Raw genomic sequence first — 57,671 nt, 5'->3', positions numbered from 1 at the left:
ACCAGGAGTCCACGTTGATCATCCATCCCAAAGTGCGCGGCTTCATCTGCACCACCACGCATCCGCTTGGCTGCGAGCGCAATGTGCTCGAGCAGATCGCCGCCACGCGTGCGCGCGGCGTGCGCAATGACGGCCCGAAGAAGGTGCTGGTGATCGGCGCATCCAGCGGCTATGGCCTGGCCTCGCGCATCACCGCTGCGTTCGGCTTCGGCGCCGACACGCTGGGCGTGTTCTTCGAAAAACCCGGCAGCGCCAGCAAGGCCGGCACCGCCGGCTGGTACAACTCGGCCGCGTTCGACAAGCATGCCAAGGCCGCGGGCCTGTACAGCAAGTCGATCAACGGCGATGCGTTTTCCGATGCCGCGCGCGAAAAGGTCATCGAACTGATCAAGACCGAGATGGGCGGCCAGGTCGACCTGGTGGTGTATTCGCTGGCCTCGCCGGTGCGCAAGCTGCCCGGCAGCGGCGAAGTAAAGCGCTCGGCGCTCAAGCCGATCGGCAACACCTACACCGCCACCGCCATCGACACCAACAAGGACACCATCATCCAGGCCTCGATCGAGCCGGCCAGCGCGCAGGAGATCGACGACACCATCACCGTGATGGGCGGGCAGGACTGGGAGCTGTGGATCGATGCGCTGGACGGCGCCGGCGTGCTTGCCGATGGCGCACGCAGCGTGGCCTTCAGCTATATCGGCACCGAGATCACCTGGCCGATCTACTGGCACGGCGCGCTGGGCAAGGCCAAGGTCGACCTGGACCACACCGCGCAGCGCTTGAACGCGCGCCTGGCCAAGCGCGGCGGCAGCGCCAACGTGGCGGTGCTCAAGTCGGTGGTGACCCAGGCCAGCGCCGCGATCCCGGTGATGCCGCTGTACATCTCCATGGTCTACAAGATCATGAAGGAAAAGGGCCTGCACGAAGGCACCATCGAGCAGCTCGACCGCCTGTTCCGCGAGCGCCTGTACCGCGAGGACGGCCAGCCCGCCGAGGTGGACGCCGAAAACCGCCTGCGCCTGGACGACTGGGAACTGCGCGACGACGTGCAGGACGCCTGCAAGGCGCTCTGGCCGCAGGTCACCACCGAGAACCTGTTCCAGCTCACCGACTACGCCGGCTACAAGCACGAGTTCCTCAAGCTGTTCGGCTTCGAGCGCGACGATGTGGATTACGACGCCGATGTGGAGACGGACGTGACCTTCGACTGCATCGAGTTGGCTTGATTGCCGGGATTGGGGATTAGGGATTGGGGATTCGCAAGAGCGGTGCGCTACGCATCGCTGATCCTTGCCGGACCCGAACGGGGTGTATCACGGACGACCGACATGTAATGCCGGTTGTCCTTGCTGTTACGAATCCCCACTCCCGACTCCCCAATCCCGGCGCGTCAGCGCCTCACATCAAACCGTGCATCCCCCACGCAGGCCTGCACCTCGGCCACCGAGAGCGGATTGAAATCGCCGGGAATCGAGTGCTTCAGGCAGCCTGCTGCCAGGCCGAAGCGCACCGTATCGTCCAGTGACCAGCCTGCGATCAGGCCGTGCAGCACGCCGGCCGCGAACGCATCGCCGCCGCCGATGCGGTCGATGATCGGCGTGAGTTCCTCACTCGGCGCGCGCGCCACTGCACCACTGCGCGGCACCAGCAGCGCGCCCAGGCTGTGGTGGTCCACGTTGTGCGTCACACGCTGGGTGCAGGCCATCAACTGCAGCTGCGGGAATGCGGCAAACGCCTGCTGCGCGGCCGCTTCCACCCGCGCTTCCAGCGTGTCCTGCGGAAACTCGCCGCCCAGCACCACGCCGATGTCGCGGTAGTCGGCAAACACCACGTCCGCACAGGCGAACAGCTGGTGCAGGATGCCGCGCGCATCGCCCTGCCAGCGTTGCCATAGCTTGGGCCGGTAGTTGCCGTCGAACGAGACCTTGACCCCGGCCGCCCGCGCCGCGCGTGCCGCCGCCAGCGTGGCCTGCGCCACGTCCGCGCCCAGCGCCGGGCTGACCCCGGACAGGTGCAGCCACTGCACGCCCTCCAGCAGGGCCGGCCAGTCGTAGGCATCGGCCGGGGCCAGCGCAAACGCCGAATCGGCGCGGTCGTAGACCACCTCGCTGGGGCGGTGGATCGCGCCGGTGGTCAGGAAGTACAGCCCCATGCGGCCGTCCACCCGCCGCACATGCCGCGTGTCCACGTCGTGGCGGCGCAGTTCCCCCAGCACCGCCGCGCCCAGCGGGTTGTCGGCCACGGTGCTGACCATCGCCACGTCATGGCCGAAATGCGCCAGCGATACGCCGACATTGGCCTCGGCCCCGCCGCAATGCACGTCCAGCCGCGGCTGCTGCAGCAGCAGCTCGTGACCAGGCGCCCCCAGGCGCAGCAACAACTCTCCAAAGCACAGGATACGGGCACGACTCATGCGGCAATTACCTCGGCTGTGTGGTGCGTCACGGTGTGGGGGAACCGCTGCGCGTCAGGATGACCATCGGTGTCATTCTAGCCGGCGCCAAACGCGCCGGGCGAGGCCCATGATGCGACGCGCAGTGACCGCTTGCACCCCTTTTGGGCAAATTCGGTGACGTTTTCTGCTGCGCTGCAAGATGTTACGGGAGGATTCAGCTGGTAACGTCGTTTTGACCAGCGGTGTCATTGCCGCTCACAACCAGACTTTCATGTTGTTCATGGACCCTTGGGAGGGGAGGACATGCAATTTCGGACCACCAGCCGGAAGACACCGGTTACCTTGCTGGCGTTGTCGATCGGCCTTGCGCTGAGCGGCCACCTGGCAGCACAAGACACCACCCAAGCGCCTGCAGAACCGGCCGTCGACCTGGACACCGTCACGGTGACCGGCTATCGCGCCTCGGTGGAAAAGGCCCTGGACATCAAGCGCGGCGAAGCCGGCGTGGTCGATGCGATTGTCGCCGAGGACATCGGCAAGTTCCCCGACCTCAACCTGGCCGAATCGCTGCAGCGCATCCCCGGCGTGGTGATCACCCGTGAGGCCGGCGAGGGCCGTGCCATCTCGGTGCGTGGCCTGGGCCCGGAGTTCACCCGGGTGCGCATCAACGGCATGGAAGCGCTTACCACCGTCGGTGCCGGCGACCAGAGCGGCGGCACCAACCGCGGCCGCGGCTTCGACTTCAACGTGTTCGCCTCGGACCTGTTCTCGCAGCTGATCGCGCGCAAGACGGCCTCGGCCGATGTGGAAGAAGGCTCGCTCGGCGCCACCGTCGACCTGCGCACCGCGCGTCCGTTCGACTACAACGGCTTCACCTTCGCCGCCAGCGGCCAGGCCGCCTACAACGCCATGGCCGAGAAGGCCAACCCGCGCGTGGCCGCGCTGATCGCCAACACCTGGGCCGACAACACCTTCGGCGCCCTGCTGTCGGTGGCCTACACCGAGCGCGAGGTGCTGGAAGAGGGTTCCAACACCGGCCGCTGGGCCAATGGTCCGAGCAACGGCGGCTTCAGCGCCACCTCGCCGTTCGCCGCGGCACGCTCGGCGGACGTCTACCACCCGCGCTTCCCGCGCTATACCCAGCAGATCCACGACCAGCAGCGCCTGGGCGTCACCGGCGCGTTGCAGTGGAAGCCGACCGACCGCACCACGCTGTCGCTGGACATGCTGTATTCCAAGATCGACGCCAAGCGCGACGAGCGTTACATCGAAGCGATCTCCTTCAGCCGCGGCGGCAATGCACGCCCGGTGCTGGTCGGCAAGCCGGCCACGGTCGTGCGTAACGGCGAGGTCCGCAACAACGCCCTGGTGTACGGCGAATTCGACAATGTCGATATCCGTACCGAAAACCGCCACGACGAGTGGAACACCGAGTTCAGGCAGGTCAGCCTGGACCTGGAGCATCGTTTCAACGACGACTTCAGCATCAATGCCCGGGTCGGTACCTCGCGCTCGGCGCACGAGAACCCGGTGCAGACCACCATCATCATGGACAAGTACGACGTCGACGGCTACAGCTACGACTACCGTGGCAACAGCCGCGCGCCGGTGCTGAACTACGGCATCAACCCGACCGATCCCACCGGCTGGGAACTGGCCGAAATCCGCCTGCGTCCGCAGACGGTGGACAACGACTTCGACACCGGCCAGATCGACTTCAACTGGAACATCAGCCCCGGCTTCCGCCTCAAGGGCGGCGTGCTGGCCAAGAACTACACCTTCAGCACCGTGGAGCTGCGCCGCGCCAACGAACTGGCCGTGCCCACCTTCGCCAATGGCACGCGCATCGTGCCGGCCGATCTCACCGAACAGGCCGGGCTCAAGGGCATCAACGGCAGCCCCTCCAACTGGGTCGTGCCCAACCTGGATGCGGTGGCCGACCTGTTCGGCATCTACAGCAATAGCGGCAGCTTCGCCGTGGCCCCGCGCGTCAACAACAGCCGCAGCGTCGAGGAAAAGGACCGCGGCGTGTGGTTGATGGGCGAGTTCTCCACCGACCTGGGGTCGATTCCGTTCTCCGGTAACTTCGGCGTGCGCTATGTGGAGACCGAGCAGGAATCCACCGGCTATGCGTTGATCAACAACGCACCGGCGCTGACCACCGTGGGCCGCAAGTACAGCAATACGCTGCCCTCGTTCAACCTGGTCGCCGAGCTGGCGCCTGACCTGCTGCTGCGTCTTGGCGCGGCCAAGGTCATGAGCCGTCCCGGCCTGGGCAGCCTCACCCCCGGCGTGACCGTGGCGGTGGCCGGCGGCGCGCGCACCGTGGCCGGCGGCAACCCGGACCTGGACCCGATCGAGGCCACCAACGTCGACCTCGGCCTGGAGTGGTACTTCAACGAAGGCGCCATGCTCGGTGTCGGCCTGTTCTACAAGGACATCGAGAGCTTCATCCAGACCGCGCGCGAAGTGCGCCCGTATTCCAGCAGCGGCCTGCCGGCTTCCCTGCTGGAAGGCACTGGCGCCACCGTCAACGACGACTTCGCCTTCAGCATCCCGCTCAACACCCCGGGCGGCGAATTGAAGGGCGTGGAAGCCAACTACACCCAGCCCTTCACCTTCCTGCCGGGCAAGTGGGCCAACCTGGGCGTGCAGCTCAACTACACCTGGGTCGATTCGAAGATCCAGTACCTGGCCAGCAGCGGCGCGCCGGTGATGAAGAACGACCTGCTCGGGCTGTCGCGCTCGTCGTGGAATGCCACGTTGTTCTACGAAGGTGAGTCCTTCGCAGGGCGCGTGTCGGCCACCAACCGCGACGACTACCTCACCCAGGCACCGGGTGCGGAAACCGGCTTCAACGTCGACGGCGTGCACGGCATGACCGGCACCACCATCCTCGACGCCTCGCTGCGCTACAAGATCAGCAAGCAGCTGGAGCTGAGCCTGGAAGGCATCAACCTCACCAACGAGGCCTCCGACGAGTGGGTGTCCTCGCCACGCACCGGCCAGCTGCCGCTGCAGTACGCCGAAACCGGCCGCCAGTACCTGCTGGGCCTGCGCTACAAGTTCTGACCCGCTGCCTGCCCGCTGCGCACACGCGCAGCGGGCCCTTATTCCAACGCTTGATCGTCGTGGATGCGGTGCCCTGGCGCACGCATGCAACGCGGTGGGCGTGATGTTCGAAACGTCCAGCAAGAACGCAGCGCGCTTGCGCAGCGGTGTTGCTGGTCGCCCATTGCGACGCCATGGCCTTGGGGGGCTGAGCGCGTCATTGCAGCCAGTGCCATGGAGAGAGCCGCATCATGCATGTCCGTTCGCGTCGTTCCGCCTCCGTGGCGGCCGCTCGCCTGCCCACCGCGCGTCTGTCGGTGGCCATCGTCCTGGCACTGCATGCGGCCGCTGCCGTCGCGCAGACCACACCGGCCACACCGCCCACCGACGCGGTGGATCTGGACCGCGTACAGGTCAAGGCCACCTACCGCGAAAGCCTGCAGCAATCGCTCGATGCCAAGCGCTACAGCGTGGAACAGGTGGATGCCATCTACGCCGAAGACATCGGCAAGTTTCCCGATCTGAACCTGGCCGAATCGATGCAGCGCATCGCCGGCGTCTCCATCGACCGCGAAGGCGGCGAGGGCAAGCAGATCTCCGTGCGCGGCCTGGGCTCGGACTTCACCCGCGTGCGCATCAACGGGCTGGAAGCCCTGGCCACTGCCGGCAGCGGCAGCGATGGCGTCAACCGCAGCCGCGGTTTCGACTTCAATACCTTCGCCTCCGAACTCTTCAGCCGCGTCACCATCAGCAAGACCCAGTCGGCGCAGATGGACGAAGGCTCACTGGGTGCCACCGTCGACCTGCGCGGCTCGCGCCCGTTCGACTTCGACGGCTTCGAAGCGGCCGCGTCCACGCAATACGGCTACAACGATCTGTCGCGCGAAAAGGACCCGCGTTTTTCCGGCCTGATCAGCAACATCTGGGCCGATGGCCGCGTCGGCGCGCTGATGTCGGTGTCCTACAGCGAGCGCCACCTGCGCGAGGAAGGCTACAACCCGGTGCGCTGGGAGCACGGCAACTACCGCAACTCCAACCAGAGCACCGCCACCAACAACGGCACCTATGGCTTCTGTTCGCCGGTGGGCTACAACCCGCAGACCCCGCGCAACCCGCTGGCCAACGAAACCCCTGCCGGGGTCGGCTCGCAGGCCAACCAGGACCGCAACAACGGCTGGGGCAGCTACGGCATCAGCGCCGCCAACTGCGGCACCGGCATTCCGCGCCCGGCCAACACGCCGGAGAACATCCAGGCCTACGAAACCGCCACCAACGCCTGGATTCCGCGCTACCCGCGCTACATCCGCACCGATCACGAGATCAAGCGCCTGGGCGTCACCGGCGCGCTGCAGTTCAAGGTCAGCGACGACACGCTGCTGAACTTCGACATGCTGTATTCCAAGCTGGACAAGGACCAGCGCGAAGACTCGGTCGGCGCCAACCTGCACCGCACCGCCAACTTCGGCGGCAAGACCCAGATCGCCGTGCGCGAAGCGCAGGTGGACGACCAGAACCGCCTCACCTATGGCGTGTTCGACAACGTCGATTTCCGCACCGAATCCAGCAACATCGAAGAATCCACCGAGTTCAAGCAGTTCAGCCTGGACCTGCAGCACCGCTTCAACGACCAGGTGCGCGTCAATGCATTGGTCGGCCACTCGACCTCGGACTACGAACGCCCCGAGTTCTCGATGGTGAGTTTCGACAACACCAACCTGGACGGCTTCGTGCTGGACCGGCGCGGTGGCGGCGATTACCCCAGCATGAGTTTCCCGTTCGATGCGGGCAACCCGAATAACTGGCAGTGGCTGGGCTATGGCGCAGTGCCGGTCAACAGCAACGGCACCGCGCGCGGCACCAACATCAGCGAGGTGCGGCTCAACCCGCAGTCGGTGGGCAACACCTTCGATACCGCCAAGGTGGATCTGGAATTCAACATCAGCCCCACCTTCACCTTCCGCACCGGGCTGGCCTACAAGAACTACGACATGGACACGTCGGAGTCGCGCAACATCTCCTACGGGCGCCTGGCGCAGGCCTTGCCGGCCGGTGTGGGCGTGGGCGATTTGAGCACCAACCTGGACGGCTTCGGCCGCAGCTTGAACGGCAGCTTCCCCACCACCTGGGTGATTCCGGATTTCCAGAAGGTCGCCGACCTGCTCAACATCAATTGCGACTGCGACACCGGCGTGCCCGGCGGCGACTACCGCCTGGCCGATGTCGGCCACTTCGGCTCGTCCAACAACAACTTCGCCGTCAACGAAAAGAGCCTGGGCACCTACCTGCAGCTGGACTTCAACACCGACCTGTGGGGGCGCGCGCTGCGCGGCAACCTGGGCGTGCGCTATGTGCAGACGCAGATCGCCGCCAGCGGCTATGCGCCGTGCACGGCCACCGCGGCCGGCGCCATCTCGCCCAACTGCCAGTCGTTCTTCGGCGTGGCCAGCGCCACCGCCGCGGCCGGCGAGCGCCTGCTGGTGCCCACCACGGTCAACCACAACTACCGCGACATCCTGCCCTCGTTGAACCTGTCCTGGGATGTCAGCGACGAGGTGGTGCTGCGCTTCGGCGCGGCCAAGACCATGGCGCGCCCCACGCTGGCGTATCTGTCGCCCAGCGTCAGCGGCGGGCCCACCCAGTATTTCGACGACGGGCGCTTCTTCTCGATCAACCTGGGCAACCCCAAGCTCGACCCGTTCCGTTCCACCAACTACGACCTCAGCGCCGAATGGTATTTCCGCGAGGGCTCGCTGTTGTCGGCGGCGGTGTTCTACAAGGACATCGACAGCTACGTGCAGCGCACCCGCGTGCTCAGCACCTGGGAAGCGATGGGCTACTCGCTGGACCTGCTCCCCGCAGGCTTCACGCCAGACACCATCTTCAACGTGCAGAGCTACTTCAACACGCCCGGCGGCCCGCTCAAGGGCTTCGAGCTGACCTACCAGCAGGCCTTCGACTTCTTGCCCGGCTTCTGGCGCAACTTCGGCATCCAGCTCAACTACACCCAGGTCGATTCCAAGATCAATTACCTGTTCAGTACCGCCGGCAGCAGCAATACCAGCATCACCACCACCGCCACCGAGCGCGACCTGCTCAACCTCTCGCCGCAGTCCTACAACGCCACCGTCTACTACGACGACGGCCGCTTCAGTGCGCGCGTGTCCACCAGTTATCGCGATGGCTACATCAACAACATCCTGGCCCAGGAAGACGTCTACGACCTGGATGGCAAGCGCCTGGTCACCGCCGACGTGACCGGCAAATACAGCGTGGAAAACGTGGATTTCAACATGTCCTACAAGCTCAACGACCAGCTGTCGCTGACGTTTGAGGCCATCAACCTGCTCGACACACCCGACCGCCGCTACGTCGATTCCACGCTGGAACTGCCCGACAAGTACACCGTCACCGGGCGCCAGTACTACATCGGCGCGCGCTACAAGTTCTGACAGGAGAACAGCAATGCAACCGCATCGCAGGATCGTGTTACGCACGCTCGCCGCCACCGTCTTGCTGGCCGGGCTGTCGCTCGGCAGCACCGCTGCCATCGCCGCCGACCCGGTCTACACCGTGGCCAAGCAGGGCAGCGCCGGCTACCGCACCGTGCAGGCCGCCATCGACGCCGCCGTGCAGGGCGGCAAACGCGCGCAGATCAACATCGGCGCCGGCACGTACCAGGAACTGATCGTGGTGCCGGCCAACGCCCCGGCACTCAGGCTCACCGGCGCCGGCCCCACCCAGACCATCATCACCTACGACAACTACGCCTCGCGCATCAATCCGGCCACCGGTACCGAATACGGCACCTCCGGCTCGTCCAGCGTCATCATCGCCGGCAACGACTTCACCGCGGAAAAACTCGCCTTCGGCAATCACGCCGGCCCCGTCGGGCAGGCGGTGGCAGTGCGCGTGGATGGCGATCGCGCCGCGTTCCGCAACGTGCGCTTTCTCGGCTATCAAGACACGCTATATCTGCGCAATCCCAAGCTGTCCTACTTTCTGGATTGCTATGTGGAAGGCACCGTCGATTTCATCTTCGGCGGCGGCACTGCACTGTTCGAAAACGCACAGCTGCACTCGCTAGGCGATGGCTATCTCACTGCCGCCTCCACCCCGCAGGAGAGCGCACACGGCTTCGTATTCCGCAATGCACGCGTCACCGCTGCCAGCGGCGTGTCGCGCGTGTTCCTGGGCCGGCCGTGGCGCCCGTACGCCAGCGTGAGCTTTATCAGCAGCCAGCTCGGCGCGCACATCGTGCCCGAGGGCTGGAACAACTGGGGCAACACCGCCAACGAGGCCACCGCCCGCTACAGCGAATACCAGAGCAGCGGCGCCGGCGCCGACCCGTCGCGCCGCGTGAAGTGGTCGCGTCAGCTCAGCGCCGCGCAAGCCGCTGCATTGGATCGCAACACCATCCTCGGCACATGGAGGCCGTTCTGATGATCCGTTCGCACCTGCTCCGTTTCCACACGCTCGCCTTCGCTGGCGCCTTGCTGCTGGCTCCGCTGTCGGCACTGGCCGACAAGATCGCCGACAACATGCTGCTGCTGCAGACCGCCTCCGGCGGCTGGTCCAAGCAATACAAGGGCGTGGCCGTGGACTACACCCGCACCTTCACCGCTGCGGAAATCGCCGAGCTGCAGCAACCCGGGCGCAAGGACGACGCCACCATCGACAACAAGGCCACCACCTACGAGGTCGGCTACCTCGCCACCATTTACAAGACCGAGAAGAACGCCAAGTACGTGGCAGCCGCCAAGCGCGGCGTGGATTACCTGCTCACCGCGCAGTACGCCAACGGCGGCTGGCCGCAGTTCTACCCGGACCTGTCGTCCTACCATCACCAGATCACCTACAACGACGATGCGATGGTGCGCGTGCTCAACCTGCTGCAGGACATCAGCGAGGGCAAGGGCGACACCGGCGCGCTGCTGCGTGCCAGCCACGGCGCACGCGCACGCCAGGCGGTGACCAAGGGGCTGGAATGCGTGCTCGCCACCCAGGTCAAGATCGGCGGCACGCTCACCATCTGGGGCGCGCAGTACGACGAGGTCACGCTCAAGCCGGCCAAGGCACGCGCGTATGAGCTGGCGTCGCTGGCCTCCAGCGAGTCGGTGAGCATCGTGCGCTTTTTGATGCGCCAGCCCAACCCGTCCGCGCAGATCAAGACATCGGTCGAGGCCGCTGCACGCTGGTTCGACACCCACCGCATGCGCGATCTGGCCACCAAGAAGATCGACGACCCCACCCAGGAAACCGGCAAGGACGTGATCCTCATCGCGCAACCGGGTGCGTCACTATGGGCGCGCTTCTACGACCTGCAGAATCAACGCCCGCTGTATGCCAACCGCGAGGGCAAGGCCTTGACCGAGTACATGCAGGTGCCCAACGAGCGCCGCGTCGGCTATGCCTGGCATGGCACCTGGCCGGACAAGCTGTTGAAGGACGACATTCCCAAGTGGAAGGCCGCAAACGGGCTGTAGTGGACGCAGCCATCGCATTACCGCACGCGGCGCATGCTGGCGCGCAGCACGCAGGCACGGCATGTACGCTCGTACGTGCCGGCCCGCGTGCCCGCCGCCAACCGTGTGCCGCGTGCTGCGTTGCGGTGGCACGTTGCAGTGTCTGTCGCCCGTGCGTTGCGGCAGTGGTTTTGAAGCAGTGGTTTTGAACCAGACGAGGTGCGTGTGCTGAAGGTTTGGATGGGTTTGTTGTGTCTGATCGCGCTGCCGGCAAGTGCGGCCACTTCCACGGCCCCGGAGTTGCTATTCCGGGTCTCGGCCGACCGCGACCTGCAGGCCGATGTCGCCCGCGGCGACGGCGTGCCCAACTTCCGCGACAAGATCACGCTGGTGCCCACTGGCAAGCGCGGCAACGCCATCGAATGGGCCGACGACGGCGTGCTGTCGTGGAATGCGCCCGGCAACCTCTACACCCAGCGCGGCACGCTCGGCTTCTTCTGGCGCGCGCGCTATCCCGTTGGCGAAGCGCCGTTCGTCATCTTCCGGGTCGGCTACGCCGACCACACCAGCTGGGACATGGCCTGGCTGCGCATCGACTGGAACGGCCACGGCTTCGATGCTTTCGTCACCGACGCCAACCTCGCGCGCAGCCGCGTCTCCTTCAAGCTCGACAAGAATCCCGCCGCCAGCGCGTGGACCCACATTGCGTTTGCCTGGGACGAATCCCGCGGCGTGCGCCTGTATGTCGATGGCAAGGAAGCCGCCCGCGTGGACTGCGGTGCGCCCTGCGCCAACGGCGGCGCGCTCGACTTCGACGCCGCGCTGGACCAGTTCGGCCTGGCCGGCCGCGTGATGTCGCCGCACCAGGTGCAGAGCCGCTACAACTTTTTGCGCGGCAGCGACTTCGACGAGATCCGCATCTACGACCGCATGCTCGACGCCAGCGGCGCCGCCGCGCTCGCACGCCTGCAGGAGCCCGCCAGCGCCGAGCCGGCTACACCGGCATCGCAACACGCCGCCTTCCTGCATCGCTTTGGCTGGGACAACGGCCACGCACCGCCACTGCTGGATGCACCGGTCACCCGCATCCGCAAGGTCGAGTTCACTGACGCGCGCGACCTCAAGCAATGGATGTGGAAGGCCACCGACGGCATCGCCGAAACCACCTGGCCCGGCGTCTACAACCGCTCTCGCCTGCCCGGCCGCAACGACTACTTCCAGCTGCCGGACTGGAACACCTATGTCGAAGGCGGCAAGGCGCTGGATCTCACCCTGCCGGACGAGCCGGTCAACCGCATCGAGCTGCGCGGCGCCGCCTACGGCCAGGCCAGCTACACCGCGCCCGCTGCCGGCGGTGCCACCACTGCGCAGGCGCAACTGCTGTTCGCACGCGCACAAGGCGTGGTGCGCAGCGTGGACCAGTTCCCCGAGCGCCGCGGTGGCACCCTGCGCTTTGCCAACACCGCGCAGGAAACCCCCATCCAGGAAATCTGGGCCTACAACGTGCAGCCGGGCGCCGTGCCCAAAGGCAGCGCGCAACTCAGCTACACCGTGCGCAGCGACATCCAGCCCGACTACGACAACCTCGCCCCCTTGCGCGATGTCATCGCCGGCCGCTACCCGCCGGGCGAGCGCCAGACCGTGGTCGCGCTGCCCACCAAGGCACCGGCGCGCAAGCGCCCCAGCGACAAGGCGGCGGCAAGCGCGCAGCGGCCCATCGTGCACATCCTGGTGCCGTCCAGCCTGGGCAACCCGCCGCCGGACCAGGCGCTGATGCGCAGCTGGTCCTACGGCTGGGAGAACATGCACGACGGCCTGGACGGCATCGCCATCACCCTGCCGGCGCTCAACCTGCCGGCCACCCACAACGGCAGCATCCCGCTCAACATCCGCATCAAGGACCCCATCTGGCCGGCACGCGACATGATCGATGTCTCGGTCGCGGTCGCCCCCGGCCAGGCCCGCACGCTGTGGCTGGACCTGCGCGACAGAATCCTCAGCAACGACAGCCTGATGCTCAGCATCGCCGCCGCCGCGCCCGGCTTCGATGCCAACGCGCTCGATGGCACCCAGCTGCAGTTGGTGTTCAAGCCGCGCGCCGAGGCCATCACCGAGCACGTCGCCGACCGCTTCAACCAGGTCAAGGACAACTGGGGCTTTCTGGTGGAAGAACACACGACCTCCAAGCGCCAGCTGCTCTACAAGCGCCTGGATGCCGACATCACCGACCTGCTGCGCGTGGACCCGGACAATGCGCTTGGACGCGAATACTGGAACGACATCAGCTACGCCAACCAGGGCGCGTTGCCTGTCGAACTGCCCACCGTACCCAAGGGCGTGCCCGCCTGGGCGTTCTGGCAGCTGCAAGACCTTAGCGCCACCCGCCTCTACATCCGCTGGTGGATCGAGCAGCGCCAGGTGGCCTACGGCGATTTCGGCGGCGGCATCTCCGACGACTCGGACCTGGTGCAGCAATGGCCCGGCGTCGCCCTGATGGGCGTTGACCCGGACATGCTCAACGCCTCCATGCTGGCGCTGTCCGATGCCAACTACCGCAACGGCATGTTCACCAACGGCCTGTCCACCATCGAAACCGACGAGCTGCATTCCTACGAGGAGGGCATCAACCTCAACAGCGCCCTGCTGTACCTCAACTGGGGCGACCCGCGCACCGTCGAGCGCCTGATGGAAACGGTGAAAGCCTTCGACACCATCATCCAGGTCAACCCGCAAGGCCACCTGCTGTTCGCCAGCAACTGGTTCGGCGGCCGCAAGGTTTACCGCGAGCCCAACTGGCAATGGCAAAAACCGTACTCCTTCCCCATCGTGCACCCGGCCATCCTGCTGGGCGGCTATAACGCCGACCCCAACAGCCGCCGCATCGTCACCGGCCTGGCAGACGGCTACCTCGCCCACGCCTACACCAACGCCAAGGGCAACTGGGCCCTGCCCAACGAGATCAACTGGCAAACCGGCAAGACCCGCGGCGGCGAACTGTTCGAAGGCAGCGGCGGCGCCGACACCTTGCATACCTTCTGGGCCGCCTACCGCTTCACCGGCGAGCAGCGCTATCTCAAGCCCATCGACTACCGCGTCGCCAACAGCGGCCCGAATGGCCTCTCGCTGCTCAATGAAAACTTCCTCGATGTCATGGGCAAGCGCAACGACTGGAGCGGCAAGCTCATCGATGCAGCCAACAAGGACGACGGCAGCGCCCCGGACTTCCCGCACCATGTGGCCTGGGAGCACACCGGCAACCTCGAGTATCTCGCCGCCATTTACCGCAGCGAGGCAAGAGAGAAACTGCAGAACTTCTACATGAACACCGAAGGCCACTGGTGGAGCGACCGCGTGGAATCCCCCACGGTCAACCTGCAACGCGCCCGCCTGGGCGGCGTGGCGCTCAAGCGCAACCAGACCTACCCCGGCCACACCGTCAGCTGGCGCTTCGCCGATCCAGAGGCCGCCACCCAAGTGGCCATCGCCATCCCCGCACCCCGGCAAGACCGCTTCACCGTCATCGCCTACAACACTTCCAGCAAGACTCAGCGCGCCAGCATGACCGGCTGGAACGTCGCCCCGGGCCAATGGCGTATCACCCAGGGCGTGAGCAAAGCCAATGACGGCAAGCTCGACAGCAACGCCAAGACGCAAGAGGCCGCTTTCGAAAAAAGCGCTTCCATCGACATCGACTTCCCCGCAGGCCGCACCACCGTCCTGCAGCTCGAACGCATCGCAGCCACCACCCCGGTCGAACTGCGCCCGGACCTGGGTATTGGCCACGGCGATGTGCGCGTGACTGCCGATGCCATCGAGGTCACCGTGCACAGCCTCGGCCATGCCGATGCGCCGGCCGGGTTTGTGGTGCTGGAGGATGCGCGTGGCAAGGAGTTGGCGCGGGCGGGGTTCCCGTCGTTGGAGGCTCCGCGGGATTTGGTGGCGAAGACGGCAGTTGTGCGGTTGGCGGTGCCGGCGGGTAGCAGTGGTAAGGGCGGGCGCTTGCGGCTGGTGACGGAAGGTGAGGTTGCTGAGGTGACTCAACGCAACAACATGCTGGCGGTACCGTGGAAGTAGGCAACGAGCTCGAGTGCCGGGTTTCTTAGATCCCGGCATTCGGCCACAAGGAACTTCGCGTAAAAGAATCAGCCCGCAAAGACGCGGCCTAACACCAGGCGTCAAAGGTAGGGACGCAGCTGAAAAGAGATGACTTCAAATGTTTATGTTGATTGACCGCGGTCAGGGAGTCGGCGAGGATCCTGTTATGCCGCGCTTAGGCGGTCCAATGGTAGTTAGGCCTCAGTGTAAGGAGATTGTTCGTGACGAAGGAAGAAGCATATTCAATCATCCGGAGAGTGGCAGAAGCATTTGCAAGTGGCGACTGCTCCAATCTTCCAACAATGGGAGAGATTGAACAGGCTGGTGCAATTATCGCCGCGATTGCTCAACAGAAGAAGCCGGAGATGGAACGGGACGGTGCCGGGCTTAAGACGCTAAGCGAAAAATTAGTCGCGTACTTGAAATCGTTGGCGAATGCTGCTGTCCAGACAGAAAAGCTCGCCGAAGATGCTGCGATCTCGCGAGAAGCGATTCTCTGTGAAATTCCCGACCTTGATGAGAAGCTCCCAAAAGCCCGGCGGAAGATGTGAGGCCTAACAATTCGTTCAAGCCGAGACCGCTTCGCGGCTCGGCTTAAATGGTGACGTGTACCATCAAGCTGTGCCGCGCAGCGGTCCGGCTTAACTCAGGTGTTAGACCGTGGTGGAGCAAGTCAGTTTGTCAGTCCTGCTTCGGTCGGTTCGCTGGCATGCAGGGAGTCGGCTCCGGACAGCAGTCATCACCGTTTTGGGTCGCGGTGAGTTCGACGCTTCGCCCGTGCCCGTAGCTGCCGTGCCGCGCTCATTGCGTCTAGCTTCGGTGGCACCACGCGATTCGGCATTGCTGGGCAAGCTCCATCCCGCAAGCTGTGGCACACTCGATCCAGGCGGCAGCGCTGGGGAGCATGGTTGCACCATCCAACCTGTGCGCCACTCACTGCCTAACAACTCATTCAAGCCGAAGTTGCTTCGCAACTCGGCTTAATTCAAGCGTTAGATGGCACATGACGATTGATCGCATCATCCCGGACGTAGAAGCCCTGCTTGCTCTCGAGCCAGAGGAGTTGGGTGGCATCGTGCTTCGGTACCTTACGACGGCTGAAAAGAGCGAGTTGAACATCCACAACTTCACTCTCAATCACAGTATCGCTAGCTATCCGCCTGCAAAGCACGAGACAGCGCGGCGCGCCCTGATGGAAGCGTGGATTTGGCTAGAGAGGGAAGGCTTCTTGGCACCTCAACCGGATAACGTGGCTACTTGGCGTTACATCACGAGGCGTGGCCTGCGGGCTGCGGAAGCAGAGAATTTTGCGGCGTATCAGGCCTCCAATCTGCTGCCAAAATCTCAGCTTCATCCTGTCATTGCGCAGAAGGTCTGGGCCACGTTTCTTCGCGGAGACTATGACACCGCCGTCTTCCAAAGCTTCAAAGAGCTTGAGGTTCATGTCCGCAACGCGGCCGGTCTGGAAGCAACAGACATCGGCATGGAGTTGATGAGAAAAGCATTTCGGCCGGAATTAGGTCCATTAACGGACACCTCATTGCCTAAGGGCGAACAAGAGTCGCTAATGCACCTAATGGCAGGCGCAATTGGCTCGTACAAAAATCCATCTAGCCATCGATCGGTCACTATCGAGGCAGAGGAGGCGGCTGAGATGATCGGGCTGGCAAGTCACCTCTTACGTATCGTTGATAAGCGGAGTGCCATCTAACAACTCATTCAAGCCAAAGCCGCTTCGCAGCTCCGAATAACGGGGTCAGGTTCACTTGAGAAGGCAACCTGACCCCGTTCCGTTCCGTTCCGTTAGAAAAAAGCGCGGCCATCGACGTCGACTTCCCTGCAGGCCGCACCACTGTCCTGCAATTCGAACGGATTGCAGATGCCACACCGGTCGAACTACGCCCGGACCTGGGCATCGGCCATGGCGATGTGCGGGTGAACGCAGACGCCATCGAAGTCACCGTGCACAGCCTTGGCCATGCCGACGCACCGGCCGGATTTGTGGCGTTGGAGGATGCGCGTGGGAAGGAGCTGGCGAGGGTGGGGCTTCCGGCGCTTGCCGCGCCACGCAATCTGCAGCCAATCACCTCGCAGGTATGCCTGCCACTAACCAACCCGGCAAATCAAAAAACCGCGCAATTGCGTGTGCTTGCCGAAGGCAGCGCCCAAGAGATTGCCGACCTCAACAATAAACTCGCTCTACCCACCCTGGCCAAGCCGGCAACCGCAAAAAACAGCCAATAACCCAACATACCAAGCCCTTCTCCCGCACGCGGGAGAAGGTACCCGAAGGGCGGATGAGGGCAAAGCCGATTAAGCCAAAGATCAATCGCGCAAGCGCATTGACGCAACCCAAAAACTCGGCGAGGATCAAGGCACGCAGTACTTAATAAAGCTGCAAAGCCACACATTTCTTCAGGGGGAAGAAACAATGTTGAGCAAGGTATGGAGCATCGTGGCACTGACTGTGGCCGCACTGGGATTGTTTACCGCCTCCGCGCAGGCGCGCGTCAGGGCCGCCGGTTCGCACCACACCACCAGTCACGGCGGTCACTACAGCGCAGGCCACGGCGCCTCGCACAAGGGTGGCAGCTACCGCAGCATCAGTACCAACAACCACTATCGGCGTCACAAGTCCTAGCAGGCCTCAAGCCAACGCCACTCGGAAGTGCTGCGTGATGCAGGAACTAGGACGCAAAGAATGCGCTATCAAAAACTCCTGAAGCTACTCGCCGGCCTTGCCGGCGTCATGCTCGCAGCGACAGGCGCGTTGCTGGTGGCGGTGGTTGCAGCAGGCCAGGTACGTGAGGGACAGACGGGCGCATTAATCAGCGGCATCGGATTTCTGGTGATGGCCGCTCCTGCGCTGGCAATGCCGTTCTCCTTACGCGCTGCCAAGCGATTGCTGATGCTAACGCTGTGCTGTCTCGCGGCACTCGCGATTTGGCTTTCCTTCTGGCCGAAAGAAGGCGTCACACCGACGCTACACCTGCGAGTTGCCGTCCTTGCGTTCCCGGCACTTCTGATACTCCGCATGCTGCTGGCTCGCCGTCGCAAGATGACGAAGCTTAGTACTGACAATTAATTCAAAGAGCAGGCCCGACGTTGTCCCACGTAGTTCAAACGGTAGGAAAATCGATGGATATGATTCGCGTAAACTCGTCAGCCATCAGCGCCATTGGCTACGACCCGGCTAGCATGCGTATGAAAATTCAATTCGTGCAGGGCCACACATACGATTTCTGCGGAGTGCCCTCGCACGTGTTTCAGGGGCTTCTCAATGCGGGCTCAAAAGGAATTTACTACAACGAACACATTCGGGATCGATACCAATGCTGATTCAATAATTTCGAAAATTGGAAAGTGGATTTTGTCAATGGTTAAGTAAGAAGATGACGTAATTTACCAGGGGTAACAGGCCGAAATGAAGATCCGATCCGTTGGCATCAAAAATTTCCGTACGTTAAAAAACGTAACGATCCCTTTTGATAGCGTAACGACTTTGATTGGACCAAACGGTACTGGCAAGTCCACCGTACTCCGAGCGCTCGACTGGTTCTTCAATGGCAAGCCTGGTTCGCTGACAGCGAATGATTGCTCCTTTGGAGCAACGGACGAAGATATTGAGGTTCAAGTTACCTTCGAAGACCTCACGGAAAAAGATAGGGAGGCGCTCGGGAAGTATGCGCCAGACGGCGTTACTTCGTTCACTGCGTGGAAGCGCCGATCGCCTGATTGTATCGACGTGCTTTCCGCCAATGCCAAAGGTTTTCCTGATTTTAATTCAATTAAGGGAGCAAGCAGCGCCACGGCCAAGAAGGAACTGTACGCGAATCTCCGACGTGAGCGTCCTGAGCTCGAGCTTCCAGCAGCAAATACTGGCCAGGCTGTCGATCAGGCGATGACAACTTGGGAGGCAGCCCACACCGCTCAGCTTTTGGATGCGCCCGAGGCATTGCAGACCAACTTCTTTGGCTTCAATAGTGGCGGCAAGATGGGCGGACTCTTCGACTTCGTTCTGGTAACAGCAGACCTTCGTGCAAGCGAAGAGTCAATCGACGGGAAGGCAAGTATCATTGGGCGAATTCTTGAGCGTTCGATTGATCGTACTGCTGCTGATGAAGCGATAGCAGAAATCGTTGCAGATGCGCGCGCGAAGCAGCAGCAGGTCTATCAAGATAAATTCAGGGAGCAGCTTGGGGCTATCACAACGCAGCTCAATGAAGTCGTTACAACCTATGCGCCAGGCCGGATAATTACTGTTTGTCCGGCTGAAGTCGAACTCAGGGCACCCCGCACAACATTTGATGTGGCAGTACTCGATGGCACCACGGAAACAGCAGTGGAACGTCAAGGGCACGGCTTTCAACGTACGCTACTGATCTCCGCCCTACAACTTTTGGCGCAGTCGGGTGCAGCTTCAGCCGAGGGAGTGATATGTCTGGCAATTGAGGAGCCAGAGCTTTTCCAGCATCCTATCCAGGCACAGACTTTTGCAAAAGTATTAAGATCGCTTGCAGACGATTCGACTAAGCGCATTCAGATAGCCTACGCGACGCATAGTCCTTACTTTTTAGAAGCGCGCCATTTCCACCAAGTCAGGCGGCTGACTAGATCGACAGATGCGGTGCCGGTCGTAACGGTTCATTTTGCTACTATCGAGGGAGTGAAAGAAAAGCTGGATGGCATAGTAGATAGTGGCGTAGTTGATCGCAGACTTGACCATAATGTAGCCGATCAACTTTCCATAGCTCTGTTTGCGAATCGAGCATTTCTCGTGGAGGGAACAACCGAATCAGCTGTATTTTACGGCGTTGGGGATAGAAATTTTCCCGGAAGTCTTGAGGCTGCAGGAATTTCTATTGTTTCTGTCGGCAGTAAAGCATCAATTCCGCTGGCTCATGCAATTTTGAAATCAGTTGGAGTGCCAGTTTATGCGCTTTTTGATGCCGATAAGGGATTTGAAGATCGAGCCAAGGAAAAGAATAAAAGTCAAATTGAAATAGATAAGGAAAGAAGAAATCACGCAGTAGAAAATCGTAGATTGCTGCGCTACTTCCAACTTCCTGAAGAGGATTTTCCTCCTGCTATTACCTCTGACTTGGTCGCAATATTTGAAGATAACCTCGAGGGATTTTTGCATCTTAGTTGGCCGGATTGGGCAGCTGCTTGCATTAGCGTCGAGGCAGAGATAGGGCTAAATCTTTCAAAAAATCAGCTCGCTTACCGAGCAGCAACACTTCGCTCCGGAGGCATGGTTCCGGAGATGCTGACGAATATTTTAGTCAGGGTGAAGGAGGTGCGATAACAGGGAAAATGGTTACGCTAAATTGATAAGTCGTCCTGAGCTCCCTTTAGAATTTCAAAAATTGTCTAGAGATATGGAAATTATATGAAGCGCCTAAACGTACCCGTTTTGTATTGGATGGCTCCAGCATTTGTGATATTGGTTTTCACGGCCAATTTCTGGTTACTTAAAAATAATCCCGAAAAGGGGGTGCTGGGCGATCTTTTCGGTGCTTCAAATGCGATATTCACCGGGCTTGCTCTTTGTGCTGCAGCAATTGCAGTGCATCTTCAGTCAGTTGAGCTTGCTGAGACTCGTGAAGGACTTGCCACGGCAGATGTAGCGCAATCGAAAAATTTGCTATTGCAAAAAGAAATACTTGAACTGGAGCGTCTTAACGCAATTGTCAGTATAAAACTTAAGAGGGCACAAATAGATGCATCGCTTGCAGAGAATGGTCGGATCACTACTGTGTGGTTTGACGATGAGATCAAGGAAATAGAGGAAAGGATTTTAGGTAAAAAATGAAGTCCTCAGTTAGGATTTCCTTAAGAACGGCGTTGACCGAGAGCGGCGGGAAGCTTCATTTAATGAAGATCCGGACAATTAGTCTGATCTCCAATGATCGATCAACGAACCGAGGGGTTGATTTCGATGCAGCTGACTCTCGGCGAAGCGGAGCACGACGGCAAGCTTAAGCAGATGCGGCGCGAGGTTTTCCGTGGCGAGATGGATCAGGTGGTGCCGTGGAAAGGTCGGAGAATAACGGCTGCAGGTTGAGGTTTTGGCGGAGCGAGTAGGGTTGACTTCATAAGTGAACCCGACCCCATTCCGGCAACAACACGCTGGCGGTGCCGTAAAAGTAGGCAGCGAACTGCAGGAGCCGATGCTATATCTCAGCTTCAGGCTAAAAATAACTCGGCGTAGAGAATTGGCATCGCTATTGGTGACATATAATGAGTTACGACTTTAAAAACCTTTCATTTGCGGATTTTGAGGATCTCGTAAGGGATCTCGTCGGAAAAGAGGAAGGAATACGCTTTGAGGCATTCTGCGCAGGGCCGGATGGAGGCATTGACGGGCGGCACGCTAAGGCCAGCGGGGAAATTATCCTGCAGGCTAAGCATTATGAAAGTTCGCCGTTTACCAAGCTGACGGCGGCCATGAAGCGTGAGCGCCTGTCAATCAACAAGTTAAATTCTATCCGATACATTTTAGCGACATCCTGCAAGTTTACACCCGCTGGAAAAGATAAGCTTGCCGCAATCATAGGCCCAAGCCTGAAGTCGGAAGCGGATATTTTTGGTCCGGAAGATATCAACGGTCTACTGCGGAAGTATCCGGACATTTTAAAGTCACATATAAAACTATGGCTCTCGGGCGCGGGTGTTATCGAACGGGTTGTACGTGCGGCAGCACATACTTTTGCAGCATTTACAAAAGAAGACATCCAGCAAAAAGTTCGTATCTATGCATCAAATCCCAGCTTCGATGAATCTCTATCTAAATTGGAGGAGCATCGGCTTCTCATCATCTCCGGTCCGCCAGGTGTGGGAAAAACGACGCTGGCCGAGATGCTTTGCTATACATTCTTGAACGAGCAATGGGATCTCATTCCTATCCGGAGTCTGGATGATGGGTTTGCTAGCATTAATGACAGTAAAAAGCAGATATTCTTGTTCGACGACTTTCTAGGAAAAATCGCACTCGACCGAAAGGCTCTGGCGCACAAGGATTCTGATCTTGCGCGGTTCATGAGTCGCGTACGTCGCTCGCCGAACGCCCGCTTTATCCTGACGACAAGGGCTTACATATTTGAAGAAGCTCGTAGAGTATCCGAACATCTGGGTGATCAGCGCCTCGATGTCACGAAGTATGTACTTGATGTAGGTATCTATACACGTCGGATCAAATCTAGAATTCTGTACAATCATCTTCTTGTATTAAAAACCCCGCAAGCGCACATTCAAGCGCTCTTAGAGAATAATGAAATCGCGAAAATTGTTGATCACAAGAACTATAATCCGCGTATTGTTGAATCAATGACTGATACATTTCGCGTCAATGGTATAGAGGCTGCTAAATATCCCGCAGCCTTTATTGACGCCCTGAATAACCCAAGTCAGATCTGGGATAAGGCTTTCAGAGTACACATTGATCATCGGTGTAGGCACCTTCTAATAGCTATGTTTTTCCTGTCGGAATACGGGACTTCTCTTTCCACCCTTCGGTCATCCTTCGAGACCTTGCATACGGAGATGAGCAAAGCTTACCGGCTAGCGCATGGGCCTAAGGATTTCGAGGAGGCTCTCCGAATCCTGGAAGGTAGCTTTGTCAACATCGTTGACATTGGCTGGCCAAGTGTTTCTTTTCTCAACCCTTCGCTCAAAGACTATCTTTCAACTTACTTGTTGGACGTGGACCTCCTTGTTCGCATCGTTCCTACGGCGGCTTCCATCGATTGGTTATCGAGCTTGTGGGACTTCGTGCATTCGCACGGGCTCAATGAAGCCGACCAAGCTAAGATCGTCTCAGCTTGCCTTGGTAAGCTGGATATGATCGAAAAGCGCCCAAGCTGGCGTCCCCGAGCAGGTGACGCTGGCTCGCTCGAGTACAACGACGCTGCGAACTCCAAACGTCTTCAAATGCTGATGGACTGGTGGCAGCTCACGAGCGAGCAGCGGATTGCAGACAGCATAATGGAGATCGCTCGTAATCCACAACAGGGCTTCGATGCATGGTCCGATGGCGAGAATCTGATTGAACTAATTTCCAGAGGAGATGAGGAGAGTTATGGCCGGCCTTTCATCTATGAACTCGAATTGCTGGAGATCCTCAAAAAAGCGCTCACGGATACAATAAGGTGCAGTTCAAGTGACATGCTCTCTTCGTTTGTCGATGCTGTAGACGCGTCTAAGGGGTTACCTCCAGAAATTACCGATGCCTTGCGGGTCGCTGTGCTCGAAGAGTTTCAAGAAAATGCTAGCCTCATTCGAGACGATGATAGCGAATCTTCGTTATCCGACCGAATCGACGCCCTAAGGAAGTTTGCGCCGCGTTTCGGTGTGCCGGACAACGTTCTGAATAAAGCACTTTCAGATATTGAGGATCGGATATACGAGATTGAAGACCGGAGTACTCCCGCCTCTTCGCCTAGTTTCCCATCTACAAGAAAATTTGAGGGAGAGAAATTTGACGACCGTGCTCTCCGAGACCTTTTCACAACTCTCCTTGATCGTTAGCTTGGTTAACACAGCTGGGCATAAGACAGAGCTTAGGGTTGTCTTCCAAACACCTCGGCGACATCTGCAGTGGCGTTAGTGGGATGCTGATGAAGGCTCTCCCAATATAGGTAGTTGACATCCCAACAAACCCGCAGCAATCTCTACCACAAGGAGCGTAGAAACTCCTCACACAGCGGTACCCACCTCCGTCAAACCGGTGGGTTTTTTGTGCCTGCAAATTCTGCGGGTGCAACCGACGCGATGCCTGCGTCGGGAGGGCGGCTAATACAACACCCCTCGGGGAAATACGCCCGCCGACTGTGTGCGGTTTCTAACCTCCCGACATCCCCGTCGCCACCCGGCGGCGGGGCCTGTTCGTCAAGGAGGGCTTTGCCATGCGTCGATCCACGTCCCGTCCCAAGCCAGCGCGCAAGCGCGCCACGGTGACACCACCCACCGAGGTCGTCTGGCGCTCGCTCGACCCAACGATTACGCCGCAGCCTTACCTCGACCGCCCCGCCATCCCCGAGCCCCGCCCCGATCCCACCAAGCCGCGCCGCCCAGGCCATCCGCGTGCCCCGCAACACTGCACCGTCGGCTACGGCTACTACCCCGACAGCCACCAACGCATCCCCACGCTGCGCCTGCGTGGCCGCTGGCTGGAACAACTCGGCTTCACCATCGGCAGCAAACTCAACATCCGCATGCGCCACGGCGAGCTGGTTGTCACCGTCGCACCTGCAGAGTGACCAACCCGCCGCACCCCGCGCTCCGCGCGTGCACCCCGCAGTTGGAGAACCCGCATGGTGAATGACACCCTGGCCGGCACCTTCGGCACATCCCCGCGCTTCGGCAACACATGGATGCCGCTGCCGGTCGAACGCGCGACCAATACCTGCATCGCCTGGCATCGGCGCAGCGGCTCAGGCACAACCGCCACTCCACGCACGGCGTACGTCGCACATCCGCGCGCCGCAGTTATGCGCGGCTACGCCCGCGTACGCCACACCACGCGTTGGCGCGTAAGCGAGGAGCCGGCAGCGGGCAGGGCGCGTTTCGACCAGGCCATTGGCGTGTTGCATGCCGACCTGCTTGCCTACATGCGCCGGCGCCTGCGTGACCGCGGCACCGCCGACGACCTTACCCAGGAAACGCTGCTCCGCCTGCTGACCTACCGCGACGCGCCCGACATCGGCGACTATGCGCTGCTGATGTACCGCATCGCCCACAACGTGGTGCTGGAGCATTGGCGCACGCGCCACCGCCGCCACGCCAACGCCCACGTCGCACTGGACCTGATCGCACCACTGGCCGCAGACGGCGCCCACGTCGACCAGATCGCCGACGCCCGCCGCATCCTGCAGCACCTGCACACCCACACGCTGCCCGCACTACCGCCCAGATGCCGCCAGGCCTTCATCCTCAACCGCATCGACGGCCTCACCTACCCGCAAGTGGCCGCAGCCATGGGCATCTCGATCAAGATGGTGGAAAATCACATCAGCCGCGCCCTGGCCGCGTGCCGGGCCGCTGTGCAGTGATGTGCCCGGGTGCGTTGCCTGCCGGATGAGAACATCAGGATGCATCCTCGCCGTGTTGAACACGCATGCCGGTGCGCTACGGCCAGCAAACATCCATGCAGACAAAAAACCCTGCCGAGGCAGGGTTCGATGCATCAGTAACCGGATCCATAAGGGTTGACGGCGTCAGCCCTGGATGGTTCGTACGTCGGCCGTGGTGCTGGCTGGCGATACGTGTTCTGTTCTTTATACGGATCGACAGTTCCAAGTTTTCCGGTGTATGGATTCACATTCCCACGTGTCGAATAATTGTCGAGCGTTGTGCTGTTGGCCTCACTGCGATAGTGAGGTTGCACATAAGTGCCGTCAGCGCGGTGGTAACCATTGACACGGGTCTGCGCGCACACTGAAGCGGAGGCCAGTGCTACCACGATCGCCAAAACGATCTTTGCCTTTTTCATGGATGTTTCCTCGTAACGACTTGATGGTCTATGCGTGGCCGCAGAAGACGAACGACATGAGGGCAGGTCTGGCCCGAGTGATGCGGCCAGATTGGGCCATCGGCTTCACCGCGCTCCAGCTCGGTAGTCGGTAACCATTGCCTTGGTCACGTCCTTTGGGTAGCACAACGGGGCGTAGCCACCGCCACGGCTATATGCGCTTCTACCGCCGCAGCTGCTGCCATTGCGTGCCGCGTTGTACGGGCAGGGGCAGTTGCCGGGATAGGCATCGATCGATTGTTGAATCAGCAGCGTCTTGATGTTGGCATCAGACAACGCTGTGGAAGGTCCTTTGGCAAGCGCGTGTGGCGCAAATGCCATTGCCAACGCAAGCAAGCAGAACTGCAGTCGCATGGGTTTGTCCTAATATCGCACGTAGGGTGCGCCCCAGAACATGCAAGTCATGTTCCCCACGTCTTATCGAGTTCGCTCTCACATATGCCATAAATGGCTGTGCTCGCTTTCGTCCTATTCAAGCGCATACGCTGCGATCGCTTGAAGGTGGAAGCTAGCGAGCTCTTCAACAGCCAGGACCAGAAATGACTCCAAATGACTTTGTTAGTGCGCTGAAGACCCAATGCGCGGACGCAGCCGTTCACGACTGCGTGGAACTTCTTGAGGCCCCGCCGGGCCGTAGGCCCGAACAATCTTTGGTTAGCTTGTCCGTCTGGTATCGCGGTCTCGCTCCTGCCGACAAAGCCAACGTTGTCGCCGCATTGCAAATGGCGGCCGATGCAACGCTGTTCGGCGTCTTGTGCGTTATCGACGGTATTCGCGCTATCGAGGATCAATCAACCAAGTCCAAGTTCAGACTCACAGCCACATGCAATGGTTCAACGTCACTCATAGCGCCCGGACCCGAAGATCTTCATGCTCTTCTATAGACAGATTCTCTGTAAGAAACGAAGTGCGCAGCGCACATGCAGCAGAGACCGTCTAGCTCTGGCGTAGCGCGCCGCAGGTGAGCTGGGCTGTACCTCACACAAGACGATGAGGCCACAAGAAGTAGAGTCAGGTTAATCTAATGAGTCGACTTGACCTCTCATCCCTTCATGGCGCATCCGCAATGCAAACATGGTTGCGATTTTTTATGCTGGACTCGATATCGTTGAATGATTGACCAAGAGCCCAGAATACGGGAATATCGTACAGTAGTAGTCTAATCGCTCACTGCGGATTACAAAGGAATTCATGGATGAATAAGAGGATGCGTCCTTCTCTTAGTGGTCTGATCAATGCTTACAGCAAAATCGGTCTCATATTATTGGCGGTTGCCGCACTGGTTTTTTTGAGGGGCCTAATCAAGGCTCCTTCGCCCAGCGACGAGATCCGGCAGTTGGTTGTCATCGGCCTTGCCGTGATGGGTGTCATCCTGTGCACGCTTGGCTTTCTTATAGTCAAGCAGCCTGATGGCAGATAGGCTTTGTCTAACTCTGGCTTTGATAGATGTCCATTGGCAATCTTCTATCAACGCAGCTTGCTATGAAAGTTGGCTTATGCCGCCTCATTTTAGTGTGCTGAGGTCTCTAATCTGCAGGACATTGACCGGGCCAATGAAAAGCAAGAGAGCGATGGATAAGCAGGCATTTAACTGTTGCGTCACGGGACTGGGCCAGCTACCGGCGCATCTCAGCTCGGCGGCCAGCCGGCCGCGCCTAGTCCTCACACCGCGCGTGGTCGACATGCTACCCTGACCAACGCCATTCTGGCGGAGACGGAACATCAGGTGACCCAGCCGACACCATTGCAAGCGGTGTCAGGGGCTTCTCGCTGAGCCACGCTTGACGCAGGTCGCCCAGAGACAAGCACGTCATTTCAATCACTACCAGGGACGTATTCATCATGAAGCTACGTAGCATTGCCACCACTTTCGCACTGGCTGCGGCTTTAAGCCTTGGCGTGAGCGCCCCAGCGCGCGCCCAAGCGGGAGATCCTTGCTCGGTCTTTCTTTGCATGGCCAGCATGACCGCCCCAAGCAAGCCAGGAGGTCCTGCTTGTGCAGCGCCGATCGCCGTCTTCCATTCCATTCAGATATGGAGCCCCGCCTTCAACCCTTCAGCCACGGCGGCGGCACGCCGGGCATATCTGATGACATGCCCAGGCGTGGTCCCAGTGAATCAGGCCACCTTGGAAGCTATCATCGGGCAGTGGGGCTACACACCTTGACGGGATTCGACCACTAGCTCAGGAACTTACTTCTGAGACGTTGCGTGTATGCCGACGCGCCGTGTTCGCCGTGGGCATCGCAATGCTTCTCTATGCAATCGGACTCCTACGCCTCGGCTAGTAGCAAGTGCGCCCGTTACCCTCGCATGGTCGCCCGCAGAAAAGCTGCACTCTGTGTTTTTTTACTTGCTTAGGTGGCCGCATTCACGATGAGCGCGGTAGGCACATTGCACGATTATCCACCAGCCAATGAAAACGGGGTCGGGGTTTACTTGAGGCCCGGCCTGACCCCGTTATCCGTAAGCAACGCTACCAGACGGCAAACGGTGCATCGACGACGATCGTCCGACGCAATTCGTCTGGAGCTGCAGTGCCACCCGAAGTACAAGAACTGCAAGACGCCATTACGTCTATCCCTGGCATTACCGATGCAGCGGTGGACAAGGTGGATCTTTCTGATGTCACGGAAAGCGACTTCAGTCTTCTTCCGTATGCCGACCTGCCGCTCGGCGCGTTGAAGCGCACAAAGGGAGGCTTGGACAACGAGCTTGCCATCTCCGTCAACTTTGGTATCACGCGCGATCCGAAAGGCCTCAAGGCACTCGAGTTCATTTCCTGGTGGGTACGCGATTCGGCGCGAGCGGGCGAGCCGATGCAGATCAAGAGCGTTGCGCTTCCACCCATCGGCGATCAGTTTGGCACGTCACTTCGCTTTTGCATCGATTATTTCTACGCTGATCCTGAGCAGGATATCGGCAAGCTACTGTCCAAGGTAGGGAAGTTGGCCGTTGAGCTCAACAGCGCAAAGGGCTTATATCCTCAGGTCGTTGCGTCCTGATAATGCAGTCAAGCCAAACCCGCCACCGCGGATGTCCTCGCGCAGCTGCCGACGCAGCGGGCAAGTGGGATTGCCGAGTGTCACCGCACAGACAGGGCTGCCTGTTACTGGCCTTGGCCTGATCTCAAGCTAAGCTGAAGACGCTCGCTTCTCCATTCCTTGTGTCGTACGCCACCAATGCCTCCTGGAAGGCGTCAGCGCTGCCAACGAGCTCACCGTCACTGCCCCAGATGGCAGACCGGCCCGCTCCTATGAAAGTGTCGGCGGGCCTACACAGTTCGCCATCAAGACAGTCATGGAATGCTTTCTTGCAATCGTCGGATAATGATTGTAGGCCGATGTCACGCCTCTTTCCGACTTGGCCACGCTTGCCAGATACACGCCAGCACCTGACGCTGCAACTTGTTCCGCATGGCTTGCCTGCAGTGACTCGTAGCAAATGGCAGGCGCCAGCACCTGATCTGCGTGTCTGAGAACAAGCTGCTCATCACCGCCGGTGAAGAAGGGTAACTCGTCGGGGTGTAACTGCTGTTTGGAGTAGCTTGTGCGCTCCAGCCCTGGTTGGAAGCAGATCATCCCGATTTCGATGCCTTTCGCCCCCTTCGTGGGTACGCCAACGGCAATGAGCATGCCGTACTGGTCACTTGCCACCTGAAGCGGATCAAAGCGCTGATCAGCCGGGTGCACCGCCAGGGCGTGAGCCAGTGCTGGTTCGTAGCCGGTGAGGGACAGCTCGGGAAAGACCAGCACATCCGCACCCTTGCTCGCCGCCAGGCGAATGACATCGAGGTGCTTGCTGATGTTCTCTTCGATTTGGCCAGGCGTTGAAAGGATTTGCGCGGCTGTCAGCTTCATTGCCTGTCTCGTGTCCACGTATTGGGGTTGAGCGTAGCGGATTCCAACAGGCTGGTAACCAGCGTGCGCTTGAATTCCGCATATGCTGCTCGCACGCTCGTGCCCTCAAAAGCGGAGCGTCTTGGCCCGTGCTTGTCTTCATCAACGGCACAGGGCAGATGTATAGCGTCGGTTTTTACCAATCTTCTCCGACTTGCTTCTTTGGAAAAAAAGGCACGCCGCGCTGAGGGATGTACTCATTTATTGAGCACCTCGGTTGTCCATACCTGGTCGTAATCCGCGTTGTGCGCCTTGGTAAAACCGTGGGCATCGCTGAATCCATCATCGACCTTCTGGCCATCCTTGTAGATCACGTAATGGCGCCCGCCGGCAGCCTGGTCGCCGTGGTAATGCAGCTGCATCCGGTACACCAGCCTGCTCTCTTCTACTGCTGGCGTCGCCTGCTGCTGTCCACCGCTGCTGGCGAGTTGCTGTATCTGCAACAGCGGTGTGGTCTGCTGCGGATGGGCCACAACCCAGCTTCTGAACTTGGCTTGGTCCTGCGTTGACGTCTGCCCGGACGCTGGCCAGATGTAGAGAAACGTTGCCGGCGTATCGGGTGCCGTACTGGCGGCCGGAAGGTGCCACTCGTAGACCTGGTGCTTGCCATCGGCTGTCGTCATCTCGAGCAGGCGGGCACTGGCTTGCGATGGGTTGCTGGCGGCGACCGGCAGTTCACTGATCGGCGCGAGGCTGGAGTTCGGTATGGCGCCCGCCAGTGCCAGCAGCAGATCGCGCTGGTTTGTCACTTCCTGTTCGTTCAACGATAGCGAGCGCAGGTAGCGCGAACGCAGACTGAAACGGTAGCGCGTTTCCTGCAGGGTGAATTCTCCCTCGACCCTGGAGGCTTCGTGCCAGTCGTGCCCAGGTGCCAGATTGACAGCGCCGTGCATGACGCAAAACCGCTGCCGGGATTGCGCCGCTGGCGGGAAGGGCGATGCGCTGCTGGTGATCGATGCCAGGATGTCCTTGGTGCGCCGTTCGGTGATGTCCTGCAGGCGGCTGATGGCCGTCTTCTGGAAGCGAAAGGTCGTGCCATCGCGATGAATGAAGCCGGTGACCTGCACCACATTCGGGTCGAGCGGCAGCGCGTCTTCCTCGTGTACGACGATGACCCTGCCATCGTCCTGTGCCAGCGTTTCCACTGGCTTGATCAGTTGGCGCACCCGGCCATCGCTGGCCGGTGCTTGTGCGTCCAGCAGGCGCTGCGCATAGCTAGTCGCGTCCTCGCGGTAGGTATCGATGTCGCCCCAGTAAAACTGCGCGGAACTTCCCAGAAAGTGCAGGGGCACATTGGACGTCACGGCAAGCCGCCCGATGCAGTAACTGGTGTTGACGGGATTGTCCGCCGACGGCGGCAACGATTTGTTGGTGGTGTTGGTTGTGCTGCAAGCGGCAAGCAACGCCATGGCAGCAAGCAGCGGCGCGCGCATCAAACGCGTGGCGGGACGTCTCAACGCAATTCCTTCAAAACAGCAATCGGCAATGATAGATGACGCCGGTCCACCTGGTGCGCCACCGCTGGCCAGGTGATCTGGCGCGTCCTGCTGCTTCCGTGCATTGGCCCGATTGCTAGGTCGAGCGAGCCGCATCCGTTCTGGCCGGTGCAGGCCAACGGAAACCGCACTGCGCCACCTCGCATCGGCTTTTATGCCGTGGTGATAGTGATGGCGTGCCTGCTTCCGTTAGCTGGGGCGTGTGGGGGCTGCGTTGGGAGGGGCCAGTGCTCGGAGGTCGCACACCCATGTGTGCGCCTTCCTCTGCGGGAGTGGCGCACAGGATGCCTGAGTTTGCTATGGCTTCTTTCGATACACCCCACCAAAGGACACGTTCATTCCGCCGCATTCCAGGTTGTCGTCGGCCAGCAGCATGTCGCCCAGCAATTGCAGGCGCACCTTGCACGTGTTCTCGTTGACCTCGACGCGGTTGCCTTCTGGATAGCCGCGCGCGGTGACCGAACCCGTGTGCGGACCGCCCGGCGTCTGTTCCGGATCGGGATAGGCGCTGGGCCAGTACGCATCGCCGTTGACGGTGATGCTGCCGTCTGCGTTGGTGGTCAATTGCAGCGTGTTGTCGCCATAGTGCCAGTGGCCGTTCCACGCCTGCGGTGTGGGCGTGGCCGCGCTTGGTTGCATCTGCAGGCTGGACTGTGCGACCCAACCTGCGGTGCCGCCGCCCTTGTTGGGATAGAGCACGCAGACATAGGCATTGCGGCGCTGCGCCGTCAGGACGATATCGTTCTTGACCACGTAGGCGCGCTCCTGGCATGCGGCCCCGCCCGTGTCCGGGCAGCCATCGGTGTCCTTGAGCAGGTACAGGCGCGGCGGGATGACCTTGCCGAGGGAGAACGCCACCGGCGCGCTGGTGAACAACCCGTTGCGGCAGGTGGCATCGTCGCCGGCAGGTGCGGCGTGGACCAACGGCGAAATGCCCAACAGGGCAAGCATCCAGGCCTTATGCATGGCAATCACTCCAAATGTGGCGCGGTAGTGTGCGGCAAACCGGGCCGTCTTTCAGCAGGAAAGTGTCACCACACGCCACGCATGTCAGAGCCGCGCTGACCCACGTGCAGTTCCACGCCCGTGCGCAGGCGCGTGCCGCCGCGTGCCGTGCGGTGCATGGTGCGGCGTTGTGTCTTCGCCCCGCAGCCAATGCTTGTGTTTGATTACCCCAGTAGACGTGTATGAGCCCTCTTCACCTGGGGAGGGCGATGCTGCTGTCTTCAATCGAAAGGGAGTGGAGCATGAAACAATCACTGTTGGTCCTGTCCATGGTCGCGGCGCTGGCGCTCGCTGGCTGCAAGCCGGATGCCGACAAGGAGGCCGCAGCGCCTGCCGCGTCCACCGAGCCGACGCCGACCGGTGGCGCGGCGACCCCGACCACGCCGCCTGTCGGCGAAGCCAGCCCGGCGCCGGAAGGCGCGGCGCGGGCGAGCTCCGGAGACGACATCGCACTGGGCCTGCTCGGGGCGGTGAACAACCACGAGATCGCCGCAGCGAAGCAGGCGCAGGACAAGAAGGTCACCGGCGCGGTGCTCGAGTACGCGAAGATGATGGAGAAGGAACACACCGAGAACCTGGAAAAGACCAAGGCGCTGGGGACGCTGGCCGAAACCCCGGACGTCAAGAAGCTGGAGAGCAAGGGCGAGCAGGACCTGTCCACGCTGGGCCAGAAGTCCGGCAAGGACTACGCGGCGGCCTACATCGATGCAATGATCGCTGGGCACAAGGACGCGCTGCAGCTGATCCAGACGCAGATGATGACGGTGGCGTCGACCGAGCCGGTCAAGCAGCACCTGACCGAGACCAAGACGCACGTCGAGCAGCACCTGGCGAAGGCGGAAGCCATCAAGAAGGCGATGTAAGCGTGGGCGTGGCAGGCCGCTGGTCTGCCACGCCTGGTTTGCAAGCGGCGAGGGAGCGACGTCGCCGTTTCCGAGCTTCAGGGACCCGAAAAGGGAATCAGGGAAAAAGCGATTCCTCCCACAACTGCCAACAGCGCCAGCACGCTAAGAATTATCGAATACAGACGCCTGGAAAAATTGGGGCGGCGCCGGATGGCCCGAAGAATGGCGATCGGAATCAATGCATAGACCGCACAAAGGGCAATGAAGTACCAGTTGACCTGATAGGAGGAGCCCTTGCCCAGCGTGTTTCCGACTTGAAACAAGACCACTCCACCAACAAGCGACAGGAAAGAGCGGAGCGCAATGCATTGGTGGCTCTTGTTTGAATGCTCATATCTTCACATCTCTACAATCTGGAACGTTGCCACAGCTGGATGCCTTACCAATGCGATCTCCTCTTACGCATCCATTGAACGTGATTGCTTCAGTACCAGTGTCATTGCAACGTTGCAATGACGTCAAACGCGCTGCGGTGCCACCACCCAGCAAAATCAGCGATGGCCACTAACCAGCGCTTTCCCACACTGTTTACATCATCGGGCCCGCCGTAATCGCCGAAGAGCAGGCTCGGGTTCACTTGATACGCGTGCCCGGACGTTGATCGAACGTTCTCTGGCGATGCGTTCGAGCCGACGTTGCGTTGCCGTAAACGCGATGGCAACCGGCTTTCCGCTCAGCGGCACCGATCAAAGGTTCTGACGCGCGTTTGCTCTGCAATGATCAGGCGATCTTCCATCTCGCTCAGGATGAAGACTGCAGGAACGTCCTTCTTCGGCGCGTTGGCAGACGCGGTGATGATGCGCCATGTCCATGGTGTGCGTGCCAGCAGGGTGACCGCGTTGGGCCAGAGGTCTTCGCCCTTGCCGGTCATGTCATCCCAGCCGAACTGGATGAGGTGTTTGGGGTCCGCTGTCTCGGCGTCGCGGCAGGCGATCCCTGCGGTGACCCAGGCGCCTCTTAGCGGCTCAGGGAAATGGGCCTTGGGGACATGTGGTTCGTAGCTGCCAGCGCCGGTAATGCGCGCCAGGGCGCCTGGCTTCCAGGTATAAGCCCAGCTGTAGCTGCCGGGGGCGGGACAGCGCTGCGATCCGTCCGGATTGGGTTGTTCCCGTTTGCAGATCGGGGAGCTTTCCTGCACGAGGAACACGACCTCGATGCGATTGCCTTGGACTGCAAGGCGCATCACTTCGCCAGGAATCTGCTCGCTGGCGTCTGGCGTATAACCGGTCCTGCGTGCCCTGATTTCCCATGCGTCGATTGGAGCGCTGACGTTGGGTGACTTCCCGGGTGAGTACTTGCGCAATACATCGATGCTGTTGGGGCAGTCGGAAGTGGAATCCGAGCAGTACGAAGAACTCAGATAGACGATCTCATCGACTCCATCCTTGTCCAGGTCGACAACCTGCACGAAGCCGGCGTAGTCCTCCTTGACGATGTCGTCGTTGACGCTGACATCTTGCCAAAGCCCGACGATCTCTCCGGCGCGGCTTGGGCTCAGCCTCTGATCCTTTGCCGTTGCAGCCGTGGCGATGGCTAGCAGTGCCGCCATGACGTGGCTCCGCATCCTTGCGCTCCTTGCAGGTTGAGGCCCTAGCCTACAACGCCTGGGCGTTGGTCAGCGCTGCCTGAGCCCTCACCACTGCCGCGCTTGTTTGATTTTCGTCAATTCCACCGACACATGAAATTCGCAGCCGGGGTGCTTGACTGCATGGGTCAAGAATCGTTGCGGAGTTGCGCATGAGTGCAGTCACGGTGGGAAGGGTCGACCAGGGATCGGGTAGAGATGGGTCGATCCGGACGGGAGTTGGACTGGTGCGTCGTGAACGAGCGCCGGCGAATGTGCGGGGCGGATCGGCCCGCATCGCTTTCTTCGTCACGGCGCGCGTATGCGCCGTGGTCGGCTGAGGGGGCGCTATGCGGATCTGTGTTCTCAACGAGGCAACCGGGGACCACGCCGGGCTGGAGCAGCGCTGCAGGTCGGCGCGCGAGGCGGGCTTTGATCATGTGGTGCTCGCGCCGCCGTTTGCGCGCGACGCCCAGGGCCGGCTGAGTGAGGTGGCCGGTGCCAGCGAGGCAGACGCGCAGCGCCTGCGCGAGGTGGTGCAGGCCGCGCACCGCGCCGGCGTGAAGCTGCTGCTCGACGTGCGCCTGGACGAAGTGGGTGGCGACAGTGCGGTGGTGCGCGACAACCCGCAGTGGTTCCGTGCGCGCAGCACGGCGGTGCCGGACCCGCGCCAGCCGCGCGCCACGCCCGAAGTGGCGGAGGCACGCTTCACCTATGCGCAGGAAGGTGCGGCGCTGGTGGAGTGGTGGAGTGCGCGCCTGCTGGAGTGGGCATCGCAAGGCGTGGCCGGCTTCCGGCTGTTGCAGCCGCAGCAGGTGCCGGCGCAGCGCTGGCGCGAGCTGATCGCACGCGTGCATGCGCAGGCGCCGGAGGTGGTGTTTGCAGCCTGGACGCCGGGCCTGGGCATCGAGACCTTGCAGCAGCTGGCCGGTGCCGGCTTCGATGCGGCGTTCTCCTCGCTTGCCTGGTGGGACGGCCGCGGTAGCTGGTTCTTCGACGAAGACACCGCATTGCGCGCATTGGCGTCGCAGGTGGTCGCGGTGGTGGGCGCGCCCGAAGGCAAGCCTGCGGCCGCTGCCGGGCAGCACTGGCAGCTGGCCCAGGCCCTGGGCGGGGCATGGTTGCTGGACGAGGCACAGCTGGAGACGTTGCCGTTGTCGATCAGGGCGCGCGATGGCGTGCCGCCCAGCAATGCCGGCCTGCGCTTGCGCCCGCTGCTGCGCGAGGGCACCGGCCTGACGGCGGTGGCCATCGAGCCGTTGGGTGGATTGCCGTCGCTGCTGCTGATCAATGGCGATGCCGATCATGTGGTGCCGGTCCCGGCGCCGGACCTGTTGCGCCTGCTTGGCGATGCCGAAGCGCTGGTAGGCGAAGACGGCAGCACGCTCTCCGGTGCGACGCTGGAAGCACTGGAGCCGGGCGAGGTGCGGGTGTACCGCAGCGTGCCGGCGCGGCATGTGCTGGCGGTGCCGCGCATGCGTCCGCGCGCGCAGACCGCGGCCGCCTGGCCGCGTGTGTGCATCGAGTCGGTGACGCCGTCGGTCGATAACGGCCGTTTCCCGGTCAAACGCACCGTGGGCGACCGCATCTGCGTGGAAGCCGATGCGTTCTGCGACGGGCACGACCGTATCGCGGTGGCGGTGCTGTGGCGCCCGGCCGATGCCAAGACCTGGGCCAGTGCGCCGATGCGTGCGCTGGGCAACGATCGCTGGCGCGCGGAGTTCCCGCTCGAGCGCATCGGCACCTATGAATTCCGCGTCGAAGGCTGGCGCGATGTATTTGCCACCTTGCATGCGGATCTGGAAAAGAAGCGTGCCGCCAACACGGTGCTGCCGGTGGACGTGCAGGAAGCGGTGGCCGTGGTGCAGGCTGCGCACGCACGTAGCACCGGTGCCTTGGCCGAGCGCCTGCAGGCCATCCTGACCCGCATCGGTGCGCAGAGCGAGCCGCTGCAGCAGCTGGCGATCGTGCTGGAGCCGGACACCGCGCAGGCGATGGCGGCGGCCGACGACAAGCCGTTCCGCTCCGAAACCCCGATGACCTTCCGGGTGGAGTCGGAGCGGCGCGCGGCGCACTTTGCCAGCTGGTACGAATTGTTCCCGCGCTCGCAAAGCGGCGATCCGCGGCGGCACGGCACCTTCGACGATGTGATCAAGCGGCTGGCGCATATCCGCGCGATGAACTTCGATGTGCTGTACATGCCGCCGATCCACCCGATTGGCTTGAACAACCGCAAGGGCCGCAACAACTCGGTCACCGCGGTCGATGGCGAGCCGGGCAGCCCGTACGCAATCGGTGCCAGCGATGGCGGGCATACCGAGGTGCATGCCGAGCTCGGCGGACTGGACGGTTTCCGCCGCCTGATCCAGGCCGCGCGTGCGCATGGGCTGGAGGTGGCGCTGGATTTCGCCATCCAGTGCGCGCCGGATCACCCGTGGTTGAAGGAGCACAAGGACTGGTTCACCTGGCGCGCGGATGGCTCGATTCCGTACGCGGAAAACCCGCCGAAGAAATACCAGGACATCGTCAACGTCGATTTCTACGCCAGCGGTGCGGTGCCGGACCTGTGGAACACGCTGCGCGATGCGGTGCTGTTCTGGGTCAACGAGGGGGTGACGCTGTTCCGCGTCGACAACCCGCATACCAAGCCGTTCCCGTTCTGGGAATGGTTGATTGCCGACATCCGCGGGCGCCGGCCGGACGTGGTGTTCCTGTCGGAGGCCTTCACCCGGCCGAAGATGATGTACCGGCTGGCCAAGTGCGGCTTCTCGCAGTCCTATACCTACTTCACCTGGCGCAACCACAAGCACGAGCTGCAGGAGTACGTGGAAGAGTTGAACCAGGGCGTGCCACGCGAATGCTTCCGCCCGCATTTCTTCGTCAACACGCCGGACATCAATCCGCTGTTCCTGCAGACCAGCGGGCGCAACGGCCACCTGATCCGCGCCGCGCTGGCAACCACGCTGTCGGGGCTGTGGGGCATGTACCAGGGCTTCGAGCTGTGCGAGGCCACACCGCTGGCGCCGGGCAAGGAAGAGTATCTGGACTCGGAGAAGTTCCAGCTGCGGGCCTGGCCCGAGCGTGCGCCCGGCGACATCGTCGATGAGATCACCCGCTTCAACCAGCTGCGCCGCATGCATCCGGAACTGCAGTCGCACCTGGGCACGCGCTTCTACCAGGCGCACAACGACCAGATGCTGTATTTCGGCAAGTTCCTGGATGCCGGCTACCTGTCGCGTAGCCGCAGCATGGTGCTGGTGGCGATCAACCTGGACCCGCAGGCGGGCCAGGACGCGGACATCGAAATTCCACTGTGGGAGTTGGGCCTGCCCGATCACGCCAGTGTGGCGGTGGACGACCTGTGGGACGGCCACCGCTTCACATGGCAAGGCAAGTATCAGCACATCCGCTTAGAGGCGACGCGGCCGTTCGCGTTATGGCGCATCCGCGCAGGAGAGGTCGCATGAATGCAGTCCCATCGTTACAAGCCGACGCGGAACAGTCCGCGGTGGTGGCAGATCAGCTTTGGTACAAAGACGCGATCATTTACCAGGTGCACGTCAAGTCGTTCTTCGACTCCAACGACGATGGCATCGGCGATTTCCCGGGCCTGATTTCCAAGCTGGATTACATCGCCGAACTCGGCGTTGACACGATCTGGCTGCTGCCGTTCTACCCCAGCCCGCGCCGCGACGACGGTTACGACATCGCCGAATACATGGCGGTGCATCCGGACTACGGCAGCATCGAGGATTTCGAGCAGCTGGTGGCGCAGGCGCATGCACGCGGCATCCGCATCGTCACCGAGTTGGTGATCAACCACACCTCCGACCAGCACCCGTGGTTCCAGCGCGCACGCACTGCGCCGGCCGGCTCGCCTGAGCGCGACTTCTACGTGTGGTCGGACACCGACCAGGAATACGAAGGCACACGGATCATCTTCTGCGATACCGAAAAGTCCAACTGGACCTGGGACCCGGTGGCCGGTCAGTACTTCTGGCATCGGTTCTATTCGCACCAGCCGGACCTGAACTTCGACAACCCCGCGGTGCTGGAGGCGGTGCTGGAAGTGATGCGCTTCTGGCTGGATCGCGGCGTGGACGGCCTGCGCCTGGATGCGGTGCCGTACCTGATCGAGCGCTCGGGCACCTCCAACGAGAACCTGCCGGAAACCCACGCGATCCTGCGTAAGATCCGCGCCACGCTGGATGCCGAATACCCGGACCGTATGCTGCTGGCCGAGGCCAACATGTGGCCGGAAGACACCCAGCAGTACTTCGGCCAGAACGCCGACGAATGCCACATGGCGTTCCATTTCCCGCTGATGCCGCGCATGTACATGGCGATCGCGCGCGAAGACCGCTTCCCGATCACCGACATCATGCGCCAGACCCCGGAAATTCCGGAGAGCTGCCAGTGGGCGATCTTCCTGCGCAACCACGATGAGCTGACGCTGGAAATGGTCACCGATTCGGAGCGCGATTACCTGTGGCAGACCTATGCCGCCGACCGCCGCGCACGCATCAACCTGGGCATCCGGCGCCGGCTGGCGCCGCTGCTGGAGCGCGACCGCCGCCGCATCGAATTGATGACCTCCCTGTTGCTGACCATGCCCGGCACGCCGGTGCTGTACTACGGCGACGAGATCGGCATGGGCGACAACATCCATCTGGGCGACCGCGATGGCGTGCGTACGCCGATGCAATGGTCGATCGACCGCAATGGCGGCTTCTCGCGCGCCGACCCGGCGCAGCTGGTGCTGCCGCCGGTGATGGACCCGCTGTACGGCTTCCAGGCCGTCAATGTGGAAGCGCAGATCCGCGACCAGCATTCGCTGCTGACCTGGACCCGCCGCGTGCTCAGCGTGCGCAAGCGCTACCAGGCCTTCGGCCGCGGCACCCTGCGCTTCCTGTACCCGGGCAACCGCCGCATGCTGGCCTACCTGCGGTGCTATCAGGACGAGACGGTGCTGTGCGTGGCCAACCTGTCGCACACGCTGCAGGCGGTGGAGCTGGACCTGTCCGAGTTCGAGGGCCGCGTGCCGGTGGACATCATCGGCGGCGGCAGCTTCCCGCCGGTCGGCCGGCTGACCTACCTGCTCACGGTGCCGCCGTTCGGCTTCTACGCGTTCCAGCTGGTCAGCGAAGGTACCTTGCCGGATTGGCATGTGCCCAGCCCGGTACCGTTGCCGGATTACCGCACGCTGGTGCTGCGCAGCGATACCGACGAGAGCAACGCATTGCTGCCACATCTGTCCACGCTGGAAGCGGAAATCCTGCCGGCCTGGTTGTCGGCACGGCGCTGGTTCTCGGCCAAGGACCAGGCACTGAAGCATGTGCGCATCTCGCGGCGTACGCCATTGCCCGGCGATGAGCCGATGAGCCTGCTGGAGCTGGACGTGGAGCTGGAAGACGGCCGCCACGAGAGCTACATGCTGCCGATCGGCATCGTGTGGGAGCGCGACCACCCCAGCACGCTGGCCGAGCAGCTGGCGCTGGCGCGTGTGCGCCAGGGCCGCGAGGTGGGGTATCTCACCGATGCCTTCGCACTCAAGCCAATGGTGCGCGGGGTGATCGACGCCTTGCGCGACAACGCCGCGCTGGACTTCTGCGATGGCGACGATGCCTCGCAGCAGGGTCAGGTGCGCTTCGAGGCGACCCCGGCGCTGGCCACGCTGGACATTCCGCAGGATCCGGAGATCCGCTGGCTGTCGGCCGAGCAGAGCAACAGCTCGCTGGTGGTTGCCGACAAGGCGGTGTTCAAGCTGCTGCGGCACGTGGCCAATGGTGCCAACCCGGAGATCGAGATCGGCCGCCGCCTGACCGAGATGGGCTATGCCAATGCCGCGCCCTTGCTGGGCAGCGTCAGCCGCATCGATACGCAGGGCACCATCACCACGATCGCGCTGCTGCAGGGCTTCATCCGCAACCAGGGCGATGCCTGGCGCTGGACGCTGGACCATCTGGCGCGCAGCTTCGACGAGTACGCCACCGCGCAGACCGACGAATCGCGCGCCGAAGCCATCGCCGGGTACGACGCCTTCGCCGCGGTGGTCGGCAAGCGCCTGGCCGAGCTGCACGAAGCCTTGTCGCGCGACACCGACGACGCCGACTTCGCCCCGCAGCGCATCGACCTGCCGACCGCCAACGATGTGGTGGCCGGCGTCGCCCGCCAGGTCGAGGAGATGTGGGAGACGGTCACCACGCGTCTGGCCGGCACCGATGACGCCACCGAACGCGAAGCGCTGCAGGCGGTGCTGGCAGAGCGCCCGCAGCTGGATGCCTTGCTCGCCCAGGCGCCGAGCGTGCTGGCCGATTCCCTGCTGACCCGCGTGCACGGCGACTTCCACCTGGGCCAGATCCTGGTGGCCTTCGACGATGTGGTGCTGATCGACTTCGAAGGCGAGCCGGCCAAGCCGCTGTCCGAACGGCGCGCCAAGGCCAGCCCGCTGCGCGATGTGGCCGGCTTCCTGCGCTCGCTCGACTACGCCAGCGAAGTGTCGGCACGTGGCGAGGAAGGCACCGCCGCACGCGCGGGCGTGGGCGTGGACACGCATCTGGACGAGTTCCTGGTGCAGTTCCGCCGCCGTTCCACACAGGCGTTTCTGGATGCGTACCATGCCGTGCTCGATGCCAGCACGCACCCGTGGATCGCGCCGGCGGCGTTCAATGCGGCCACCTTGCTGTTCCTGGTGGAGAAGGCCTGTTACGAGGTGCGTTACGAGGCCGCCAACCGCCCCGGCTGGTTGATGGTGCCGATCGAGGGCTTGCGACGCATCCTGCACCGCGCGCGCGCTGGTGCGGGAGACACATGATGAGTGGAGTGATGACAGCAGTGACCAATCGATGGGATCCCGGCGCGACCCGCGCCCTGGCCGAGGCACGCCATGGCGATGCATTCGCCATTCTTGGCGCGCACCCGACCGATAGCGGTCGGGTGCTGCGCACCTATCAACCGGGTGCCGACTACGTCAATGCCGTGCTCGACGACGGCCAGGTCATCGCGCTGGACGCGGGCCCGGAGCCGGGCCTGTTCGCCGGCGCGTTGCCGGCGCAGGGCGGGTATCGCCTGCGCATCGGCTGGCCCGGCGGCGAGCAGGACACCGCCGACCCGTACGCGTTCGGCCCGCAGCTCAGCGACTTCGACCTGCATCTGATCAGCGAAGGCCATCACCTGCAGCTGGCCGATGCACTCGGCGCCAACGTGGTCGAGGTCGATGGCGTACGCGGCACGCGCTTTGCGGTGTGGGCGCCCAATGCCACGCGCGTGGCGGTGGTGGGCGATTTCAACAGCTGGGACGCACGCCGGCATCCGATGCGGCTGCGGCACCAGTCCGGCGTGTGGGAGCTGTTCGTGCCCGACGTCGGCCCGGGGGCGCACTACAAGTACCAGCTGCGCGGCCCGCATGGGAATGAGTTGCCGGCCAAGGCCGACCCGGTGGCGCGGCGTGCCGAGCTGGCGCCGGGCACCGCCTCGATCGTGGCCGACCCCACCCCGCACCAGTGGAGTGATGACGGCTGGATGGCCACGCGCGCGCGCCGTCAGGCGCACGACGCACCGATGAGCATCTACGAGATCCATGCCGGTTCCTGGTTGCGCCAGGAAGGCGTGGACCTGGACTGGGATGGCCTGGCCGACCGCCTGATTCCGTACGTGGCGGACATGGGCTTCACCCATGTCGAGCTGATGCCGGTGACCGAGCATCCGTTCGGCGGCTCGTGGGGCTACCAGCCGCTGGGCCTGTTCGCGCCGACTGCGCGCTTCGGTTCGCCGGATGGGTTTGCCCGCTTCGTCGATCGCTGCCACCGCGAAGGCATCGGCGTGATCGTCGACTGGGTGCCGGCGCATTTCCCCACCGACGCCCACGGCCTGGCGCATTTCGACGGCACCGCGCTGTACGAACATGCCGACCCGCGCGAAGGCTTCCATCGCGACTGGAATACGCTGATCTACAACCACGGGCGGCGCGAGGTGTCCGGGTTCCTGATCGCCAGTGCGCTGGAGTTCCTGCAGCGCTTCCACGTCGACGGCCTGCGCGTGGATGCGGTGGCCTCGATGCTGTACCGCGACTACAGCCGCAATGCCGGCGAGTGGGTGCCCAACATCCATGGCGGGCGCGAGAACTACGAGACCATCGCCTTCCTGCGCCGGCTCAACGAGGTGGTGCGCGAGCACACCCCGGGCGCGGTGATGATTGCCGAGGAATCCACCGCATTCCCCGGCGTCACTGCCGATGTGGCGCATGGCGGCCTGGGCTTCCACTACAAGTGGAACATGGGCTGGATGCACGACACCCTGCATTACGCCGCGCTGGATCCGATCTACCGCCGTTACCACCATGGCGAGCTAACATTCAGCATGGTCTACGCGTATTCGGAGCGCTTCGTGCTGCCGATCTCGCACGACGAAGTGGTGCACGGCAAGGGCTCGTTGCTCGGTCGCATGCCGGGCGACGACTGGCAGCGGTTCGCCAACCTGCGCGCTTACCTGGGTTACATGTTCACCCACCCGGGGCGCAAGTTGCTGTTCATGGGCTGCGAATTCGGCCAGCCCACCGAGTGGAACCACGACGGCGGCATCCCCTGGCATCTGCTCGACGACCCGCGCCATCGCGGCGTGCAGACCCTGGTGCGCGATCTGAACCGGATGTACGCCGAATATCCCGCATTGCACGTGCAGGACGACGACCCGGCCGGGTTTGCCTGGGTGGTCGGCGATGATGCAGCCAACAGCGTGGTCGCGTTCCTGCGCAAGGGCAAACGTGGCGATGCGCCAGTGCTGGTGGTGATCAACTTCACCCCGATCGTGCAGCACGGCTACCGCATCGGCGTGCCGCAAGGCGGCCAGTGGCGCGAGGTGTTCAATAGCGATGCCGGCATCTACGGCGGCGCGAATCTGGGCAATGGCGGTGTGGTGGGCGCCGAGCAGCAGTCCATGCATGGCCATGCGCAATCCCTGCCGCTGCTGTTGCCGCCGCTGGGCGTCGTCGTGCTGACGCCGCAGGGCTGATGCAGCACCCACGGCGCCGGACGGCTGGTCCGGCGCCGTGGCACCTGTTAGATTGCGCGCCATAGAGTGGTGAGACCGTGTTGCGTGCGCCTGTCGGGCGGCGCAGCTGGGTGTCGACCACTGATATCAGGCGGCCCGGGGAGGGCTGCCGGGCACAGCCGCCGCCATGCCTTCCGTCGATCTCGTTACGGGAGCGTTGTGCGTGGGCGTTTTGAGTGCTGCTGCTTCTTCGATGCTTGAGTGGCCTGTTCCTGTTGTGCGCAGGGTCGGGCGCGCAGATGCACCCATGCGGGCTGCGTATTCGGGGTGTGCCGGGGCGCCGGGCGGCGGCACGCGGCCTGTGCTCTCGGGCGGCTTGTCGCCCTCCGCTTCGATGCAGGTGCAGGCATGAGCGGCCTGATGACGGCGTGCTATCTGCTCGCCGCTGCGGTCTCGGCGCTGGCGTTCTACCTGGCAACCAGGCATCAACGCCTGTGGCCGCAGCGCCGGCTGTCCGCGCGTGCGCTACGCCTCGGCGCCAGTGCGTTGCTGCTGCTGTCGCTGGGCTGCGCCATCGCTGCATTGGGGACCTGGGCCGGCATCTTCGCCGCAGTGACGGCGTTGATGCTGGTGGCGGTGGCGCTGCCGTACCTGGATGCCTGGCAGCAGGCGCGCGTGCAACGCAGGCAGGTGCGCCATGTGGGCTAGATGGCTGGCCGCCGTGGTGCTGGGGCTGCCGCTTGCGGTGGGCGTGGTCGGCCTGTGCGCCTTGGTGCTGCCGGGGCCGCAGCGGAGCTACACGCTGGCGTGGTTGCTGCTGATGTTTCCGGCATGGATCGGTGCGATGGCGCTGCCGTTCGTGTTCCGCAGTGCATTACGCGCCTGGGTCGTACTCGGCGGGCTGACGCTGCTGTGCTATCTCGCGCTTGCAGGCATCAAGGCCGCGGGCTGGACGGAGCTGGGCGCATGAAAGCAGCGACCTTGCGTGCGTTTCTTTCGGTCCACAGCTGGATGGGCCTGTTGGCCGGCATGGCCTTGTTCATCGCCTTCTATGCCGGTGCCATCACCGTGTTTACTCACCAATTGAGCGGCTGGCAGACCACCCCGCCTGCCACGCAGCCGGCGCCGGCAGATCCTGTCGCCGCCGCGCAGCGCCTGCTGGATACGGTGATCGCCCGGCATCCGCAGGTGGCCGACTCCTTCCTGGTGCTGCTGCCCGGCGAGCACGGGCCACTGGCGCGGCTGTACTGGTACGGGCCGCAGGCCGAGGCCAGCGGTGGCATGCGGCAGTATCAACAGGCCGCCGATGGCAGCCTGCTGGAGCTGCCGCAGCGGGTGGGCTTTGCCGACTTTCTCTATGACCTGCACTTCACCGCCGGGCTGCCGCGCGTGTTCGGCACCTACCTGTTCGGGGTGGTGAGCGTGCTGTACGGGCTGGCCCTGGTCAGCGGCGTGGTGCTGTATGCGCCGGTGTTCCTCAAGGACCTGTTCGCGCTGCGCATCGGCGCCAACGTCAAGCGCCTGTGGCAGGACGCGCACAACGTGGTCGGCATGTTGTCGTTGCCGTTCCATGTGATCTTCGCCTGGTCCGGTGCGGTGTTGTGCCTGGGCGTGCTGCTGCTGGCGCCGTTCCAGTTCCTGGTGTTCGACGGCAAGCTGATGCAGATCCTGGAGCCGGACTTCCAGCTCACCCCGCATGTGCAACCGGCCAGGCGTGCGGCGCCGGTGTTGCCGCTGGCGGTGCTGCTGGACAAGGCGCGCGCGGCCAGCCCAGGCTTCGTACCGGAAAGCATCGGGTTTCACGATGCAGGCGATGCCAATGCGCGTGCGGAGGTGTATGGCCATCACGCGCAGCGCCGGCTCAACACCCTCGGTGGCGTGGCGCTGGACGCGGCAATCGGCCAGGTCCTGCGCGTACTCGAACCAAGGACGATGTCACCAGGCACCGCTGCATTGCGCGGGCTGCAAGGGCTGCACTTCGGCAACTTCGGGCAGGCGCCGGTGCAGTGGCTGTATTTCCTGCTCGGGCTGGGCGGCGCGTTCCTGTTCTACAGCGGCAACCTGTTGTGGATCGAAACACGCCGCAAGCGTCGGCTGGTCGATCAACCGCGCCGCACCCACGCGATGGCGCGCCTCACCGTCGGCGTGTGCCTGGGCAGCGTGGCCGGCGTCTCGGCGCTGTTCATCGCCGCGCGCCTGCTGCCGCAAGGACAGGAGCGTCATGTCTATTACGCGGTCTTCGCGGCCGTGCTGGTGTGGGCACTGATCCGCCCCACCGCACGTGGGGCGTACGAGGTGTTGCTGGCCTGCGCAGGCCTGACGGCGCTGATTCCGCTGGCCAGCTGTGTTTCCGCGCGCGGCGTGGTGCTGCCATGGCAGGACGCCACGGTACTCGGCGTGGACCTGATCGCGCTGGTGTTGGCATGGGCGTACTGGCAACTGGCGCGTGCGAATAAACGGCGCGGACTGCAGGGCGATCCCAACAGCGTCTGGGCCTGGAAAGCGCGGACAACACAGTGAGTCGATGCACCGAGTTGATTGATACCCGGCACGCCACGGTGTGCCGGGCAACAGCTGCCGTGGCGAGGTTGGCTGCTGAACATGCTGCCGACGCGAACACGCGCCAACGTTGACGCAACGGCATCACCCGGCAGTGCATCCTCATCGCCCGCCACCTTCACCCACACCCGATGACGGCTGCAGCCTTACGCATTGGCCTGATCTCCGACACGCACGGCCTGCTGCGGCCCGAGGCCGTGGCTGCGTTGCAGGGCTGCGCGGCGATCATCCATGCCGGTGATGTGGGCAAGCCGGAGATCCTTACCGCGCTGGGCGCGCTGGCACCGTTGCATGCAATCGCCGGCAATATCGACAACACGCCGTGGGCAGCGCAACTTCCGCAAACGCTGGACCTGCTGATCGCAAATGTGCGCATCCATGTGCTGCACGATCTGAAAACGCTGGCAGCGGATGTCGCCGCAGATGTGATCATCAGCGGACATTCGCACAAGCCAGCGGTCCAGACACGCGACGGGGTGCTGTACATCAATCCGGGCAGCGCCGGCCCGCGTCGCTTCAGCCTGCCGATCAGTGTGGGCACGCTGTGGCTGGGCGATGGCCCACCGCGGGCACAGGTACAACTGCTGGAAATACACTGATGGACGTTGGATCCATGCAATAAGGACTTGTGCAGGGATCTGGAGTGGCTAGCAAAACGACTGCACAGCCGTCAGGCAGGCGCGCTCGGTGCTCGGAAGCAACATATGCCACGCATGCACTGCGGTTCTGAGCGTGCCGTCCGCACACAGTCGACTACCGCTCGCGACGCTGTGTCAGCCGCTCTTAGGCAACGCCACGCGATGAAGTGTAGCGGCCCGGAATACAGGCCACTTCTGCATGTCCCGAGCATGCGGTACATGCAATGACCACCAGCAGCGACTGCTGACAACCTGTGCTGACGTGCCTGCTTGTCTAAACCTGCACGCGGGCCATTCGTTGCTTGCATGTGTACGCGCGCGCGCCTTGCGCTGACCTGGTCTGCACGCAGGCGGGACCATCCTTGTGCATCGAGTCGCCGCAAGGATTTCCCCCATGAATACCCGTCGCCAGTTCCTTTCCGCCGCCGCTGCCGGCACCGCCGCATTGGCTGCCGCGCCGTTGTTGGCGCAGACCTCCGCGCCCGGCAGCGTGATGCCCACGCGCGGCAAGGCCGCCGCCGCCGCGTTGCCGACCAATCCCGCAGCCAAGGGCGCGCGCTATCGGCCGTCGAGTCGCCTGGGCTTTGGTGGCGTGGCGATCGGCAATGGGTTTGCGCCCACCAGCGATGCGCAAAGCGAAGCAACCCTGGCGGCAGTGTGGGAATCGGGCGTGCGCTATTTCGATACCTCGCCGTGGTACGGCCTGGGCCTGTCCGAGCGTCGTACCGGCCACCATCTGCACAATCACGCTGCAGGCGACTACGTGCTGTCGACCAAGGTCGGGCGCCTGCTCACCGCCACCGACAAGCCGCCGAAGACGATGTGGCAGCAGCCCTCGCCCTTCGACTACCGCTACGACTACAGCGCCTCTGGCGTGCGTCGCTCGATCGAAGACAGCCTGCAGCGGCTGGGCGTGTCGCAGATCGATATCGCCTACATCCACGACCTGTCCCCGGAGAACGAGAAAGACCTCGGCATGCCGTGGGAACAGCGCTTTGCCGAGGCGGTGAAAGGCGCGATGCCCGAGCTGACCAGGATGCGCAAGGAGGGCCTGATCAAGGCCTGGGGCTTTGGCGTCAATCGCCCCGAGCCGGCCTTGCGTGCGATCGAGGAGGCCGATCCGGACATCTTCCTGCTGGCCTGCCAGTATTCGTTGCTCGACCACGCGCAGGCGCTGCACGACACCTTCCCGAAAATCGCAAAACACGGCGCGTCGGTGGTGGTCGGTGCGCCGTTGTTGGCGGGCTATCTGGCCGGCCGCGAGCGGTATCTCTACGACGGCACCGTGCCGGAATGGGCACCGGCCAAGCGACAGAAGGCGCTGGCCATCTGCGAGCGCCACGACGTGGATCTGCGCACGGTGTCGCTGCAATTTGCCGCCGCGCCGAAGGTGGTGTCCGCGGTGATTCCGGGTGCGCGCACGCCCGAGCAGGCGCATGCGAATTCGGCCTCGATGCGCGTGGCGATTCCGGCAGCGGTGTGGGAAGAGCTCAAGCGCGAGCAGGTGATCGAAGCGGATGCGCCAGTGCCTGTCGTGAGCTGATGCAGCTAGGAGCGACCAATAAAAACCTGGCGAGCGAGTGCTTGTCAGTGAGTGCAGGGTCGACTGCGCGGTCCCTTCACCGCTCGCGGGACACGCCGTGAACCCATCCCCGGGGGCGCGGTGGCGGCATCCAAGCCGCCACACGGTCCCGCAATTGGTGAGGACACCGCACCAGACAGTTTGCTGGTTGCTTTATTAAAGACTGTGCTACCGACACTCTCGACTGGTCCTTGCCCGCCCATCGTCGCGGGACCTTGAGCGGCATGGATGCCGCGCCAGAGCCTACATGGATGTACTTGCGGCGTGTCCCGCGATGGTGGGCGCAAGGGCCCTGCAGCCAGGCAGCACATCAGCCGGCCTGCAATTGACTGGCGTCAAGTAGTTTTGTTAGCCGCTCTAGTTGATCAGATGAAATGACGCATCACGGAATCAACAACGGCCGCAACGCGGGCACGTGCTTTGCCAACTCGTCGGCAACAATCGCCGCGAACAGATCCGCGCCGTCCGCACCAAGATGGGTGTAGTCGAACGCGAGTTTGGCCTGGCCCATCGGCTCGGCGTTGGCATTGTCCTGCGCGCTGGCGGAGACGCTGCCCGCTGCCGCAATCTTTGACGGCGGCGGCGCATGCAATGCCTGCACCGGCGTCTTGCCAATCGTGGTACCCGATTGCGCGGCAAGCACTTGCGCGGGGTCGGCAGGCCGCTGCGCCAGCCGCATCGCCAACACCGGGCCCATGCCCTGCACCAGCGCACGACTGCGCGCATGCAGATCGATCAACGGCACCTGCAATTCCTGCGCAACCTTGCGCGTGGCCTCCGCCCACGGGCCAAGGTCATCCACTAATTGGCCGCGCGCGAATTGCCGCCGCGTCAATGGCGTGACCAGCACCGGAATCGCACCGGCGGCGCGCGCCTCGGCCACATACCGGCGCAGGTTGGCGGGGAATTCGGTCGTCAGGTCGGTGGAACGCCCCGGTTTGCCGGGTTGGTCGTTGTGACCGAACTGGATCAGCACATAGACCTGTCGATAACCGCCGCTGCGCAGCTCGTGCAGCGCGATCTCCCACGACCCTTCGGCACGGTAGTTGGAGGTGCTGCGGCCACCGCGGGCCAGATTGAGGCAGCTCAGGAACGAGGTCACATGCTGTGCGCAGAAACTCGGCCCCCAGCCACCTTGCACGGCAGTGGTGGAATCGCCGACCAGCACGATCTTGCTGGCGGCAAGCTGCGTGCCGGTCGCAGGCACACCAGAAGCCGGCACGGGTGCAGGCGGTGCCTCAACGGCGTGTGCAGCAGGTGTAGCGGTTGCTGCCAGCAGAACCAGCGGTACGAGAGACGGGAAGCGCATGAGTCACCAGGGACGAAGAAGCGATCAAGGAACGGATGTCAGTCGGAAGACGAACGGAAGACCAAAGGCAGGCAGACGCCGAAATCGAGTTGGAAGACCAACGGCAGTCAGCAAGCCCAAGCACGATCACCGGGGCCACGCCTTGATTGGCACCACCCTGTAGCGGCAAACCCTGCCGCTGCAGCCGGCCATCAGCCCGCGCGAGGTGGCGCTCCACCACGCAGCGCTCAAAACGTGCCGCGTTGAATGAAAGGCGCCTGCTGGTACAGCTTGCGCTCGCCACCGCGCGGGTCGTGCTCCAGCCGGCTCGGTGTATCGAACAGCAGCGTCTCGCGGCGTTGCAGCGAATACGGCGTCCAATGCGGCAGGCTGCGATGATTCGGGTTGCCGCTGCGCGCGAACGCCAGCAGTGCCTGGCTCATCTGCGCGGCCATGCGCTGCGCATCGGCGCCGTCGCCGGTGCGCGCGCCGGGCTGCGCAATGGTGTCGAAGACCAGCGGAATATCCAGCGTGTGGAAGGCGCCGAACTTGCCGCCATCCAGCGGCGAGCCCCAGTCCAGCTGATACACCCAGGTCGGTGCGCCCTGGCGCGCACGCGCTTCGGCCTCTTCGACCGCGCCGCGCCACGAGCGGCCGGCGGTGGTCGCCGCAAAGAACACGTCCGAGGGCGAGTACTGCGGATACAGACGGCGATATTCGGCAATCACCACCTGCGGCAACAGGTCGACGTATTGCTGGCTTTCCAGCCTGGCCGGCAGCTCGTCCCAGCTCAACGCGAAGTTCTTGGCGTCGTTGCCGAGAAACGCGCGCGTCTCGTCGCGGGTATTGCCGATCACCATGGGAATGCGGGCCGATTGCAGTGGCGCAGTCGGCCAGAACGGGTGCACCGGCACATTGCGCGCATCCAGCACCGGGCCGAAATACAACGCGCTGTTTTCCACCCGCGAGGGGTCGCGCAGCTGCGCGGCAGCCAGCAGCTGCGCCACCGGTAGCGTGCGGATCCGCGCAAGCTCCCCCGGCGCAAGTTTCAGCGCGTCCAGCAGCAGCTGCGCGCGCTGGGTGGCCGCGCGTGGCCCTGCCACGGTGACCTGTTGCCCGCTCATGGTCCAGGCGCGGTGGAACAGGCCGCGCGCGGCCGGCATCGCCATCAGCGTGGCGATCTTGGCGCCGCCACCGGACTGGCCGAACACGGTGACGTTGCCGGCATCTCCGCCGAATTCGCCCGCGTGCTGGCGCACCCACTGCAGTGCCTGGATCAGGTCCAGCTGACCGGCATTGCCGGAGTCGGCAAAGCCGGCATCGCCCAGCTGCGCCAGCGACAGATAGCCGAACAGGTTGAGCCGGTGATTGACGGTGACCACCACCACGTCGCCGCGCTTGCACAGGCGCACCCCGTCGTACAGCGGGTCGCTGCCGGAGCCGGTGGTGTAGCCGCCGCCGTGGATGTAGAACAGGATCGGCCGCTTGCCGCCATCGCGCAGGCCCGGCGCCCACACGTTGAGAAACAGGCAGTCCTCGCTGGTGGGTTCGCTGGCCTTGAGTTGCGGTGCGGCGGCACCGAACGCGCTGGCATCGCGCACGTCCTGCCAAGGCGTTTCCAGCACAGGTGCCTGAAAGCGCCGCGCAGCGGTGTCGCCGCCGTACGGGATGCCCTTGAACACGCAGATGCCCTGGTCGCGATAGCCGCGCAGCGCGCCGCCACGCACGCGTGCCAGCGGCGCGCTGTCATCGCGTGGCGGCGCTGCGGCCGCGCCGGCGACGCCGGGCAGCGCTGCTGCGGCAGTGGCAAGCAACCCGCCACGCAGCAGCGTGCGTCGGCGCATGTCGGGCATGGACGGCGCTGTCATCGCGCCGCGTCCTGCGCAGGGATCACTGCCGGTGCCGGTGAAGATGCAGGCGTCTGCCCCCTGGTGACATGCGCGATCCAGGCCTGCGCCAGCTGCGGCCATGCGGCCACGGTCAGGCCGCTGCCGCTGGCGGTGCCGAAGCCATGGCCGCCCTGCGGGAAGACATGCAGCTCGCTCGCCACGCCGGCGCGCAGCAGCGCCTCGTGCATCAGCAGGCTGTTGCGCACCGGCACCACGGTGTCGTCCTGCGCATGCAGCAGGAAACTGGGCGGCGTGCGGGCATCCACATGCAGTTGCGGCGAATACGCGCGCACCTGCGCCGCGTCTGGATTGCTGCCGAGCAGGCGCTCACGCGAGCCCGGGTGCGCGTTGGCGCTGTCCATGTCGATGACCGGATAGATCAGCAGTTCAAAATCCGGCCGCGCGCTCAGCGCATCGGCCGCGTCCTGGGCCGGGTACACCTGCGCGGCGTAGCGCGTGCCCAGGCTGGCGGCGACATGGCCGCCGGCCGAAAAGCCCATCACCCCGACCCGTTGCGCATCGATGCCGTAGCGGGCGGCATTGGCGCGGATCAGCCGCAGCGCACGCTGTGCATCGGCCAGTGGCACGTCGGCGCCGTTCCGGTGGCCTTCGCCGGGCAGCCGGTAGCGCAGCACGAACAGGGTGATACCGGCCTGGTCGACGAAGCTCGGCACCAGCGCGCTGCCTTCGTTGTCGAGCACGATGCGCTGGTAGCCGCCGCCGGGGGTGACCAGCAGGGCGGTGCCGTTCGGCTGCCTGGGCCGGTAGACCACCAGATAAGGCGTGCTGATCTGCTGGATATAGCGATCGGGCAGCGCAGGGTCGCTGCTGCGTTGGACGATGCGCTGCGGCTGCTGCAGCGCCTTGTCACCCGGTGCCAGCCCCTTGGGCCACAGCGGGATCCGGCTGGCCTGCTCGGCTGCGGTCTCGGCGCCGGGTGCCTCGGCGGCCAGCACCGGCCCTGCCAGCAGCAAACCCATCACCCCCACCGTCATGCACCGGCGCATGAGGCTCGAAAACGCGGCAAACACGCGCGTCTGGCTTGTCTGTTCCATCCACCCCTCCCAGGGTTGCTTCGTTCCTGCGGCCACTTTGCCGCACTGCACATTGCCAATGACACCGGTTTACCATATACAGCACACCGTGCCACTGTCGATTGGCAGTGCAACAAAAACACCTATCAGGGAGACACCCTTGAGCAACGACGCCGCCACCCCGCCATCGTCCACATCCTCGCTGTCGCAGATCGCGCAGCGCTTTGTGGAGGCACGCCGTGCAGGGGCATCGCTGCCCGACTTTCCCGGGCAAATCCCTGACGATCTGGTTACTGCCTACCAGGTGCAGGATATCGCCATCAGCCAGTGGGACGACCGGGTGGTTGGCTGGAAGGTGGGCTATATCGCCGCCGAGCGCCGCGACCATTCCGGCGACGAGCGCCTGCTCGGCCCGATCTTCTCGCACAAGCTCTGGAATGCTACCGGTGGAACAACCGAGTTCCCGATCTACGCGGGCGGCTTTGGCGCGGTCGAGGCCGAGTACGTGCTGCGCCTGGACGCGGACGCGCCGGCCGAGCAGACCCACTTCACCCCGGAGGAGGCGGCACAGCTGCCGGCCACCTTGTTCATCGGCGTGGAGATCGCCAGCAGCCCGCTGGCCACCATCAACAAGCTGGGCCCGCGTGTGGTGATCTCCGACTTCGGCAACAACAACGGCCTGATTCTGGGGCCGGAAGTGACCGACTGGCTGGCGCGCGACGAATCTGCGCTGACCGCCGAAACCCTGATCGACGACCAGCTGGTCGGCACCGGCGGGGCCACCACGTTGCCGGGCGGGCTGCGCGCCGCCTACGCATTTGCGCTCGGCCGTTCGGCCCGGCGCGGGCGTCCGCTCAAGCGCGGTGATCTCATCGCCACGGGCAATGCCACCGGTATCCATGACATCGAAGTGGGACAGCATGCCCTGATTCGCTTCGCCGGCATCGGCGACATTTCCTGTACGGCTGTGTCCGCCAAGTAACGCCGGACCCAGTGACCAGACGCTTGGGAGGGCGCCAATGATCACACGCAGACATTTCCTCAGTGCCGGGCTCGGCGCCGCCGCGGCCGGCCCCTGGCTGGGCGCTGGCGCCACCACGCCGATTCCCGGCGGGCAGCTGCTCACCGCCACCGACGTGCACGTCGGCGACTACCCCACGGTGGAAGCGGTGCGCTGGTTCGGCAAGCAGCTCGAAGCGCGTACCAATGGCCGGCTCAAGCTGCGCCAGTACCACTCCGGCCAGCTGGGCCGCGAGTCGGAGGCGATCGACATGGCGCGCTTCGGCGCCATCGACATCACCCGCGTGTATTCGGGTGCGTTGAACAACACCTTTCCGCTGACCCAGGCGCTGTGCCTGCCGTACGTGTTCGACTCGGTGCCGCATCTGCGCCGCGCCATCGACGGCCATGTCGGCGACAGCGTGCTGCGCAGCTTCGAGCAGCGCGATCTGGTGGGCCTGGCGATCTACGATTCGGGCGCGCGCTGCTTCTACAACACCAAGCATCCGCTGCACCGCCCGGAAGATCTCAAGGGCCTGAAACTGCGCGTGGCCTCGTCGGACATCTTCCTCAAGCTGATGCGCATGCTGGGCGCCAACCCCACCCCGATGTCGCTGGGCGAGACGTTCTCGGCGATGGAAACGCACATGATCGACGGTGCGGAAAACAACATGCGCAGCTTCCAGTCCAGCCGGCATTTCGAAGCCGCGCATTACTGGTCGCAGAGCGAGCATTCCTACGCGCCGGACATCCTGGTGATGTCGCGGCAGAGTTTCCAGTCGCTGAGCCCGGCCGACCGCGGCCTGGTGGTGGAGCTGGCACGCGCCTCGGTCCCGGTGATGCGCAATCTGTGGGATGCCTCCGAGACCATCGCGCGCAAGCAGGTGATCGACTACGGCGTGAAGCTCAACCAGGTCGACATGCCGGCGTTCCGCGCCGCCGCCGCGCCGCTGCTGGCCGAATACCGCAAGCAGCCCGAGATCGAAGCGCTGTACCGCCGCATCCGCGATTTTGCATAGAGGTGACCCGATGACCGAACCCGAGACCGTCGCCGTCCCGGTCGCGCCGTTGCAGCGCGCGCTGGACCGCGTTTCCGATACCGCCGTTGGCGTGGCCTCCATCGCGCTGCTGGGCCTGGTGGTCGTGCAGGGCTGGCAGGTGTTCACCCGCTACGTGCTCAACGATTCGCCCAGCTGGACCGAGCCGGTGACGTTGCTGCTGCTGAGCACTGCGCTGAGCCTGGGCGCGGCCGCCGGCGTGCATACCAACCGCCACTTCGGCTTCTACCTGCTGGGCGAACACGTGCCACCGTTGGTGCGCCGCGTGTTCGACCTGATCCGCCCGCTGATGATCATCGCCATCGGCGCGGTGCTGGCGTGGTGGAGTGCGGCGCTGCTGCTCGATGGCCTGGACATCAAGATGGCCGGCGCGCAGATGCCGCAGAGCATCAACTACCTGCCGCTGTCGATCGGCGGCGCGCTGATGGTGCTCTTTGCCTTGTACAAGCTGTGGCGTGTGCTGCGCCCGATCCAGGCCGGAGGAGTGCGCTGATGGGCATCGCCATGTTGTTGGGAACCTTCGTGGTGCTGCTGCTGATCGGCGTGCCGGTGGCCTACGCCTTGGGCGCGGCCGCACTGGCCACGCTGCTGTATCTGGACCTGCCCACGGTGGTGCTGGTGCAGCAGATTTCCGCCGGCAGCGGCTCGGCGTCGTTGATCGCCATCCCGCTGTTCATCTTCGCCGGCGAGTTGATGCTGCGCGGCGGTATTTCCGAACGCCTGATCGCGCTGGCCTCGTCGCTGGTGGGGCGCGTGCGTGGTGGCCTGGGGCAGGTCAGCGTGTTGTCGTCGCTGTTCTTCGGCGGTGTGTCCGGCTCGGCGATTGCCGACGTCTCGGCGGTCGGCGGCACCATGATCCCGCAGATGATCAAGCGCGGGTACGACCGCGATTACGCGGTCAACGTGAGCATGACCGCCGCGCTGGTGGCCTTGCTGGTACCGCCCTCGCACAACCTGATCCTGTTCTCGGCCGCGGCCGGTGGCGGGCTGTCGATCGCCGATCTGTTCGCCGCCGGTATCTTCCCCGCGCTGCTGATGACCGCAGCAATGATGGTCACCGGCTATGCGGTGGCACGCCATCGCGGCTACGGCACCGAGCCGTTCCCGGGCTGGCGTGCGGTGGCGTTGCGCCTGTTCGGCGCATTGCCGGGCCTGGGCCTGGTCGCGTTGATCTTCATCGGCATCCGCGCCGGCATCTTCACCGCGGTGGAGAGTGCGGCGATCGCGGTGGTGTACGCCTTGATCGTCACCGCGCTGCTGTATCGCCAGCTGCGTTGGGCCGAGTTCTTCGCGGCAGTGACGCATGCGGCACGCACCACCGGCGTGATCCTGTTCGTGATCGCCACCGCCGCGGTGTTCGGCTGGCTGCTGGCCTACCTGCAGGTGCCGGCGGCGGCGGTGAAGTTCCTGCAGGCCATCGCCGACAGCAAGAACACCGTGCTGCTGATGATCGTGGTGATGCTGTTGCTGCTGGGCATGTTCATGGACCTGGCACCGAAGATCCTGATCTGCACGCCGATCTTCCTGCCGGTGGTCAAAGCCTACGGCATCGACCCGATCCACTTCGGCCTGGTGATGGTGCTGGCCGGCGGCATCGGGCTGATCACCCCGCCGATCGGCTCGGTGTTGTTCATCGGCACCTCGATCGGGCAGATCACCATCGCCCAGAGCATGCGCACGATCTGGCCGTTCTGGCTGGCGGCCTTGTGCGTGCTGTTGATCGTGGCGTTCTTCCCCGAACTATCGCTGTGGTTGCCACGCGCATTGCGCGCGTAACGCCATGACGCGCTAAGCGATCGGGTGCCTGGTGGATGGGCGTGATCGATGCGGCAGGTGATGCCGCATCGATGCTCCACCTGCCGGGCGCGTGCGACGCCTTGCCGAGCGTGCAGGACGTTGCTGCCGGCGGGAAGGTTCCGCCTCATCCGGTTAACCGGTGGCATTGCCCACCGGTTGCCGCCAAGCCCCGGGATCCGGGGGACAGGAGAGAGCATGCGTACAGGTATCACTTCATCCCGATGGCGTTGGCTGCTGGCCAGCGGCCTGCTGCTGTGCGCTGGGCTCGGTGCCGCGGCCGACTGGAAGCGCGGCATCGAGCACCAGCGCGTTGCCGACCAGGGCAACGGCACTTTCCTCAACCCGGTGCTGGCAGGCGACCACCCCGACCCGTCGGTGCTCAAGGACGGGCAGGATTACTACCTCACGCTGTCCTCCTTCGATGCCTATCCGGGCCTGCCGATCTGGCATTCGCGCGACCTGGTCAACTGGCAGCCGCTGGGCCACGCCATCACCCAGAACGTCGGTGCGATCTGGGCGCCGGACCTGATCAAGCACGGCAAGCGCTATTACATCTACTTCCCGGCGCGGCGCGGCGACCAGGGCGAGCGCAGCAACTTCGTGGTCTGGGCCGACGACATCAACGGCCCGTGGAGCAAGCCGATCGACATCGGCCTGGGCAAGTACATCGACCCCGGCCATGCGGTGGGTGAAGACGGCAAGCGCTACCTGTTCCTGAGTGGCGGCGATTACGTGCAGCTCTCCGACGACGGCCTGAAGGTGGTCGGCACCCCGAAGCACGTCTACGACGGCTGGAAATATCCGGAAAGCTGGGACGTGGAAGGCTACGCGCAGGAAGGCCCCAAGATCACCCGCCACAACGGCTGGTACTACATGACCACCGCCGTGGGCGGCACCGCCGGCCCGCCGACCGGGCACATGGTGATCACCGCGCGTTCGCGCTCGATCCATGGCCCCTGGCAGAACGCGCCCAACAACCCGATCACCCGCACCAGGAGCGCCGACGAGCCGTGGTGGTCGCGTGGCCACGCCACCCTGGTGGAAGGCACCGACAAACGCTGGTGGATGCTCTACCACGGCTACGAACACGGCTACTGGACGCTGGGCCGGCAGGCACTGCTCGACCCGATCGAATGGACCCCGGATGGCTGGTTCGTCGCCAAGGGCGGCGACCTGGGCACGCCGTTGAAAAAGCCCAGCGGGCAGGCCCTGCCGCATGGGCTGACGTTGTCGGACGACTTCCGCGCCAGCACGCTGGGCCCGCAGTGGTCCTTCTTCAACCCGGCCGCCGACGAGGCCAAGCGGCTGCAGGTGGGCAATGGCGTGCTGCGCCTGCAGGGCAAGGGCAGCGCCCCGCGCGATGCCTCGCCGCTGACGGTGATCGCCACCGACCAGGCCTACCAGTTCGAAGTGCAGATGACCGTGGCACCGGGCGGGCAG

At 63.2% G+C, this 57,671-nt stretch carries 43 protein-coding genes, 1 other RNA gene and 2 pseudogenes; 35 read left to right on the top strand and 11 right to left on the bottom strand.

The genetic code is table 11. The features are described 5' to 3' along the window. Positions 1-14: 14 nt before the first annotated feature. Positions 15-1,223, top strand: a complete 1,209-nt coding sequence (gene fabV / locus EO174_RS07905) for an enoyl-ACP reductase FabV (protein WP_126943589.1) — start codon at positions 15-17, stop codon at positions 1,221-1,223. A 164-nt stretch (positions 1,224-1,387) separates the two neighbouring features. On the opposite strand, the gene EO174_RS07900 is transcribed toward fabV, so the two are convergent. Continuing rightward, complete coding sequence (locus EO174_RS07900; protein WP_104584457.1) at positions 1,388-2,410, bottom strand: sugar kinase; 1,023 nt, start codon at positions 2,408-2,410, stop codon at positions 1,388-1,390. A gap of 285 nt (positions 2,411-2,695) precedes the next feature. Between EO174_RS07900 and EO174_RS07895 the strand changes: the two genes are divergently transcribed. The 17 genes and pseudogenes from EO174_RS07895 (at position 2,696) to EO174_RS07810 (ending at position 25,052) form a co-directional block, all read left to right on the top strand. Then, the gene (locus EO174_RS07895) at positions 2,696-5,464 is read left to right on the top strand and encodes a TonB-dependent receptor (RefSeq protein WP_115675567.1); all 2,769 of its coding nucleotides are present in this window, start codon (positions 2,696-2,698) and stop codon (positions 5,462-5,464) included. A 230-nt stretch (positions 5,465-5,694) separates the two neighbouring features. Next, on the top strand, positions 5,695-8,892 hold the full coding sequence (locus EO174_RS07890; RefSeq protein WP_126943586.1) for a TonB-dependent receptor: 3,198 nt from the start codon (positions 5,695-5,697) through the stop codon (positions 8,890-8,892). A 13-nt stretch (positions 8,893-8,905) separates the two neighbouring features. Further along, positions 8,906-9,883, top strand: a complete 978-nt coding sequence (locus EO174_RS07885) for a pectinesterase family protein (RefSeq protein ID WP_126943583.1) — start codon at positions 8,906-8,908, stop codon at positions 9,881-9,883. Further along, a complete protein-coding gene (gene pelA / locus EO174_RS07880) occupies positions 9,883-10,926 on the top strand; it encodes a pectate lyase (RefSeq protein ID WP_126943580.1) in 1,044 nt (347 codons plus the stop codon). The genes EO174_RS07885 and pelA overlap by 1 nt, the downstream gene beginning before the upstream one ends. A gap of 198 nt (positions 10,927-11,124) precedes the next feature. Continuing rightward, positions 11,125-14,979 carry a LamG-like jellyroll fold domain-containing protein gene (locus tag EO174_RS07875; protein ID WP_126943575.1) on the top strand — a complete coding sequence of 1,285 codons (3,855 nt, stop codon included), beginning with the start codon at positions 11,125-11,127 and terminating at the stop codon, positions 14,977-14,979. 242 nt (positions 14,980-15,221) lie between these two features. Next, positions 15,222-15,551, top strand: a complete 330-nt coding sequence (locus EO174_RS07870) for a hypothetical protein (RefSeq protein ID WP_126943572.1) — start codon at positions 15,222-15,224, stop codon at positions 15,549-15,551. Positions 15,552-16,003: 452 nt separating this feature from the next. Continuing rightward, positions 16,004-16,711, top strand: a complete 708-nt coding sequence (locus EO174_RS07860; protein WP_164740128.1) for a TIGR02391 family protein — start codon at positions 16,004-16,006, stop codon at positions 16,709-16,711. Positions 16,712-16,806: 95 nt separating this feature from the next. Next, positions 16,807-17,244: pseudogene (locus EO174_RS07855) on the top strand (LamG domain-containing protein); the annotation flags it as partial. A 187-nt stretch (positions 17,245-17,431) separates the two neighbouring features. After that, on the top strand, positions 17,432-17,641 hold the full coding sequence (locus EO174_RS07850; protein WP_164740127.1) for a hypothetical protein: 210 nt from the start codon (positions 17,432-17,434) through the stop codon (positions 17,639-17,641). 60 nt (positions 17,642-17,701) lie between these two features. Then, positions 17,702-18,085 carry a hypothetical protein gene (locus EO174_RS07845; protein ID WP_126943566.1) on the top strand — a complete coding sequence of 128 codons (384 nt, stop codon included), beginning with the start codon at positions 17,702-17,704 and terminating at the stop codon, positions 18,083-18,085. A 53-nt stretch (positions 18,086-18,138) separates the two neighbouring features. After that, on the top strand, positions 18,139-18,339 hold the full coding sequence (locus EO174_RS07840; protein WP_126943563.1) for a KTSC domain-containing protein: 201 nt from the start codon (positions 18,139-18,141) through the stop codon (positions 18,337-18,339). Positions 18,340-18,424: 85 nt separating this feature from the next. Then, a complete protein-coding gene (locus tag EO174_RS07835) occupies positions 18,425-20,308 on the top strand; it encodes an ATP-dependent endonuclease (protein WP_126943560.1) in 1,884 nt (627 codons plus the stop codon). An 84-nt stretch (positions 20,309-20,392) separates the two neighbouring features. Next, the gene (locus tag EO174_RS07830; protein ID WP_126943557.1) at positions 20,393-20,815 is read left to right on the top strand and encodes a hypothetical protein; all 423 of its coding nucleotides are present in this window, start codon (positions 20,393-20,395) and stop codon (positions 20,813-20,815) included. A gap of 126 nt (positions 20,816-20,941) precedes the next feature. Further along, positions 20,942-21,043: pseudogene (locus EO174_RS07825) on the top strand (IS5/IS1182 family transposase); the annotation flags it as partial. Between the two features lie 200 nt (positions 21,044-21,243). Further along, the gene (locus EO174_RS07820; RefSeq protein WP_126943554.1) at positions 21,244-23,529 is read left to right on the top strand and encodes a restriction endonuclease; all 2,286 of its coding nucleotides are present in this window, start codon (positions 21,244-21,246) and stop codon (positions 23,527-23,529) included. Between the two features lie 377 nt (positions 23,530-23,906). Continuing rightward, positions 23,907-24,260 carry a SymE family type I addiction module toxin gene (locus EO174_RS07815; RefSeq protein ID WP_126943551.1) on the top strand — a complete coding sequence of 118 codons (354 nt, stop codon included), beginning with the start codon at positions 23,907-23,909 and terminating at the stop codon, positions 24,258-24,260. A gap of 54 nt (positions 24,261-24,314) precedes the next feature. Continuing rightward, a complete protein-coding gene (locus EO174_RS07810) occupies positions 24,315-25,052 on the top strand; it encodes an RNA polymerase sigma factor (RefSeq protein WP_241239981.1) in 738 nt (245 codons plus the stop codon). A 134-nt stretch (positions 25,053-25,186) separates the two neighbouring features. Here the strand turns inward: EO174_RS07810 and EO174_RS07805 are convergent, their stop codons facing one another. Continuing rightward, on the bottom strand, positions 25,187-25,492 hold the full coding sequence (locus tag EO174_RS07805; protein ID WP_206515051.1) for a hypothetical protein: 306 nt from the start codon (positions 25,490-25,492) through the stop codon (positions 25,187-25,189). A gap of 105 nt (positions 25,493-25,597) precedes the next feature. Then, entirely contained in the window at positions 25,598-25,885 is a 288-nt protein-coding gene (locus EO174_RS07800) for a hypothetical protein (protein WP_042828564.1), read from the bottom strand. An 841-nt stretch (positions 25,886-26,726) separates the two neighbouring features. Here EO174_RS07800 and EO174_RS07795 point away from each other — a divergent pair. Together EO174_RS07795 and EO174_RS07785 are read left to right on the top strand one after the other, a co-directional pair. Then, entirely contained in the window at positions 26,727-26,951 is a 225-nt protein-coding gene (locus EO174_RS07795; RefSeq protein WP_126943548.1) for a hypothetical protein, read from the top strand. 1,116 nt (positions 26,952-28,067) lie between these two features. Next, a complete protein-coding gene (locus EO174_RS07785) occupies positions 28,068-28,535 on the top strand; it encodes a hypothetical protein (RefSeq protein ID WP_241239980.1) in 468 nt (155 codons plus the stop codon). A gap of 249 nt (positions 28,536-28,784) precedes the next feature. On the opposite strand, the gene EO174_RS07780 is transcribed toward EO174_RS07785, so the two are convergent. The 3 genes from EO174_RS07780 to EO174_RS07770 form a co-directional block, all read right to left on the bottom strand. Continuing rightward, on the bottom strand, positions 28,785-29,390 hold the full coding sequence (locus EO174_RS07780) for a carbon-nitrogen hydrolase family protein (RefSeq protein ID WP_241239979.1): 606 nt from the start codon (positions 29,388-29,390) through the stop codon (positions 28,785-28,787). Between the two features lie 236 nt (positions 29,391-29,626). Continuing rightward, positions 29,627-30,886: a hypothetical protein gene (locus tag EO174_RS07775; protein ID WP_241239978.1), complete on the bottom strand. Its 1,260-nt coding sequence runs from the start codon at positions 30,884-30,886 to the stop codon at positions 29,627-29,629. A gap of 336 nt (positions 30,887-31,222) precedes the next feature. Beyond that, entirely contained in the window at positions 31,223-31,891 is a 669-nt protein-coding gene (locus tag EO174_RS07770) for a hypothetical protein (RefSeq protein WP_126943542.1), read from the bottom strand. Between the two features lie 281 nt (positions 31,892-32,172). Between EO174_RS07770 and EO174_RS07765 the strand changes: the two genes are divergently transcribed. Further along, a complete protein-coding gene (locus EO174_RS07765; protein WP_119130092.1) occupies positions 32,173-32,793 on the top strand; it encodes a DUF4142 domain-containing protein in 621 nt (206 codons plus the stop codon). Between the two features lie 77 nt (positions 32,794-32,870). On the opposite strand, the gene EO174_RS07760 is transcribed toward EO174_RS07765, so the two are convergent. Together EO174_RS07760 and EO174_RS07755 are read right to left on the bottom strand one after the other, a co-directional pair. Next, positions 32,871-33,098: a hypothetical protein gene (locus EO174_RS07760; RefSeq protein WP_241239977.1), complete on the bottom strand. Its 228-nt coding sequence runs from the start codon at positions 33,096-33,098 to the stop codon at positions 32,871-32,873. Between the two features lie 410 nt (positions 33,099-33,508). Then, positions 33,509-34,384 carry a hypothetical protein gene (locus tag EO174_RS07755; RefSeq protein WP_126943536.1) on the bottom strand — a complete coding sequence of 292 codons (876 nt, stop codon included), beginning with the start codon at positions 34,382-34,384 and terminating at the stop codon, positions 33,509-33,511. A 365-nt stretch (positions 34,385-34,749) separates the two neighbouring features. Between EO174_RS07755 and EO174_RS07750 the strand changes: the two genes are divergently transcribed. From EO174_RS07750 to EO174_RS07710, 9 genes are all read left to right on the top strand, one after another. Continuing rightward, positions 34,750-37,866: a maltotransferase domain-containing protein gene (locus EO174_RS07750; RefSeq protein ID WP_126943533.1), complete on the top strand. Its 3,117-nt coding sequence runs from the start codon at positions 34,750-34,752 to the stop codon at positions 37,864-37,866. Further along, positions 37,863-41,213, top strand: a complete 3,351-nt coding sequence (gene treS / locus EO174_RS07745) for a maltose alpha-D-glucosyltransferase (RefSeq protein ID WP_126943529.1) — start codon at positions 37,863-37,865, stop codon at positions 41,211-41,213. The genes EO174_RS07750 and treS overlap by 4 nt, the downstream gene beginning before the upstream one ends. Before the next feature lie 11 nt (positions 41,214-41,224). Next, positions 41,225-43,408: a 1,4-alpha-glucan branching protein GlgB gene (gene glgB, locus EO174_RS07740; RefSeq protein WP_126943526.1), complete on the top strand. Its 2,184-nt coding sequence runs from the start codon at positions 41,225-41,227 to the stop codon at positions 43,406-43,408. 387 nt (positions 43,409-43,795) lie between these two features. Beyond that, positions 43,796-44,095 (top strand): hypothetical protein, encoded by a 300-nt coding sequence (locus tag EO174_RS07735; RefSeq protein WP_104584421.1) that lies wholly within the window; start codon positions 43,796-43,798, stop codon positions 44,093-44,095. Further along, entirely contained in the window at positions 44,085-44,357 is a 273-nt protein-coding gene (locus EO174_RS07730) for a hypothetical protein (protein WP_126943523.1), read from the top strand. Before EO174_RS07735 ends, EO174_RS07730 begins: the two co-directional genes overlap by 11 nt. Further along, on the top strand, positions 44,354-45,907 hold the full coding sequence (locus EO174_RS07725; protein WP_126943520.1) for a PepSY-associated TM helix domain-containing protein: 1,554 nt from the start codon (positions 44,354-44,356) through the stop codon (positions 45,905-45,907). Before EO174_RS07730 ends, EO174_RS07725 begins: the two co-directional genes overlap by 4 nt. A gap of 170 nt (positions 45,908-46,077) precedes the next feature. Continuing rightward, a complete protein-coding gene (locus EO174_RS07720) occupies positions 46,078-46,545 on the top strand; it encodes a metallophosphoesterase family protein (protein WP_126941647.1) in 468 nt (155 codons plus the stop codon). Between the two features lie 105 nt (positions 46,546-46,650). Next, positions 46,651-46,725: non-coding RNA, sX9 sRNA (locus EO174_RS07715), on the top strand. 253 nt (positions 46,726-46,978) lie between these two features. After that, a complete protein-coding gene (locus tag EO174_RS07710) occupies positions 46,979-48,127 on the top strand; it encodes an aldo/keto reductase (RefSeq protein ID WP_126943517.1) in 1,149 nt (382 codons plus the stop codon). A 421-nt stretch (positions 48,128-48,548) separates the two neighbouring features. Here the strand turns inward: EO174_RS07710 and EO174_RS07700 are convergent, their stop codons facing one another. The 3 genes from EO174_RS07700 to EO174_RS07690 form a co-directional block, all read right to left on the bottom strand. Beyond that, entirely contained in the window at positions 48,549-49,373 is an 825-nt protein-coding gene (locus EO174_RS07700; RefSeq protein WP_241236708.1) for a rhamnogalacturonan acetylesterase, read from the bottom strand. Positions 49,374-49,702: 329 nt separating this feature from the next. Further along, on the bottom strand, positions 49,703-51,322 hold the full coding sequence (locus EO174_RS07695) for a carboxylesterase/lipase family protein (protein WP_164740126.1): 1,620 nt from the start codon (positions 51,320-51,322) through the stop codon (positions 49,703-49,705). Further along, the gene (locus EO174_RS07690) at positions 51,319-52,350 is read right to left on the bottom strand and encodes an alpha/beta hydrolase (protein ID WP_241239988.1); all 1,032 of its coding nucleotides are present in this window, start codon (positions 52,348-52,350) and stop codon (positions 51,319-51,321) included. The genes EO174_RS07695 and EO174_RS07690 overlap by 4 nt, the downstream gene beginning before the upstream one ends. Before the next feature lie 187 nt (positions 52,351-52,537). Between EO174_RS07690 and EO174_RS07685 the strand changes: the two genes are divergently transcribed. The 5 genes from EO174_RS07685 to EO174_RS07665 form a co-directional block, all read left to right on the top strand. Continuing rightward, positions 52,538-53,359 carry a 2-keto-4-pentenoate hydratase gene (locus EO174_RS07685; protein WP_115675598.1) on the top strand — a complete coding sequence of 274 codons (822 nt, stop codon included), beginning with the start codon at positions 52,538-52,540 and terminating at the stop codon, positions 53,357-53,359. 37 nt (positions 53,360-53,396) lie between these two features. Beyond that, entirely contained in the window at positions 53,397-54,395 is a 999-nt protein-coding gene (locus EO174_RS07680; RefSeq protein WP_126943511.1) for a TRAP transporter substrate-binding protein, read from the top strand. Positions 54,396-54,405: 10 nt separating this feature from the next. Beyond that, complete coding sequence (locus tag EO174_RS07675; protein ID WP_164739353.1) at positions 54,406-54,927, top strand: TRAP transporter small permease; 522 nt, start codon at positions 54,406-54,408, stop codon at positions 54,925-54,927. Then, positions 54,927-56,210, top strand: coding sequence for a TRAP transporter large permease (locus tag EO174_RS07670; RefSeq protein ID WP_104586363.1), 1,284 nt, complete (start codon positions 54,927-54,929; stop codon positions 56,208-56,210). Before EO174_RS07675 ends, EO174_RS07670 begins: the two co-directional genes overlap by 1 nt. A 216-nt stretch (positions 56,211-56,426) precedes the next feature. Beyond that, positions 56,427-57,671: family 43 glycosylhydrolase (locus EO174_RS07665; protein WP_126943508.1), on the top strand; the 1,245-nt coding region annotated here is incomplete at its 3' end.

Source organism: Xanthomonas sp. BRIP62418, assembly GCF_003993495.1.
Taxonomy (GTDB): Bacteria; Pseudomonadota; Gammaproteobacteria; order Xanthomonadales; family Xanthomonadaceae; genus Xanthomonas; species Xanthomonas euroxanthea.
The sequence above is the reverse complement of the archived record's forward strand: the minus strand, read 5'-3'. Positions and strand labels throughout refer to the sequence as shown.

What these genes read in the sequence shown, in the direction of transcription:
- EO174_RS07895 (WP_115675567.1), top strand. Translation starts at nt 2,696, where the DNA reads ATGCAATTTCGGACCACCAGCCGGAAGACACCGGTTACCTTGCTGGCG.
- EO174_RS07770 (WP_126943542.1), bottom strand. Translation starts at nt 31,891, where the DNA reads ATGCATAAGGCCTGGATGCTTGCCCTGTTGGGCATTTCGCCGTTGGTC.
- EO174_RS07885 (WP_126943583.1), top strand. Translation starts at nt 8,906, where the DNA reads ATGCAACCGCATCGCAGGATCGTGTTACGCACGCTCGCCGCCACCGTC.
- EO174_RS07830 (WP_126943557.1), top strand. Translation starts at nt 20,393, where the DNA reads ATGAAGCGCCTAAACGTACCCGTTTTGTATTGGATGGCTCCAGCATTT.
- EO174_RS07680 (WP_126943511.1), top strand. Translation starts at nt 53,397, where the DNA reads ATGATCACACGCAGACATTTCCTCAGTGCCGGGCTCGGCGCCGCCGCG.
- EO174_RS07835 (WP_126943560.1), top strand. Translation starts at nt 18,425, where the DNA reads ATGAAGATCCGATCCGTTGGCATCAAAAATTTCCGTACGTTAAAAAAC.
- pelA (WP_126943580.1), top strand. Translation starts at nt 9,883, where the DNA reads ATGATCCGTTCGCACCTGCTCCGTTTCCACACGCTCGCCTTCGCTGGC.
- EO174_RS07810 (WP_241239981.1), top strand. Translation starts at nt 24,315, where the DNA reads ATGGTGAATGACACCCTGGCCGGCACCTTCGGCACATCCCCGCGCTTC.
- treS (WP_126943529.1), top strand. Translation starts at nt 37,863, where the DNA reads ATGAATGCAGTCCCATCGTTACAAGCCGACGCGGAACAGTCCGCGGTG.
- EO174_RS07710 (WP_126943517.1), top strand. Translation starts at nt 46,979, where the DNA reads ATGAATACCCGTCGCCAGTTCCTTTCCGCCGCCGCTGCCGGCACCGCC.
- EO174_RS07850 (WP_164740127.1), top strand. Translation starts at nt 17,432, where the DNA reads ATGTTGAGCAAGGTATGGAGCATCGTGGCACTGACTGTGGCCGCACTG.
- glgB (WP_126943526.1), top strand. Translation starts at nt 41,225, where the DNA reads ATGACAGCAGTGACCAATCGATGGGATCCCGGCGCGACCCGCGCCCTG.
- EO174_RS07890 (WP_126943586.1), top strand. Translation starts at nt 5,695, where the DNA reads ATGCATGTCCGTTCGCGTCGTTCCGCCTCCGTGGCGGCCGCTCGCCTG.
- EO174_RS07755 (WP_126943536.1), bottom strand. Translation starts at nt 34,384, where the DNA reads ATGGCGGCACTGCTAGCCATCGCCACGGCTGCAACGGCAAAGGATCAG.
- EO174_RS07780 (WP_241239979.1), bottom strand. Translation starts at nt 29,390, where the DNA reads ATGAAGCTGACAGCCGCGCAAATCCTTTCAACGCCTGGCCAAATCGAA.
- EO174_RS07720 (WP_126941647.1), top strand. Translation starts at nt 46,078, where the DNA reads ATGACGGCTGCAGCCTTACGCATTGGCCTGATCTCCGACACGCACGGC.
- EO174_RS07670 (WP_104586363.1), top strand. Translation starts at nt 54,927, where the DNA reads ATGGGCATCGCCATGTTGTTGGGAACCTTCGTGGTGCTGCTGCTGATC.
- EO174_RS07695 (WP_164740126.1), bottom strand. Translation starts at nt 51,322, where the DNA reads ATGACAGCGCCGTCCATGCCCGACATGCGCCGACGCACGCTGCTGCGT.
- EO174_RS07690 (WP_241239988.1), bottom strand. Translation starts at nt 52,350, where the DNA reads ATGCGCCGGTGCATGACGGTGGGGGTGATGGGTTTGCTGCTGGCAGGG.
- EO174_RS07815 (WP_126943551.1), top strand. Translation starts at nt 23,907, where the DNA reads ATGCGTCGATCCACGTCCCGTCCCAAGCCAGCGCGCAAGCGCGCCACG.
- EO174_RS07840 (WP_126943563.1), top strand. Translation starts at nt 18,139, where the DNA reads ATGGATATGATTCGCGTAAACTCGTCAGCCATCAGCGCCATTGGCTAC.
- EO174_RS07800 (WP_042828564.1), bottom strand. Translation starts at nt 25,885, where the DNA reads ATGCGACTGCAGTTCTGCTTGCTTGCGTTGGCAATGGCATTTGCGCCA.
- EO174_RS07820 (WP_126943554.1), top strand. Translation starts at nt 21,244, where the DNA reads ATGAGTTACGACTTTAAAAACCTTTCATTTGCGGATTTTGAGGATCTC.
- EO174_RS07730 (WP_126943523.1), top strand. Translation starts at nt 44,085, where the DNA reads ATGTGGGCTAGATGGCTGGCCGCCGTGGTGCTGGGGCTGCCGCTTGCG.
- EO174_RS07675 (WP_164739353.1), top strand. Translation starts at nt 54,406, where the DNA reads ATGACCGAACCCGAGACCGTCGCCGTCCCGGTCGCGCCGTTGCAGCGC.
- EO174_RS07750 (WP_126943533.1), top strand. Translation starts at nt 34,750, where the DNA reads ATGCGGATCTGTGTTCTCAACGAGGCAACCGGGGACCACGCCGGGCTG.
- EO174_RS07805 (WP_206515051.1), bottom strand. Translation starts at nt 25,492, where the DNA reads ATGAAAAAGGCAAAGATCGTTTTGGCGATCGTGGTAGCACTGGCCTCC.
- EO174_RS07845 (WP_126943566.1), top strand. Translation starts at nt 17,702, where the DNA reads ATGCGCTATCAAAAACTCCTGAAGCTACTCGCCGGCCTTGCCGGCGTC.
- EO174_RS07725 (WP_126943520.1), top strand. Translation starts at nt 44,354, where the DNA reads ATGAAAGCAGCGACCTTGCGTGCGTTTCTTTCGGTCCACAGCTGGATG.
- EO174_RS07795 (WP_126943548.1), top strand. Translation starts at nt 26,727, where the DNA reads ATGAATAAGAGGATGCGTCCTTCTCTTAGTGGTCTGATCAATGCTTAC.
- EO174_RS07765 (WP_119130092.1), top strand. Translation starts at nt 32,173, where the DNA reads ATGAAACAATCACTGTTGGTCCTGTCCATGGTCGCGGCGCTGGCGCTC.
- EO174_RS07860 (WP_164740128.1), top strand. Translation starts at nt 16,004, where the DNA reads ATGACGATTGATCGCATCATCCCGGACGTAGAAGCCCTGCTTGCTCTC.
- EO174_RS07900 (WP_104584457.1), bottom strand. Translation starts at nt 2,410, where the DNA reads ATGAGTCGTGCCCGTATCCTGTGCTTTGGAGAGTTGTTGCTGCGCCTG.
- EO174_RS07735 (WP_104584421.1), top strand. Translation starts at nt 43,796, where the DNA reads ATGAGCGGCCTGATGACGGCGTGCTATCTGCTCGCCGCTGCGGTCTCG.